General features: G+C 58.5%; 51 protein-coding genes and 1 pseudogene (1 of these 52 running past the window's edge). 36 read left to right on the forward strand and 16 right to left on the reverse strand.

Going from position 1 to position 57,671, the window contains the following annotated elements; all coding sequences use genetic code 11:
- The 4 genes from GT003_RS21705 to GT003_RS21720 all read left to right on the forward strand — a co-directional run.
- Positions 1-530: 5-oxoprolinase subunit C family protein (locus tag GT003_RS21705; protein ID WP_487247394.1), on the forward strand; the 530-nt coding region annotated here is incomplete at its 5' end.
- A gap of 86 nt (positions 531-616) precedes the next feature.
- Positions 617-1,363, forward strand: coding sequence for a LamB/YcsF family protein (locus GT003_RS21710; RefSeq protein ID WP_239565938.1), 747 nt, complete (start codon positions 617-619; stop codon positions 1,361-1,363).
- 52 nt (positions 1,364-1,415) lie between these two features.
- Complete coding sequence (locus GT003_RS21715) at positions 1,416-3,542, forward strand: putative bifunctional diguanylate cyclase/phosphodiesterase (protein ID WP_161701783.1); 2,127 nt, start codon at positions 1,416-1,418, stop codon at positions 3,540-3,542.
- Positions 3,543-3,566: 24 nt separating this feature from the next.
- On the forward strand, positions 3,567-4,085 hold the full coding sequence (locus GT003_RS21720; RefSeq protein WP_239565937.1) for a gamma-glutamylcyclotransferase family protein: 519 nt from the start codon (positions 3,567-3,569) through the stop codon (positions 4,083-4,085).
- On the opposite strand, the gene GT003_RS21725 is transcribed toward GT003_RS21720, so the two are convergent.
- From GT003_RS21725 to GT003_RS21735, 3 genes are all read right to left on the reverse strand, one after another.
- Complete coding sequence (locus GT003_RS21725; RefSeq protein WP_161701785.1) at positions 3,983-4,726, reverse strand: hypothetical protein; 744 nt, start codon at positions 4,724-4,726, stop codon at positions 3,983-3,985. The genes GT003_RS21720 and GT003_RS21725 overlap by 103 nt on opposite strands.
- 510 nt (positions 4,727-5,236) lie before the next feature.
- On the reverse strand, positions 5,237-6,274 hold the full coding sequence (locus GT003_RS21730) for a ribonucleotide-diphosphate reductase subunit beta (RefSeq protein WP_161701787.1): 1,038 nt from the start codon (positions 6,272-6,274) through the stop codon (positions 5,237-5,239).
- Between the two features lie 239 nt (positions 6,275-6,513).
- The gene (locus GT003_RS21735; RefSeq protein ID WP_161701789.1) at positions 6,514-8,739 is read right to left on the reverse strand and encodes a ribonucleoside-diphosphate reductase subunit alpha; all 2,226 of its coding nucleotides are present in this window, start codon (positions 8,737-8,739) and stop codon (positions 6,514-6,516) included.
- A 477-nt stretch (positions 8,740-9,216) separates the two neighbouring features.
- On the opposite strand from GT003_RS21735, the gene GT003_RS21740 reads away from it, so the two are divergent.
- The 7 genes from GT003_RS21740 (at position 9,217) to GT003_RS21770 (ending at position 22,165) form a co-directional block, all read left to right on the forward strand.
- Complete coding sequence (locus GT003_RS21740; protein WP_161701791.1) at positions 9,217-10,857, forward strand: copper resistance CopC/CopD family protein; 1,641 nt, start codon at positions 9,217-9,219, stop codon at positions 10,855-10,857.
- A gap of 277 nt (positions 10,858-11,134) precedes the next feature.
- A complete protein-coding gene (locus tag GT003_RS21745; protein WP_161701793.1) occupies positions 11,135-12,001 on the forward strand; it encodes a sensor histidine kinase in 867 nt (288 codons plus the stop codon).
- A 5-nt stretch (positions 12,002-12,006) separates the two neighbouring features.
- On the forward strand, positions 12,007-12,720 hold the full coding sequence (locus GT003_RS21750) for a response regulator (protein ID WP_161701795.1): 714 nt from the start codon (positions 12,007-12,009) through the stop codon (positions 12,718-12,720).
- 158 nt (positions 12,721-12,878) lie between these two features.
- The gene (locus tag GT003_RS21755; RefSeq protein ID WP_204798933.1) at positions 12,879-13,541 is read left to right on the forward strand and encodes a YcnI family copper-binding membrane protein; all 663 of its coding nucleotides are present in this window, start codon (positions 12,879-12,881) and stop codon (positions 13,539-13,541) included.
- A gap of 464 nt (positions 13,542-14,005) precedes the next feature.
- Positions 14,006-15,037 (forward strand): phenylalanine--tRNA ligase subunit alpha, encoded by a 1,032-nt coding sequence (gene pheS / locus GT003_RS21760; RefSeq protein WP_161701796.1) that lies wholly within the window; start codon positions 14,006-14,008, stop codon positions 15,035-15,037.
- A gap of 16 nt (positions 15,038-15,053) precedes the next feature.
- Entirely contained in the window at positions 15,054-17,498 is a 2,445-nt protein-coding gene (pheT, locus tag GT003_RS21765; RefSeq protein ID WP_161701798.1) for a phenylalanine--tRNA ligase subunit beta, read from the forward strand.
- A 266-nt stretch (positions 17,499-17,764) separates the two neighbouring features.
- Complete coding sequence (locus GT003_RS21770) at positions 17,765-22,165, forward strand: hypothetical protein (protein WP_161701800.1); 4,401 nt, start codon at positions 17,765-17,767, stop codon at positions 22,163-22,165.
- Positions 22,166-22,345: 180 nt separating this feature from the next.
- Here the strand turns inward: GT003_RS21770 and GT003_RS21775 are convergent, their stop codons facing one another.
- The 3 genes from GT003_RS21775 to GT003_RS21785 all read right to left on the reverse strand — a co-directional run bounded on the left by GT003_RS21775 (position 22,346) and on the right by GT003_RS21785 (position 24,261).
- Complete coding sequence (locus tag GT003_RS21775; protein ID WP_161701801.1) at positions 22,346-23,032, reverse strand: SDR family NAD(P)-dependent oxidoreductase; 687 nt, start codon at positions 23,030-23,032, stop codon at positions 22,346-22,348.
- 378 nt (positions 23,033-23,410) lie between these two features.
- Positions 23,411-23,806, reverse strand: a complete 396-nt coding sequence (locus GT003_RS21780; RefSeq protein ID WP_161701803.1) for a cupredoxin domain-containing protein — start codon at positions 23,804-23,806, stop codon at positions 23,411-23,413.
- A 92-nt stretch (positions 23,807-23,898) separates the two neighbouring features.
- Positions 23,899-24,261 (reverse strand): phage holin family protein, encoded by a 363-nt coding sequence (locus GT003_RS21785; protein ID WP_161701805.1) that lies wholly within the window; start codon positions 24,259-24,261, stop codon positions 23,899-23,901.
- Positions 24,262-24,490: 229 nt separating this feature from the next.
- On the opposite strand from GT003_RS21785, the gene GT003_RS21790 reads away from it, so the two are divergent.
- The 5 genes from GT003_RS21790 to cysK all read left to right on the forward strand — a co-directional run bounded on the left by GT003_RS21790 (position 24,491) and on the right by cysK (position 30,479).
- Positions 24,491-26,854 (forward strand): endonuclease MutS2, encoded by a 2,364-nt coding sequence (locus GT003_RS21790; RefSeq protein WP_161701807.1) that lies wholly within the window; start codon positions 24,491-24,493, stop codon positions 26,852-26,854.
- Between the two features lie 22 nt (positions 26,855-26,876).
- A complete protein-coding gene (locus GT003_RS21795; protein WP_161701809.1) occupies positions 26,877-27,296 on the forward strand; it encodes a DUF350 domain-containing protein in 420 nt (139 codons plus the stop codon).
- A 205-nt stretch (positions 27,297-27,501) separates the two neighbouring features.
- The gene (locus GT003_RS21800) at positions 27,502-28,047 is read left to right on the forward strand and encodes a hypothetical protein (protein WP_161701811.1); all 546 of its coding nucleotides are present in this window, start codon (positions 27,502-27,504) and stop codon (positions 28,045-28,047) included.
- A 156-nt stretch (positions 28,048-28,203) separates the two neighbouring features.
- Positions 28,204-29,535: an MFS transporter gene (locus tag GT003_RS21805; RefSeq protein WP_170312304.1), complete on the forward strand. Its 1,332-nt coding sequence runs from the start codon at positions 28,204-28,206 to the stop codon at positions 29,533-29,535.
- Positions 29,536-29,561: 26 nt separating this feature from the next.
- Positions 29,562-30,479: a cysteine synthase A gene (cysK, locus tag GT003_RS21810; RefSeq protein ID WP_161701813.1), complete on the forward strand. Its 918-nt coding sequence runs from the start codon at positions 29,562-29,564 to the stop codon at positions 30,477-30,479.
- 12 nt (positions 30,480-30,491) lie between these two features.
- Here cysK and GT003_RS21815 read toward each other — a convergent pair whose 3' ends face one another.
- Entirely contained in the window at positions 30,492-31,565 is a 1,074-nt protein-coding gene (locus tag GT003_RS21815; protein WP_161701815.1) for a CotH kinase family protein, read from the reverse strand.
- A gap of 95 nt (positions 31,566-31,660) precedes the next feature.
- Entirely contained in the window at positions 31,661-32,440 is a 780-nt protein-coding gene (locus tag GT003_RS21820) for a hypothetical protein (RefSeq protein ID WP_161701817.1), read from the reverse strand.
- A 305-nt stretch (positions 32,441-32,745) separates the two neighbouring features.
- Here GT003_RS21820 and GT003_RS21825 point away from each other — a divergent pair, with 305 nt between their 5' ends.
- From GT003_RS21825 to GT003_RS21880, 12 genes are all read left to right on the forward strand, one after another.
- A complete protein-coding gene (locus tag GT003_RS21825; RefSeq protein ID WP_161701819.1) occupies positions 32,746-33,561 on the forward strand; it encodes a hypothetical protein in 816 nt (271 codons plus the stop codon).
- 414 nt (positions 33,562-33,975) lie between these two features.
- The gene (locus GT003_RS21830; protein ID WP_161701821.1) at positions 33,976-34,644 is read left to right on the forward strand and encodes a DUF2642 domain-containing protein; all 669 of its coding nucleotides are present in this window, start codon (positions 33,976-33,978) and stop codon (positions 34,642-34,644) included.
- Between the two features lie 114 nt (positions 34,645-34,758).
- Positions 34,759-34,983 (forward strand): hypothetical protein, encoded by a 225-nt coding sequence (locus tag GT003_RS21835; RefSeq protein WP_161701823.1) that lies wholly within the window; start codon positions 34,759-34,761, stop codon positions 34,981-34,983.
- Between the two features lie 36 nt (positions 34,984-35,019).
- Complete coding sequence (locus GT003_RS21840; RefSeq protein WP_161701825.1) at positions 35,020-35,445, forward strand: spore coat protein; 426 nt, start codon at positions 35,020-35,022, stop codon at positions 35,443-35,445.
- A 190-nt stretch (positions 35,446-35,635) separates the two neighbouring features.
- Positions 35,636-36,127: an Lrp/AsnC family transcriptional regulator gene (locus GT003_RS21845; protein ID WP_161701827.1), complete on the forward strand. Its 492-nt coding sequence runs from the start codon at positions 35,636-35,638 to the stop codon at positions 36,125-36,127.
- 11 nt (positions 36,128-36,138) lie between these two features.
- Positions 36,139-37,353 (forward strand): aminotransferase class I/II-fold pyridoxal phosphate-dependent enzyme, encoded by a 1,215-nt coding sequence (locus GT003_RS21850; RefSeq protein WP_161701829.1) that lies wholly within the window; start codon positions 36,139-36,141, stop codon positions 37,351-37,353.
- 119 nt (positions 37,354-37,472) lie between these two features.
- Positions 37,473-37,691 carry an aspartyl-phosphate phosphatase Spo0E family protein gene (locus tag GT003_RS21855; protein WP_239565936.1) on the forward strand — a complete coding sequence of 73 codons (219 nt, stop codon included), beginning with the start codon at positions 37,473-37,475 and terminating at the stop codon, positions 37,689-37,691.
- Between the two features lie 94 nt (positions 37,692-37,785).
- A complete protein-coding gene (locus tag GT003_RS21860; protein ID WP_161701833.1) occupies positions 37,786-38,961 on the forward strand; it encodes an MFS transporter in 1,176 nt (391 codons plus the stop codon).
- Positions 38,962-39,108: 147 nt separating this feature from the next.
- Positions 39,109-39,684 (forward strand): cob(I)yrinic acid a,c-diamide adenosyltransferase, encoded by a 576-nt coding sequence (locus GT003_RS21865; RefSeq protein ID WP_161701836.1) that lies wholly within the window; start codon positions 39,109-39,111, stop codon positions 39,682-39,684.
- Between the two features lie 59 nt (positions 39,685-39,743).
- Positions 39,744-40,748 (forward strand): RluA family pseudouridine synthase, encoded by a 1,005-nt coding sequence (locus tag GT003_RS21870; protein WP_161701838.1) that lies wholly within the window; start codon positions 39,744-39,746, stop codon positions 40,746-40,748.
- A gap of 103 nt (positions 40,749-40,851) precedes the next feature.
- Positions 40,852-41,211: a Spx/MgsR family RNA polymerase-binding regulatory protein gene (locus tag GT003_RS21875; protein WP_161701840.1), complete on the forward strand. Its 360-nt coding sequence runs from the start codon at positions 40,852-40,854 to the stop codon at positions 41,209-41,211.
- 21 nt (positions 41,212-41,232) lie between these two features.
- The gene (locus tag GT003_RS21880; protein ID WP_161701842.1) at positions 41,233-42,438 is read left to right on the forward strand and encodes an aminotransferase class I/II-fold pyridoxal phosphate-dependent enzyme; all 1,206 of its coding nucleotides are present in this window, start codon (positions 41,233-41,235) and stop codon (positions 42,436-42,438) included.
- A gap of 481 nt (positions 42,439-42,919) precedes the next feature.
- On the opposite strand, the gene GT003_RS21885 is transcribed toward GT003_RS21880, so the two are convergent.
- The 3 genes from GT003_RS21885 to GT003_RS21895 all read right to left on the reverse strand — a co-directional run bounded on the left by GT003_RS21885 (position 42,920) and on the right by GT003_RS21895 (position 45,995).
- Positions 42,920-43,900 carry a Gfo/Idh/MocA family protein gene (locus tag GT003_RS21885; RefSeq protein WP_161701844.1) on the reverse strand — a complete coding sequence of 327 codons (981 nt, stop codon included), beginning with the start codon at positions 43,898-43,900 and terminating at the stop codon, positions 42,920-42,922.
- Positions 43,900-44,910 carry a Gfo/Idh/MocA family protein gene (locus GT003_RS21890; RefSeq protein WP_161701846.1) on the reverse strand — a complete coding sequence of 337 codons (1,011 nt, stop codon included), beginning with the start codon at positions 44,908-44,910 and terminating at the stop codon, positions 43,900-43,902. The genes GT003_RS21885 and GT003_RS21890 overlap by 1 nt, the downstream gene beginning before the upstream one ends.
- Before the next feature lie 119 nt (positions 44,911-45,029).
- On the reverse strand, positions 45,030-45,995 hold the full coding sequence (locus GT003_RS21895) for an aldo/keto reductase (RefSeq protein WP_161701847.1): 966 nt from the start codon (positions 45,993-45,995) through the stop codon (positions 45,030-45,032).
- Positions 45,996-46,062: 67 nt separating this feature from the next.
- Here GT003_RS21895 and GT003_RS21900 point away from each other — a divergent pair, with 67 nt between their 5' ends.
- Positions 46,063-46,227, forward strand: a complete 165-nt coding sequence (locus tag GT003_RS21900; RefSeq protein WP_161701849.1) for a hypothetical protein — start codon at positions 46,063-46,065, stop codon at positions 46,225-46,227.
- Positions 46,228-46,229: 2 nt separating this feature from the next.
- Here the strand turns inward: GT003_RS21900 and GT003_RS33205 are convergent.
- Both GT003_RS33205 and GT003_RS21905 read right to left on the reverse strand, forming a co-directional pair.
- A pseudogene (locus GT003_RS33205) lies at positions 46,230-46,465 on the reverse strand (DUF8034 domain-containing protein); the annotation flags it as partial.
- A gap of 496 nt (positions 46,466-46,961) precedes the next feature.
- Positions 46,962-47,198, reverse strand: coding sequence for a hypothetical protein (locus GT003_RS21905; protein ID WP_161701851.1), 237 nt, complete (start codon positions 47,196-47,198; stop codon positions 46,962-46,964).
- A gap of 256 nt (positions 47,199-47,454) precedes the next feature.
- Between GT003_RS21905 and GT003_RS21910 the strand changes: the two genes are divergently transcribed.
- The 3 genes from GT003_RS21910 to GT003_RS21920 all read left to right on the forward strand — a co-directional run bounded on the left by GT003_RS21910 (position 47,455) and on the right by GT003_RS21920 (position 52,538).
- Positions 47,455-48,930, forward strand: coding sequence for an alpha/beta fold hydrolase (locus GT003_RS21910; RefSeq protein WP_161701854.1), 1,476 nt, complete (start codon positions 47,455-47,457; stop codon positions 48,928-48,930).
- A gap of 92 nt (positions 48,931-49,022) precedes the next feature.
- Entirely contained in the window at positions 49,023-49,883 is an 861-nt protein-coding gene (locus GT003_RS21915) for a 5'-3' exonuclease (protein ID WP_161701856.1), read from the forward strand.
- Positions 49,884-50,066: 183 nt separating this feature from the next.
- Positions 50,067-52,538 (forward strand): glycoside hydrolase family 38 N-terminal domain-containing protein, encoded by a 2,472-nt coding sequence (locus GT003_RS21920; protein ID WP_161701858.1) that lies wholly within the window; start codon positions 50,067-50,069, stop codon positions 52,536-52,538.
- 224 nt (positions 52,539-52,762) lie between these two features.
- Here the strand turns inward: GT003_RS21920 and GT003_RS21925 are convergent, their stop codons facing one another.
- Positions 52,763-53,023 (reverse strand): hypothetical protein, encoded by a 261-nt coding sequence (locus tag GT003_RS21925; protein WP_161701860.1) that lies wholly within the window; start codon positions 53,021-53,023, stop codon positions 52,763-52,765.
- A gap of 65 nt (positions 53,024-53,088) precedes the next feature.
- Positions 53,089-53,385: a DUF3055 domain-containing protein gene (locus tag GT003_RS21930; protein ID WP_204798931.1), complete on the reverse strand. Its 297-nt coding sequence runs from the start codon at positions 53,383-53,385 to the stop codon at positions 53,089-53,091.
- A gap of 271 nt (positions 53,386-53,656) precedes the next feature.
- On the opposite strand from GT003_RS21930, the gene GT003_RS21935 reads away from it, so the two are divergent.
- Positions 53,657-54,673 (forward strand): HRDC domain-containing protein, encoded by a 1,017-nt coding sequence (locus tag GT003_RS21935; RefSeq protein ID WP_161701862.1) that lies wholly within the window; start codon positions 53,657-53,659, stop codon positions 54,671-54,673.
- 13 nt (positions 54,674-54,686) lie between these two features.
- On the opposite strand, the gene GT003_RS21940 is transcribed toward GT003_RS21935, so the two are convergent.
- Positions 54,687-55,703 (reverse strand): zinc dependent phospholipase C family protein, encoded by a 1,017-nt coding sequence (locus tag GT003_RS21940; protein ID WP_161701864.1) that lies wholly within the window; start codon positions 55,701-55,703, stop codon positions 54,687-54,689.
- 191 nt (positions 55,704-55,894) lie between these two features.
- Between GT003_RS21940 and GT003_RS21945 the strand changes: the two genes are divergently transcribed.
- The 3 genes from GT003_RS21945 to GT003_RS21955 all read left to right on the forward strand — a co-directional run.
- Positions 55,895-56,356: a chemotaxis protein CheX gene (locus GT003_RS21945; RefSeq protein ID WP_161701866.1), complete on the forward strand. Its 462-nt coding sequence runs from the start codon at positions 55,895-55,897 to the stop codon at positions 56,354-56,356.
- Between the two features lie 102 nt (positions 56,357-56,458).
- Entirely contained in the window at positions 56,459-57,238 is a 780-nt protein-coding gene (locus tag GT003_RS21950; protein ID WP_161701868.1) for an SDR family NAD(P)-dependent oxidoreductase, read from the forward strand.
- Positions 57,239-57,254: 16 nt separating this feature from the next.
- On the forward strand, positions 57,255-57,671 hold the beginning of the coding sequence (locus tag GT003_RS21955) for a DEAD/DEAH box helicase (protein ID WP_161701870.1). The gene runs 1,101 nt beyond the window's last position; only the first 417 of its 1,518 coding nucleotides appear in the window; the start codon lies at positions 57,255-57,257; its stop codon lies beyond the right edge, outside the window.

Consider the following 57,671-nt stretch of genomic DNA (forward strand, 5'->3'; position numbering starts at 1 on the left):
CGCTTGCCGCGCGCGCCGCGGCAGAGCCCGAGGGCCGCCGCCGAAGCTGGGCGGCCCCGGGCTGGTTCGCGCCGCCCTTCGCCTACGGCGGCGCGAACCAATCCGGCATCCGGCTCCGCGTGATGCCGGGCGCCTGGTACGGGCAGTTCCGCGAAGCGGCCCGTACGGCGCTGAAGCGGGAGCGCTATCGCGTGGCTCCCGCCTCCGACCGCATGGGGGTCCGCCTCTCCGGACCCCCGCTGGAACGAAGCGACAGCGCGGAACCGCTGTCGCACGGCGTCGTCGCCGGCACGATTCAGGTGCCGGCCGGCGGGACGCCGATCATCCTCGCCGCCGATTGCCAAACCACCGGCGGCTACCCCATCATTGCCCATGTCGCAACGGTCGACTTGCCGCTGCTCGCGCAGTGCAAGCCTGGCGACTGGGTCGCTTTCACGGAAATTACGCTGGCCCGGGCCCAGCAGCTGCACCTCGCCTTCGAGCGGGAGATGCGGCTGCTGGCGGCTGCTTTGGCCATCCACGCTGTCTAACCTGCTCCGAAGCGAGAAGAGAGGAGCGTCTGCAAATCGAAAGCATACATAATGACACCTTGCCGGGTCCATGCCGGCAAATCGACTTGAACTGCGATTTCGGAGAAAGCTACGGCACGTATACGTTCGGTCAAGACGAAGCGCTGCTTGCCTTCGTCACGTCCGTCAATATTGCCTGCGGCTTTCACGCCGGCGATCCGCATACGATCCGCGAAGCGGCGGAACGCGCCGTCGCGGCCGGGGCGGCGATCGGCGCGCATCCGGGCCTCCCGGACCGTCTTGGCTTTGGCCGCCGCGAGATGGCGCTCGCGCCGCAGGACGTCTACGACTATACGCTGTACCAGATCGGCGCGCTCGAAGGTTTCGTGCGCGCCGCCGGCGGCAGACTGCATCATGTCAAGCCGCACGGCGCGCTCTATCATATGGCCGGCCGTTCGCCCGAACTTGCCGATGCGTTCGTGCGGGCTGTCCGCGCATTCGACCCGGAGCTGATGCTGTACGCGCAATGGGGAAGCGCGCTGCTCGCGGAAGCGGACCGTCAGGGCCTGCGCCGCGCGGCGGAGATTTTCGCGGACCGCACGTACCGGACGGACGGCAGCTTAACGCCAAGATCGGAGCCGAACGCCGTGCACCTTCGCGCGGAAGATGCGCTTGCCCAGACGATCACGATCATTACCGAAGGCCATATCGAGATCGGCGGCGCTCGCATACCCATGCAGGGAGATACGGTATGCCTGCACGGCGACGGGCCGCACGCGGCAGCATTCGCCGCTCGCCTTCATGAAGGGCTTCTTTCAGCAAACATCGAATTACGACCGCCTCATCGTCCATAAACCGGCATAAGGCACGCACCCATCATGGACTAACTTGTTGAAGGAGGACGTTATGTCGATAAACCGGGCGGAAAAAATTACGATGGGTACCGCATTTGCCGCTATTGTTAGTTTTGTTCTCCTGCGAGTTTTCCATCGCGGACTGTATGGGTCGATCCCGGCGCAATCCTACCTGTTCCTTCATTCCGGCATGGAACTGCTAAGCTTTGCTCTCTGTTTCACGATGCTGGTACTGGGCTGCTTGTTTTACTTCCCCTCGTTCTCGAAGCATCAGCTGTACCTGGCGGCATTGTTCGGGGCGGTCGGGATCTTCGAAATGCTCCATGGGCTGACTGCTGAAGGCATGCCGTTCTATCGGATGATCGGCGGGGCGATGCCGCTGTCGCTGCTTTTTACGCTGACGGCGCAGCTGGCCGGAGCCGTCGGAGTACTCGTTATTCTGAGTCGCGGCGATGTCCCGGTGCCGGCCGGAAGACGATTGCCCGTCATCCTGATCGGAATCGGCCTTGCTAGCGCAGCAGCGGCGGTCTACTTTCAGCTGCCGCAGCATGCCGTGCCACTCTTGGATTCGGAACGAAGCGTGAAGATGCTGCGCTTCGCGGCTCAAACGGTGGTTGCTTTCGCTTATTTCGGCGCGTTGAGCATCGTGTTGTTCCGTAATCGGAACGAACGTCCGCAGGCATTGTTGACGATTATTCTATCGCTCGCTTTCTTGCTGCTATCGGCGCTCCAATTCATGCTGAGCGCCCATCCGCATGACAGCGATTTTCTAATCGGCCATGCGTATAAGCTGGCGGGCTACTTCTTCCTGATGAACGGCATGTATGCCATGGCGATCGGGGAGCCATTGCGGCAGTACGGGCACTCGGAATCCCGCATTCATTTGCTGTCCAATTACGATGAGCTGACCGGTTTATCCAATCGCCGGCTGCTGAAGGAGCAGCTGAACGAGGAGCTGAAGCAGGCACGGTCGTCCAACAGCCGCCTTGCCGTCTTCCTGCTCGATATCGACCGCTTCAAGACGATCAACGACGCGCTGGGGCATTCCTTCGGCGACCGGATCCTGCAGGCCGTCTCCGATCGGCTGCGGCTTGCGGCAAGCAAAGCGAACCGCCTCTATCGGATGGGCGGCGACGAATTCGCCCTGCTCATGCCGGACGTGGACAAGGAAGGGGAGCCGATCGAGCAGCGAGCGAAAGCGATTATGGGTCTGTTCGATGCCCCGTTCGTGCTCGATGAAGCCGAATACCATATTACGATCAGCCTCGGCATCTCGTTCTATCCTCAGGACGGGGACAGCGTCGATGTCCTGCTCAAGAACGCGGATACGGCGCTGTATTCGGCGAAGGCGCATCGCAACGAGTTCTCGAGCTACGAGCCCGAGATGAACCGCGGCGCGCAGGATCGGCTGCGTCTCGAAAGCGATCTGCGCCGCGCGATCGATGAGGAGCAGTTTGCGCTGGCCTATCAGCCGCTCGTGAACTTAAACAGCGGCAAGGTCGTCGGCGTGGAAGCGCTGGTACGCTGGCATCATCCGAAGCGGGGGTTGCTGCCGCCGGGAGAATTCATTCCGCTGACGGAAGAGAACGGACTCATCCTGCAGCTTGGCGAATGGGTGCTGGGCGCGGCCTGCAGGCAGAACAAAGCCTGGCAGGATTCGGGTCTTCCCCCGATGATGATGTCGGTCAATCTGTCGATGCGCCAGTTCAGGCAGCAGCAGCTGGCGGAACGGATCAAGGAGATTCTGGAGCAATCCGGCATGCCGCCGCAATACTTGGAGCTGGAGATTACGGAGAGCATGACGAGCGACGTAGAGTTCGCGGCAGAGACGCTGTCCAGCTTGAAGGAGCTGGGCGTTCAGATCAGCATCGACGATTTTGGGACCGGCTACAGCTCGTTGGTCTCGCTCAAGCGATTCCCGATCGACAAGCTGAAGATCGACCGGAGCTTCGTGAACGATCTGGCGCAGGGCGGCAGCGACGCGGCGATCATCCAGACCATTACGACGATGGCCAAGACGCTGAAGCTCAAGGTAACCGCCGAAGGCGTGGAGAACGACGAGCAAATTCAGCTGCTGCGCGAGCGCAACTGCGAGGAAGCGCAGGGCTACTATTATACGCGGCCGATCCCGGCGAATTTATTCGAGAATTGGTTCAGGCATCGCAGCCAGACGGCTTGAACCTTCGATAGGAGGCTGCAGCCGATGAATGAGCGGCGGTTTACGGTCTTTATTTACGGATCGCTTCTTCCGGGACAGGCGAATCATCATGTGGCGGCTCCGTTTATCCGCGATCAGGAGCCGGGCCGGATTCGCGGCCGCCTGGTCGATTGCGGTTCCTATCCCGCGCTGCTGCGCGACGAAGAGGCCGATGCGGACGGTATGGCGGTTCGCGGGTTATGGATCACGGTCGATGAACAAGGGCTCAGGCAGATGGACGAGCTGGAAGCGTTCTACGGATCGAAGAGGAGAATGATTACGAGCGCGTATGGGCTGTCGATCTGGAGTCATCGGCAAGGCAAGGTTGGGTATACGTGTGGGAGAAGCCGCGGGACTGCCCGGCCATCGAGGAGTCGTATTGGCCGGACTATGCAGCCCGCAGGGCAGAATTGCAATAAGAGCTATTTGCCTGTGAAGGCAGGGGATATGGTAATGGAGAAGGGAAATAATTCGTCACGCTCAGCGGCATCGTCGCTGAGCGTTTTTGCGTTATTCATCGTATGAATGACTCCGAATGCCAAGAGCATGAAGGCCATGGTGATAAAGACGACCCGTTTAATCAGATGTATGGTCGACGTGCCGTCATCCCGGTGAATGCGCCGGTGACGGACCGATTGCCGCCATATCAGTACGGCGGGCGACATGAGTACGAACAAGCCGATAACCAGCATTTGCTTCCGAAGCGCCATGCCAAGCGGGAAAACATTGATGGAGGCGTACAGAAGCGCTTCGATGACGAGTACCTGAATCGGTACGACAAGTCTCACTTCGGAGGCGGCACGGCGTTTCGTGCGGCTGATCGCCGCTTCCGATTCGCGGGGCCGCAGCTTGGCCAGCTGAAGCAGGCGGGGGAGCGAGAAGAAGGCGATGGCGATCGTGGGGACCACGATGAGCGTCAGGAACAGCAGCGCCGAGTCAAGGACGAACCAGCTGCGATACGAATACGTCGCAATGAGCATGGTTACTTTTCCGATGGAGATCAGCGTCATCAAACCGATCAAGGCCAGCGTCGCGAGGGATGTGCGCTGCAGCGATTCTTCCGTTTTGCGGAAAGCAAGACTGCCCGACAAGAAGCCTGCGCATAACGCGAGCAGGAGCAGCAGGACGGCTAAAGCCGCATTAATGACATAAATTTGTTGAGACATATGTGATACCCTCTTTTCCACGATCGTTCTTCATCAAGTGTACACGGATGTCCGGAAAGCGTGATAACGGCTGCAGTCTGGTTTTGCGGCTGGACTTTAGTCTTGCGCGTCAATGTTCGGCAGCGGAGTTACGGTTTCGGTCCGGTACTGCGTTCGCGATACCCGTTGTAGGCGGTGAAACGCTTCGTAACTTGGATGAATGGTGGCGGATAGCCGAGTCCCTTCGCAATCGATTACGACGCCGATTCCTTGCGCGGCGGAGGCTTGTAGCCTATCCGTGCGTCGAATCGGCTTCGGGGGAGACGGCGGCTTCTGGAAGCTTCCGTAAGCAGCAAGCATAGAATGAGATGATACGTACAAGTCTAAGCGGCTTCTTTACGTATTGTACCATGAAGGGAGCATTTCCCGAAACGTTCTAATCATGTCCAACTCGCTCGGGCCGCATTCGCGCGCAAAAAACCGCCTCCTGCCCTTGAGACGGGCCAGGAAGCGGTCGATGAAGGATCGGTTTTACAGATCGCCCCAGTTGAGGTTGGACGATTTGCTGTAGTTCGTGACCTTCTGTTCGAAGAAGTCGGTTTTCATGCCGTTCATGTTGCTGAAGCTTTCAACCCATCTCATGGGATGTTCGACGATCTCCGGATACAAGATGTCCAGGTTCAGCTTGCGCAGCCGTTCGTTGGACAAGAACTTGATGTAGTGCTCGATGATCTCGTCGGTGAGGCCTGGAATTTGGTTGTTCGTGATGTATTGTCCCCACTCGATTTCATGTTCCACCGCAGTGCGCATCATTTGACGCAGCTCTTCGATCAGAACCGGCGTGAACATGTCGGCGTTTTCCTTGCGGATCTCCCGGAAAATCCCTTGGAACAAGGCCAGGTGAGTCAGCTCGTCGCGCTGAATGTATTTGATTTCGGATACCGTTCCGAGCATCTTGCCTTGACGGCCCAGGGCATAGAAGAAGCTGAAGCCGCTGTAGAAATAGATGCCTTCCAGGATATAGTTAGCCATAATCGTCTTGATCAGGTTCTGCGAAGACGGATTGGCAATAAAATTCTCATACAGGTCGGTAATGAACCGATTGCGTTTCAGCAAATTCTTATCTTCACGCCACAAGTTATAAATCTGGTCGCGCACCTCCGGCGCGCAAACGCTGTCTAAGATGTAGGAATAGGATTGGCTGTGGACGGCTTCCTGGAATGTCTGAACGGTCAGACAGAGGTTAACTTCGGGTGCGGTAATGTACTCGTTGATATTCGGCAGATTCGCCGTTTGCAGCGAATCCAGGAAGATCAGAAAGCTGATGATTTTATCGTAGCTGTTACGCTCGGAGAGCGACAGGTTTTTGTAGTCTTTGGCATCCTGGGAGAGCGGAATTTCTTCCGGAATCCAGAAGTTGTTCATCATGTTGCGGTACATCTTCGTGGCCCAGTCGTATTTCACGTTGTTCAGCTCGATGAGGTTCGTGGTGTTGCCGCCGATCATGCGGCGCTTACCCCAGTCGCGGTCGCCGTCTTCGTTGAAAAGTTTCTTCTTCTGCAGTTCCATGAAATGGGCTGCCTCCTTCTATTCCTGCTGTTCCTCTGCTCTAATAAGTGGTTGCAGATCTTTTGTAATTGCCGAGAATTAATGAAGCCCGGAGGGCGAAACGGAGTCGGAGAAACGTAAGTGGTCGCCTTGTAACCGGATTATAACCATTTCTGAATTCACCAATTCAAAATAATCCGGTTACAACAGCGATCGGAGACCCGTTTTCGCCAGCAGGGCGAATTTTATTCTCGGATTGCTTATGAGCTGCAGCTCACGCAATCCTCGACTTCGAGGCTCTTATTGCGGCAATAGTAAACGGTTTTCAGCCCGTTTTCCCATGCGGACATATACAGATCCATGAACTCTTTCGCCGAGTAGTTCGGCGTGATGTACAGGTTGAACGATTGCGCCTGATCGATATGGCGCTGACGGCGGCCCGCGGCGCGGATGCTCCAGTGTTGATCGATCGTGTGCGCTTCCTTGTAGTACCAGAACGTTTCTTCGTTCAGGTTAGGCGCCGTTTGCGGGATGACCGCGTTCTTCTTCTCTTCCACGAAGAACTTGTTGAAGATCGGATCGATGCCTGCCGTAGAGCCGGCGATCAGCGACGTAGAAGCCGTAGGCGCGATGGCGAACATCCAAGCGTTGCGGACGCCGTGCTCGGCTACGTCTTTCTTTAGCTTCTGCCAGTGCGGGGCATCGTAACCGCGCTGCTCGAAATAAGCGCCGGTCTGCCATTCGCTGCCTTCGAATACGCGGTAAGCGCCTTTTTCCTTGGCGATTTCCATCGATGCTTTGACGGCGCAGTAGTTGATCCACTCGTACAGCTCGTCGGCGCGGTCCAGATGCTCTTCGGATTCCCAGGCGATGGCGTTCAAAGCAAGCCATTGATGGTAGCCGCTCGTGCCGAGGCCGACGGCGCGGTACTTCTTATTCGTGATTTCCGCTTGCGGAATCGGATAGTGGTTCAAGTCGATGACGTTGTCCATCATGCGCATTTGGCAGCTGACGACCTCCGCGATCTCTTCCTTGGAGCGCGTGCGTCCAAGATTGAGGGAAGAGAGATTGCAGACGACGTAGTCGCCGGATTTCACTTGCGTCGAGATAATGCCGTCCTCGTGAGTCGTCGAGATATACTCCGTCGGGCTCATGTTTTGGCAGATCTCGGTGCACAGGTTGGAGCAATATACGATACCTTTGTGCTTGTTCGGATTCGCGCGGTTAACGGTATCGCGATAGAAGATGAACGGCGTACCCGTCTCGAACGAGCTGGCCAGGATCCGTTTCATGATCTCGATGGCCGGCACTTCTTCGCGGGAGAGCTCGGGATGGTTCACGCACTCTTCGTAACGGCGTTCCCACTCTTCGCCCCATGCGTCTTCGAGGGCAAAGCCCAAGTAGCTGCGCACTTCATGCGGGTCGAACAAGTACCAGGAATCACGCTCCTGCACTTTGCGCATGAACAGATCGGGGATACAGACGCCCGGGAAGATATCATGCGCCTTCATCCGATCGTCGCCGTTGTTCGTTTTCAAGTTCAGGAAGTCGAAAATATCTTTATGCCATACGTCGAGGTAGACGGCGACGGCGCCGGAACGAACGCCAAGCTGATCGACCGCGACGGCCGTGTTGTTGTAGTTCTTGATCCAAGGTACGACACCGCCGGCAACGCCTTTAAATCCGCGAATGTTGGAGCCGCGGCTGCGCACTTTGCCGATGTAGATGCCCATGCCGCCGCCGAATTTGGATACTTGGGCGAAGCTGGAGTCGACATTGTAAATACCCCACAGATTGTCGGGAACCGTATCGATGAAGCAGCTCGACAGCTGGTGGAACGGCTTGCGCGCATTGGCGAGCGTCGGCGTGGCGACCGTCATCTGCAGGCGGCTCAGCACGTCGTAGAACTTGCGGGCCCAGCCCAGCTTGTCTTCTTCTTTCATAGCCAAATGCATCGCTACGCCCATGAACAGCTCTTGCGGCAGTTCAAGCACGTCGCCGCCGAAGCTCTTAATGAGATAACGGTCAGCCAGCGTCTTCAGGCCGATGTAGTTGAACAAGTAATCGCGTTCCGGGGCAATGTAATTGCCAAGCTCGCGGATTTCGTCGCGGGAATAGTGTTCCAATATGTAGCTGCCGTATAAGCCTTTATCGGTCAGGTACGTGATCAGAGAGTAGAAATCACCGTATCCGAAATAACCGTATTTGCGGTTGATCGCGGATTCTTTATAGAGATCGTACACGAGAAGCTTGGCCGCAACATACTGCCAATTCGGTTGTTCGATGCTGGTTTTCTCCACCGCAACCTGCGTCAGCGTACGTTGAATTTCTTTGGTCGTGATGTTGTTGCGGAAATACGGAAGCAGAGCTGTTTCCAGTTCCAGCGGATCGCAATCGCTGTAACCGTCACACGCGAAATCAATGACTTTCTTCAGCTTGGAAAAGATAAGTTCTTCTTTCTGTCCATTCCTTTTAATGATATCCACGGGCAGAGCCACTCCTTGTCGAAGGTTGTCGTCCGACAACCCGTTATACACAATATGTTGTAAGTACTACCATAAGTTACACCGATATATAGTGGCTGTCAAGGCTAACAATTCGACATCCAGGTGCTCCGAAATGGCCGTTTTCTTCATGAAAAATCAATGAAAACGTACAGCCGCGCCCTTTGCAAACGGATCGGGGGAAGCGGATCGCCCCGAATAAAAAATAAAAAAAAGTAAGTAAGCGAAAAACCATTATAGCATTTCCTGCCGCGATTGTGTCGTGACAATAACAGGGACTTTAGCCGCAATCGGGTCAAGCTCGCATTCGTTCAAACAAAAGTTGGATTTTCGGTTGGTGCTTGGCTGTTCCCTCGAGTACACTTAGGCTTAGTTAAAGGTATCGATCGCTTGGGATAGATTAAAATAGCAATAGTTGAAAGGACGTGACGACACAACATGTTGATCGGCCGCAGGTCTATGCAACGAAAACCGGCGTATTTCTTCTTACAAGCTGCGGTGCTCTGCCTATGGGCAAGCTTTCTGCTGTTCGGGGGGGCTTCGGCAGCCTTCGCGCATTCCGAGCTTGAACGCACCGCGCCGGAACCGAATACCAAATACGAGCAAAGCCCGAGGCTGGTCGAGCTGGGCTTTAATGAAGCAATCGAAGCGAAGGTCGGATCCGTCGAGGTGCTCGACGACAAATCGAGGCGGGTGACGGATGCGAAGCCGCAGACGAGCGCCGACCATAAATCGATCTCGCTGGCGCTGCCCGAGCTTGGCGAAGGCGTCTATACGGTGTCGTATGCGATCATATCGGCAGACGGCCATCCCGTCAGCGGATCGTACGTCTTCGTCGTCGGCAACCCGCCCGAAGCTGTGGATGCTTCGGCATTCGACCCGCATAAGGAGCTGGGGCACGAAGGACACGGCGCCTCTACGCAGTTGACGACCAATCAGTTCATTATCTATGCCGTGCGTTCTTTATACTATGCGGCATTGCTGTGGACGGCAGGGCTGATGCTTTGGCCGCTTCTCACGAGAGGCCGGGGCGTTATCCTGCCGGGCATTCTGAAAAAGTGGGAGCCGATCGCGCTCCGTACGCTGCTCGTCGCCGTGCTAGTTTATATTTTCGCGCACGCGCGTGAAATTCTGAAGGGCTATCCTTCTGGCGATTACGACAAGCTGTTCCTGGAAACGACGGTAGGCAAGGAATGGATCGCGCTGCTCGCGCTGTCGCTGGCCGGTTTTCTATTCGTTCGCATGCACCCGATCGCAAGGGCCATATGGGCTGCCGCGATTCTCGCCGTCGAGAGCTGGAGCGGGCATGCCGCCGTATTCTCGCCGAAGTCGGCGTCGGTCCTGTTCGATTTCGTTCATCTGGCCGCCGGCGCGGTATGGGCAGGCGGCTTGATGCTGCTGCTCGCGCTGTGGCAGAAGGATCGCAAGGAAGCAGGCCGGTTCGCCGCCTTGTTCTCGCGGGCCGCGCTGCTGTCATTAGTGCTGCTCACCTTATCTGGCGTCGGCATGACGCTGCTGTTCCTGCCGAGCCTGAAATACTTATTCTATACTTCATGGGGCACGCTGCTGTTGATCAAGACGGGCCTCGTCGTCCTGGTGCTTGGCGTAGGCGGCGCGCTTCATATGAAAATCCGGAAAGGCGGTTTGCCGGTGCCTGCGCTGCTGCGCGTGGATGCTTCGCTAATGGCGCTCATTATCGTCGTTGCTGCATTGTTCACGTATATCAGCCCTCTGCCGGCCAATAGCCCGGTGACGTATCATCAAATGGGCGACAAGCTGCACGTTTCCCTCAGGGTTACGCCGAACAAAGCGGGCATTAACGAAATCACGCTCAAAGTATGGCTGCCGGATGCAGTCGGCGCGGCTAAAGCGGTCCAGGTCCGCCTGTTCTCGCAGGACCGCAAGGAGCTCGGGCCGATCGAAGTGCCGCTCCAAACGTACGAGGATACGGAGCTCACGGACTTCGACGGCTTCGTGAAATCCGCCTACAAGGCGGAAGGTCCGTTCATTCCGTTCGCCGGCCGCTGGCAGGCGGAGATCCGAGTTAGGGATAAGGACGACAACGAGACGGTACAGAAAGTGGATTTCCGCAACTATTAGCTCAGGCTTGCAAAGCGGCTGAATGCTGCATTCCCGTCTCTCAGCACGAAGAAGCTGGCGAAAGCTGCATTCCCCGACCTCCGTCGGTGAACGCAAACCAATCGCCTTAAGCAAACCAATAAGCTCAGCGGATGCTTACGAAGCGGCTGAATGCTGCATTTCCGTCTCGCGCCGGCAACGCAAACCAATCAGCTCAGCGGATGCTTACGAAGCGGCTGAATGCTGCATTTCCGTCTCGCGCCGGCAACGCAAACCAATCAGCTCAGGAGGGCAGAGCATGACGTACAAGCGCATCAAATGGCTCATATTATGGACGCCGACCTTGACGGTCGCCCTGTGGGAATACTTGCGCCATACGCTGCTGCTGCCCTACTTGTCGATGGGACTCGGCAACGCGTTGACCCCCCTGATCGTCATTACGGTGACGGCCACGCTGCTGCTCAAGCTCTTTCGAATGTTGGAGGATACCCAGGAAACGCTGCAGCAGTCCAAGGCGGCCGAGGCGGCCTTCATGGAACGGGAGCAGCTGGCGCGGGAGCTGCACGACGGCATCTCGCAGTCGCTGTTCCTGTTGTCCGTGAAGCTGGATAAGCTGGAGCAGGCCCGGGATCCCGAGCTTGTCGCGGATACGGCGCAACAGCTGCGCAGGACGGTCAAGCATGTCTACGAGGACGTGCGCCAATCCATCGCAAGCTTGCGAAGCGAGCCGTCCAAGACCGACGTGCAGTGGATGCAGGCGGTGCGCGACATGGCTGCGGAGTTGTCGCTTGGGGGATTGCACGTCGAGCTTGACTGGCGGCTGACGGATGCCAAGCTGACGGGCAAAGAGAAGGTGGAATTGCTCGCCATCGTGCGGGAAGCGATGCTCAACGTGCAGAAGCATGCAGGGGCTTCCCGCTTGGTCGTGCGCGCCGTGACGGGAAACGACGGGGACGAGGCATCGTTTCGCTGCACGGTCCGCGACGACGGCGTCGGCGCAGAGCCGGAGCAGCTGATGGCGAAGGGCCGTTACGGCGTTCGCATGATGCAGGGCAGGGCGGACGCTATGGGCTGGCAATTTAGCGTGCGCAGCGTCGGCTCGGCAGAAGAGCGCGATGGTTCATCGGGCGGCGGCACGATCGTAGAAGTCTTGAAGGGAGGATGACGGCAATGGGCGGAATCGGGACGGTCAGAGTGCTGTTGGCGGACGATCATCCGCATGGACGGGAAGGGATGCGCGACATCCTGGGCGGCGCAGCGGAGTTCGAGATCGTGGGAGAAGCCGCGAACGGCGAGCAGGCGGTCATGTTGGCGGCCGATCTGGCCCCCGATCTGGTGCTGATGGATATCAACATGCCCGTTATGACGGGCTTGGAGGCGACCGCGCTCATTAAATCCATCGATCCGCGTATCAAAATCATCATGGTGACGGTTTCCGACGATATTACGGACCTGTTCGAATCCATCAAGCGGGGCGCCCAGGGCTATCTGCTGAAGAATCTGTCGCCTTCGTCCTGGCTGGAATATTTGCGGGCCGTGGCATTGGATGAAGCGCCGCTGTCCAAGGAGCTTGCCTTCCGCATGCTTCAGGAATTCAACGGCGGCAGCGGCGCCGGCAAGGAACTGAGTCCTGGAGGCCAAGCGGCGGCGAGGAACAAAAGCCAGGCGGGATCAGAAACGTTCCATACCGCGCTGACGCAGCGCGAACGCGAAGTGCTGGAGCAGGTCGCCTTGGGCGGCTCCAATAAGCAGATCGCCGAGAACTTCGGACTCTCCGAGCATACGGTCAAGAACCATTTGAAGAACATCTTGCAGAAGCTCCATCTCGATAACCGGGTTCAGCTGACCCGTTACGCGCTGGAGAAAGGGCTCGTGAAAGACTGAGCGGCATGCGCCTTCTCCGCCGGGACACGAATTCGTAACATTCGCATAGCTCGTTCGAGTCATGCCGTCCGGATGGGACTTAAGGTATACTCGCTCATAGATAAACGAATGAGGCGAAGCAGATGAAGATCATTTGCTTACGAGGAGGATGTAACCAGATGTTGAAACGGTTGAAGAAAATGTCCATTTTGGGAGCGGCGGTGTTGTCGCTGTTCCTGTTCGCTTCGATGGCAAGCGCGCATGTAACCGTGCAGCCGAAGCAGACGACGCAAGGCACTTACGAAGTATTCTCGGTGCGCGTGCCGAGCGAGAGCGAGAACGTGACGACGACGAGCGTGAAGGTCACCGTGCCGGACGGCGTCGCGGTCAGCCGCGTGGAACCGAAGGCAGGCTGGAAATACGAGCTGGAGTTCGCGGCCGACACGAAAGCGATCAAGTCCATCACGTGGACGGCGGAAGGCAGCGGCCTGTCGCAGACGGAATTCACGGATTTCCGTATTTCCGGCAAAGTGGCGGACGATGCGACGGAGCTGACATGGAAAGCTTACCAAACCTACAGCGACAAGTCGGTCGTAGAATGGGTCGGCGCGGACGGGTCGGATCATCCGGCATCCGTGACGACGGTAGCGGCGGGTGCGGCTGATGGCGACGGACACGGCGCGCCGGCCGCGGCTGGAGATGGCGCGGCGGCGGATTCGCACGATGCGTCAGGCGGCGACGGGAGCAGCACGAAAGAGAACGTTACTTTGGGCTTGGCGATCGCGGCAGTCGTCCTAGGCGCGCTCGCGCTTATCGCCGCGCTTGCCCGCAAGAAGCGCTAAACGTAACTCGAGGCTCAAAGGACGGCGAGGCGCAAGTTGCATCCCGCGGAGGCGCGAAGTTCGGAGAGAACGATGCATGCGGACGGCATTTGTCGAAAGACTCCGGAGCAGACTTGCGAAGAGAGCTGGAAATTTCGTATACTAGATCCATATACGCCAATGCAATGAGGAAGAAGAGTACGCAGTGCTTTCTTAACAGGGAGAAGACGCCGTCAGACTGAGAGCGTCTTTAGGAAATCAGGCTGCCGAAGTTCGCTTCCGAGCAGGCTTCTGAACGGGTGCGGCCACAGCGCTGCATGAGGTAGGGAGCACCGGTCGTCCGGCCGATATCCGGAATGATGAGGAATTGCTCGTGGGCTTCGTTCATGGCCGGGCAATTTGAATTAGGGTGGTAACACGGTTCTTTCGTCCCTTACGGGGAGAGAGGACCGTTTTTTTATTTTCGCAGAAGGGGCTGAATGGTAATGAAAGAGCGTTTGGAAGCACTGCGCGCCGAGGCGCTGCAGGAGCTGCAGGGAGTCGCCGGTCCGCAGCAGCTGAACGACCTGCGGGTCAAATATTTGGGCAAAAAAGGCGCGCTGACGGAAATTCTCCGCGGCATGGGAAGCTTGAGCGCCGAGGAGCGTCCGGTCATCGGACAGGTCGGCAACGAGGTGCGCGCCGCCATCGAAGAAGTCATCGAGACGAAACAGGCCGCGTTCCAGCAGGCCGAGACGGAGAACCGCCTCCGCGCGGAAACGATCGATGTCACGCTGCCTGGCAAGAAGCTCGCTGCCGGCGCGGTTCACCCGCTGAACAAGGTCGCGCAGGAAATCGAGGATGCGTTCATCGGCATGGGTTATTCCATCGCGGAAGGACCGGAGGTCGAGACGGACTTCTTCAACTTCGAGGCGCTGAACCTGCCGAAGAACCACCCGGCGCGCGATATGCAGGATTCCTTCTACGTAACGGACGAGATCCTCATGCGAACGCATACTTCGCCGGTACAGGTCCGGACGATGAAGGCGATGAACGGCAAGCCGGTGAAGGTCATTTGCCCGGGTAAAGTGTACCGCCGCGACGATGACGACGCGACGCATTCGTTCCAGTTCAACCAAATCGAAGGCCTCGTCATCGGACCGAACATCCGAATGAGCGACCTCAAAGGCACGCTGCTGCAGTTCGTGCAGCTGATGTACGGCAAGCAGGCGCAAATCCGTCTGCGGCCGAGCTTCTTCCCGTTCACGGAGCCGAGCGCGGAAGTGGACGTGACCTGCGTGAAATGCGGCGGCCACGGCTGCCGGATGTGCAAGCATACCGGCTGGATCGAAATCCTCGGCTGCGGCATGGTGCACCCTCGCGTGCTCGAGATGGGCGGCTACGATCCGAACGAAGTCAGCGGTTTCGCGTTCGGCATGGGCGTCGAGCGGATCGCGATCTTGAAATACGGCATTGACGACATTCGTCATTTCTATACGAACGACCTGCGCTTCCTGAGCCAGTTTGTCCGAATGTGAGAGGGAGGCATATACGATGAACGTATCTTATAAATGGTTGAGTCAATATATCGATTTGGACGGCTACACGGGCAAGCAGCTGGCCGAGCTGATGACGAGCGGCGGCATCGAGATCGACGTGGTCGAGTCCCGCAACAAAGGCGTGACCGGCGTCGTCGTCGGCCGCGTGCTGACGAAGGAAAAGCACCCCGACGCGGATAAGCTGAACGTGTGCACGGTAGACGTCGGCGGTCCGGAAGCGCTGCAGATCGTCTGCGGCGCGAAGAACGTAGACGCGGGCCAACTCGTTCCCGTTGCGACGATCGGCGCGGTGCTGCCCGGCGACTTCGCGATCAAGAAGGCGAAGCTGCGCGGCGTGGAGTCCCAAGGCATGATCTGCTCCGCGAAGGAATTGGGCTTGAACGACAAGCTGCTGCCGAAAGAACTGCAGGAAGGCATTCTCGTGCTGCCGGATAACACCGCGGTCGGCGCATCCATTCTGGATGTGCTCGGCATCGACGATGAAGTGCTGGAGCTCGATTTGACGCCGAACCGTTCGGACTGTCTCAGCATGCTGGGCGTCGCTTACGAAGTGGGCGCATTGACCGGCCGCGCGGTGAAGCTGCCTGACACGCGGATCAGCGATTCTTCGGAGCAGGCTTCCGCCCATGCGTCGGTCCGGATCGAAGCGAAGGAACAATGCGCGCACTATGCCGCGCGGTACATCAAGGGCGTTAACGTCGGCCCATCGCCGCTCTGGCTGCAGAACCGTCTCATGGCTGCGGGCATCCGTCCGATCAGCAATGTCGTGGATATCACGAACTTCGTCATGCTGGAATACGGTCAGCCGCTGCACGCGTTCGACGCCGATCGCATTCCGGAAGGCCGCATCGTCGTACGCTTGGCGAACGAGGGCGAGACGATGAGGACGCTGGACGGGCAGGAACGAAAGCTGGAGCCGCATATGCTGGTCATCACGAACGGCGAGTCGCCGCTGGCGCTTGCTGGGGTCATGGGCGGGGCAGATTCCGAAGTAACGGCTTCGACGGTGAACATTTTGCTCGAATCCGCGCGTTTCGAAGGCGGCACGGTTCGCAAGACGTCCCGTCAAGTCGGCCTGCGTTCGGAATCCAGCGTGCGCTTCGAGAAAGGCGTCGACCCTGCGAGAATCATTCCTGCGCTGGACCGCGCGGCAGCGCTGATGGCGGAGTATGCCGGCGGTCACGTGCTCGACGGCATCGTGGAAGAAATCTCGGAACCGGCCGAGCAAACGGTCGTTACGGTCTCGATCGCCAAGATTAACCGCTACCTTGGAACGGAGCTTTCGAAGCTGGAGCTGGAGACGATTTTCAGCCGCCTGCAATTCCCGTTTCAATTATCCGGCGATGGGGTATTTACCGTAAATGTGCCGACAAGACGCGGCGATATTACCCGCGACGTCGACTTGATCGAAGAAGCGGCCCGCTTGCACGGCTATGACAACATCCCGACGACGGCTATCGAAGGTGCCGCGACACCGGGCGCGTTGACCAAGCCGCAGGCGATTCGCCGCGAGCTGCGCAAGCGTCTCACGGATGCCGGGCTGCATGAAGTGATCAGCTATTCGTTCACGCATCCGGACCGCACGAAGCTGTTCCCTGCACTGAACGGCGCCGGCATACTTCCGGTTCGCCTGGCGCTTCCGATGAGCGAGGATCGCAGCGTGCTTCGCACGAGCCTGCTTCCGCAGCTCCTCGAGACGGCAGCGTACAACCGCAATCGCAAGAACGACGATGCCGCGATTTTCGAGATCGGCAGCGTCTTCCATACGGACGAAGAAACGTTGACGCGTCTCCCGCATGAGAAGCACCGCTTGGCTATACTGCTGTCCGGCAGCCGGAGCCGCGCGGAATGGAATCGCAAAGCGGAAGCGTACGATTTCTACGACCTGAAGGGAATCGTCGAAACGCTGGCCGACGTGCTCGGCGTGAACGGATCCATCGGCTATGAAGCCGCGCAGCCGGAGCATATGCATCCCGGCCGTACGGCAGCTATCGTACTGCAAAGCGAACGCGGTCCGGTAACGATCGGTTATTTGGGCCAACTGCATCCGGGCGTTCAAATCGACCACGATCTCGCCGATACGTACGTGCTCGAAGTCGAGCTGGCGCCCCTGTACGAAGCGGCCGATTCCGCGATCGTCTACAAGGCGCTGCCGCGTTACCCGGCCATGGAACGGGATATCGCCGTCGTGCTGAATCGCGGGGTGGAAGCAGGCAAGCTGATCGAGGCTGCCGCCAAGACCGCAGGCGAACTTCTGGAGTCGATTCGCATCTTCGACATCTTCACCGGCGAGAAGCTTGGCGCGGATAAGAAGAGCGTTGCGTTGTCGCTCGTATACCGGCATGCGGAGCGTACGCTGACGGACGAAGAAGTGACGGAAGTTCACGGCAAGGTCGTCGATAAATTAGAACAATCTTTTGAAGCAGAATTGCGTAAATAGGCAGGAGATGCCCTTAGCCGCATCGAATTAGTTCCTTGCGAACGAATCTCGATGCGGCTTTGTTTTATTTGGGCCAGGCTGGATTGGTTAAAGGCCGGAGCTGCCGCAATGTAAGCGTTCGCGACAACGAGTATTCGGTTCAGGTTTGCGCCAGGGAAATACGCAGCAAGAGTTAACGGAAACTGACGACAACAGAAGATCTGAACGTGATGAATGTCGAAAAGGGATTATGAAATTTTCACCCGGAACAATAGGAGGATACCCTCATGAACGCTGCCGATCGGACACGTGTGACGGTTGACATATACGGTAACCAATTCAAATTGACAGGTCATAATAACCCGGAATATATTAAGCGGATTGCCGCTTTCGTGGACGAGAATCTACATAAACTCGCCAAGGGCTATCCGCGCTTGGATCTGCCCAAGCTCGCGATGCTGGCATCGGTCCAAATGGCGGAGGACGTGTTCCGTCTTCGAGTGGAGAACGAGCATATGCTCGAGACGGAAGAGCGCCGCAAAGCCGCCGTGGCCGAAATGGAGCAGGCGAAGCTGATCCTGGATACGCTGCAGGGCGAGTTGGAGGCGGAGCGGCTCAGCGCGGAGACGGCGTTGGAAGCCGAACGCGAGCATGCCCGCGCGGAGCTGGAACGTTTGGGCGCCAGCCTGCAGGCTCGGCTGGAAGACGCGGTGCGGGAAGGCGAGGCTAAGCTTGCCGAAGCGGAAGCTGCGGCGAATGGCGAGCTGGCTCGCGTGCGCGCTGAGCTGGAGGCACAGCGCGAGCGCGACCTGGCTGCTGCGCGGGACGAGCTGGAGCTTGCGATGCTGGAGCATGAAGAAGCTCGCGAGGCTGCGCGGGCCGAGCAAGAGCGGTTGTTGGCGGAACAAGTCGCGGAGCGCGAGGCAGCGGAAGCGGCTTTCGTGCGAATGCGGGAAGAGCTGGAATGGGAACGCGAGGCGGAGCGCGAGGCCGCGCTGGAAGAGATGGAGCGTGTTGGCGCTCTGCTGCAGGGACGCATGGAGCAAGCGCTTCGAGATGCAGAAACGGCAGCGGCCGAAGAGCGCGAAGCCGCCGCGGCGGAGCTGGCGAAGGTCCGGGAAGCACTCGAGGACGAATTGCTGCGCGTGCGCGGCGAATTGACCGAAGAGCAGGAGCGGCATGCAGCCTCCGTCCGATCGTGGCAGGATGTAGTGGATCAGGCGCAGCAGGAAGCGGATTCCGCGTTGTTGGCGGCGCGCGAGGCTGCCGCGGCCGAAACCGCCCGCGTGCGCGAAGAATTGGAAGGCGAGCTAGCCCAGCTGCGAGAGTCGCTGGAGCGCGAGCTTGAACAGCAGCGCCAGGCATTGGAACAGGAGCGGGAGAACCGTCTGCTGGAGACGCTGGAAGCCGAGGAGGCGTTGGCGGCGGCAAGACAAGCTGCCGAGACGCTTGCGGCATCCGAACGCGAAGCGGCCGCGGCTGAACTGGCGCGCGAGCGCGAAGCAGGCGAGGCTATGCTGGCGCTTGCGAAGGAAGCGGCAGCGGCAGAGCTTGAACGGGAACGCGAGTCGGCATCGGGCGAGCTTGCGCACGTGCGCGAAGCGCTGGAAGCCCAGCTGGCGCAGCAGCGCCTGGAGCTGGAGCAGGAGTGGGAGCGTCAGGATTTGGCGGCGCAGGCAGCTCAGGAGGCGCTTCAGTCCGTAGAGGCGAAGGCGGCAGCCGAGCTGGAAGCGATCGCGGCGGAACGCGCGCGGGATCGCGAAGCGGCCGCGTCGGAGCTGGCCCGTGTAATGGAAGCCGCGGCGGCCGAGCAGGCGCAGCTTCGGGAATCGCTGGAGGCCGAGCTTGCGCGGCAGCGTTCGGCGCTGGAGCAGGAACGGGACAGCCGCGAGCTGTCGGAGCTGGAGACGCTGGAGGCGCATGAACAGGCGCTGCGCGAAGCGGAAGCACGCGCGGCGGCGGAGCGCCAGACGCTCGAGCAGTCGCTGCAGGCACTGCAGGCGCAGGCCGCGGCAGCGCGCGAGGCTCATGAAGCCGCGCTGCGGGATGCGGAAGCGAAGGCAGTCGATGCGCTTGCCGCGGCCGAAGCGGCGCTTGCAGGCGCGCAGGCAGCGGCCGCAGCCGAGCTGACGGCCGTGCGTGACTTGGCGGCTTCGGAGCTGGCGGGCCTGCGTGCCGAGATGGATTCGCGGCTGGCAGAGGAGCGTGAGCTGCGCGAGCTGGCCGAGCTCGAGGCGCTGGAAGCGCACGAGCAGGCGGTGCGCGAATTAGAAGCGCGGGCGGCAGCGGAACGCGAGCTGTTGGAACGCGAATTGCTGTCGGCGCAGTCGCAGGCAGCGGCAGAGCGCGAAGCGGCCGAGGCCGAGCTGGTCCGCATGCGAGAAACGTCCGAAGCGGAGCTGACGGCGGCCAAAGAAGCGGCTGCATCGCAATTCGCCCGTTTGCGCGAATCGCTGGAGTCGCAGCTGGCGGAAGAACGCGAACTGCGCGAGCTGTCGGAGCTGGAGGCGCTGGAAGCGCACGAGCTTGCCTTGCGCGAAGCGCATGAGCAAGCGATGCGGGCAGCGGAAGCGCAGACGGCAGAGCGCGAAGCGTCCGAGCAGGCGCTGCGCGAGGCGCATGAGCACGCGCTTCGTGCAGCGGAAGCGCAGGCGGCCGAGGAGCGAGAAGCGCTCGAGGAGGCGCTGCGCGAAGCGCATGAGCAGGCGATGCGGGCAGCGGAAGCCCAGGCGGCAGAGCGCGAGGCGTCCGAGCAGGCCTTGCGCGAGGCGCATGAGCAAGCACTGCGTGCAGCGGAAGCGCAGGCGGCTGAGGAGCGAGAAGCGCTCGAGCAGGCGCTGCGCGAAGCGCATGAGCAGGCGATCCGGGCACAGGAAGCGCAAGGGGCAGAGCGCGAGGCGTCCGAGCAGGCGCTGCGCGAGGCGCATGAGCAGGCGATGCGGGCAGCGGAAGCGCAGGCGGCCGAGGAGCGAGAAGCGCTCGAGCAGGCGATTCGGGGACAGGAAGCACAAGCGGCAGAGCGTGAGGCGTCCGAGCAGGCGCTGCGCGAGGCGCATGAGCAAGCGCTGCAAGCGACAGCAGCGAAGTCGGCCGAGGAGCGCGATGCTTATGAGCAGATGCTGCTTGCTTCGGCTTCGCGGGCGGCGGAAGAGCGCAGGGCGCACGAGAGAGCGCTCCGCGAAGCGGAAGCTGTCGCCGCAGAGGAACTGGAGCGCAGGAGAACGGAAGCGGCCGCGGAATTGGCCGAGCTTCGCGAAGCCATGGAGGCCCAGCTGGCGGAGCATCGCCGAGCCATGGAAGCCCAGCTTGCGCAGCAGCGCGAAGCCGCGCATGCCGAGCTGGAGCTAGAACGCGAAGCGGCTATGGTGGAGCTGATCGAGGCGCAGGACAAGTACGAGGAAGAGCTGAGGCGCGAACGTGCGCTGCAGGAAGCGACCGCGTCGACGGCCGCCGAGCAGTTGGCGGAGGCGAGGGCGGAGCTGCTGGCGCAGCTTGAGCAGGCAAGAGCGGAAGCTGAACGCTCATTGCAGGAAGCAAGCGAGCTGGCGGTACGCATGCAGAGCGAAGCCGAGCTGGCCGCGGCGGAAGCAGTCGCCGCAGAAGCCGAGCTGCGTGATCAGCTGGCTCGGCTGCGTGCGGCGCTGGCCGAGGAGCAGGAGGCTGCCGCAGCGAAGCTGGTGCAGGAACGCGAAGCTGCGCAGTCGCTGCTGGAGCAGTCGCTGCAGGCAAGCGTCGACGAAGCTGCCGAACGTGCAGCGGACTACGAGCGGCAGTTGGAAGAGGTCCATGCCGCAGCGGCAGCACGCGAGCAGTCGCTGCAAGACGAGCTTCGCAGCCTGAGCGAAGCGCTGCAACAAGAGCGGGGGCAGCTCGCGGAGCAGCTGGACGCAACCCGAACAGAGCTGGAGAGCCTGCGCAAGCAGCTGCTTGAAGCGCATGAAAACGGAGAGCTGCTTCTGACGGAAGCGGCCGAGCAAGAAACGAAGCAGCGCTTGACGATCGAAAGACTGGAGCGCGAGCTGCAGGAGCGGGAATTCGCCGCCGAACAGCTGCATCAGCACGCGGAGCAGCTGCAACGAAACGAGCAGCGCCGTGCGGAAGCATTCCAGCAGCAGGAAGAGCGGATTGCCGAGCTGAACAGTTTGCTGCAGGAAGCGCAGATCAGCGCGGAAGATGAGCTGCAGGTACGGCTGGAGTTAAGCCGCCAACGGGACAACGTGCGTCAGGAACTGGAGCTGTTGAATAATCGGAACGCCGAGCTGACGGAAAGGCTGCAGGCGGCGGAAGATCGCGCAGCCGATCTCATGCGCGAAGCGCGGCAGCAGATGGCGGAGGTGGAACGCGTCTCTGACGAAGCCGCCGCAGAGCTGGAGCGCCAGGCAAGAGAAGCGGAGGCGGAGATCGAGCTCGCAAGGCAGCAGGCGGCCGCGCATGCCGAGTCGGAAGCTGGATTACTGGAGCAGCTGCGTCTGATCGAAGACGAAGCCCGCGCGTCGAAGCAGCATTCGCAGCAAATCGACGAACGATTCTCGGAGCTGGAGTCGGCGCTGAACGAGGCCGTGCAGGACAAGCAGGAGCTTCGAACCGTTCATGAGAAACTGCAGGCCGAGCATGGCAAGCTGGTGACCGAATATCGGAAGCTGCAAACCGAGTTCAACGATTGGATCGAGCTGATCGAGAAAAGCTAGAAGCCTGCGCTGCGTTTTATCGTTTTATGATCTACCCCGAACGAACTTATAGCCTTATCGATATTCCCATGGAACGACCAGAAAGAGGACAGAGCCGGCAGCGGATTCGAAAGAATCCATGTCGGTCGCTGTCCTCTTATTTAATGAAGCTATCTTTCGGCTATGCGATAAGAGGCTGTCTTAATAAGCGGCAATCGTTCCCGTCGCACCGTGCTGCGGCAGCGTCGCCAGACGAATCAGCTCCGGCGTAACCGCATGGGGGTCTTTACCCGTGGCGTGCATTTCGGTGCGGATGGTGCCGGGATTGAAGGCGTTGACGAGGATGCCGTAAGGCTGTTCCTCATCGGCCGTCGTGCGCGTGAGCGATTCCAAGCCCGCTTTGGACGCGCTGTAGGCAGCATATCCTCCTGCGCCGTTGTTTGCGAGGCCGGAGGTGATATTGATAATCCGTCCGTAACGGGCGCGTCTCATAATAGGGAGAACGGCCTGCGTCAACAGAAAGGGGCCGGTTAAGTTCGTCGCGATTTGTCTCGACCATTCCTGGACATCCAATTCCAGTACGGTTCCGGGCTCGAAGGCGGCTGCATTGTTCACCAGAATATCGATCGTACCCAGCTCGGCGGTTATCCAGCCGATCGCATGTAGAACATCCTGTTCGGAGGAAACGTCGCCCTGCACGGCGAGAACGCGTCCTGTTCCGCCTGCTTGGCGAATGGCCGCCGCCGTCTCTTCCAGCTTGCCCGATCGGCGTCCGATCAACGCGACGCGGGCTCCTGCCTGAGCAAAGTCGAGCGCCGCCGCTCTTCCGAGCCCGGTGCCTGCTCCCGTAATGACGGCGACCCGCCCATGTAGTATGCCTGCTGCCATAATCTCCACCCTCATTCGTAAATGTTGCAGCCATCGTACCAAATAACGCCGCACCGATGGAATAGGAATGGTATCAGACTTTCTTATATGAGGGAGTCAATTACCATATATTTAAGGGTTTTACACGCAAAAATATCGCTTCATCAGCGATGCTTATACGTACAATCAGAAATCGATATAGCAGCAGAGGAATAATAAAAACCCCGAAACCCGGCAAATATATTCCGGATTTCGGGGTTTCTGACGATTGCTGCATTCCCTATCGGTTCTGCAAACCAATCGCTTTTGAACGAATGCTGCAGGTCCTCCCGGACCTGCAAACCAATCGCTTTTTGAACGAATGCTGCAGGTCCTCTCGGACCTGCAAACCAATCGTTCTTAACTAACTTCGATCTTAGCGACCATCTTCGCATGACCGCCGCCGCACGGGATATCGCAATGGAACTCGTACGTGCCCGCGTCATTGAAAGTGACCACTTTCGGTTTGCCGCTGCTGAGCTTCAGATCGTTGAAATCCGGGATTTCGACGCCATGTACGCCGTCTTCGGAAACGACGGTGATTTCCGTCGGCTCGCCTTTTTTGATTTTGTACACGGGCTGGTCGAATTCATACTTCTTCGCTTTGATCGTTACTTTGGCGGAGGCGGCCGTGCCGGTATCTTCGACGTTCGTGCCGTTGCCCGTGTTCGTATTGGAATTCGAATTTGAACCGCAAGCAGCGAGAACGAAGATGGCTGCGGCAAGCATCAAGGACATGAGCAGTAGTTTTTTCACGGTAGTCTATCCCCTTCTCTTACATGGAATGATGAAGCAATTCCATTATAACGGAACTGGGACAAAATTACTGTGACGATCTCTTGAATCCGTTACGCGCGACCTCTGTCCCGTCCGGCTTCGTACGGCGTGCTGACCGGAATGAACAAGTCGATGATGCCGATGACGAGCGCGGCCAGAATGGCTCCGAGCCACGTGACTTCAACGCCGCCGACGATAAACTGCGCCACCCAGATGACGAGCGCGCTCATCAAGAAGCCGACGATCCCCCGCCCGAACGGCGTGACTCTTTTGCCGAAAATCCCTTCGACGATCCAACCCAATGCGGCGATGACCAGCGCCAGCAAGAGCGCGCTCCAGAAGCCGCCAACGCTGAACTGCGGAACGATATAACCGACGATCATCAGCACGATCGCGGATACGATAAACCTAACGACATGACCCAAGAAATGCATATCGATTACCCTCCTTGTAGTGGTATTGCCCCTGGCCTCGGCTTGGCGCCAGCCAAGCGGCATGATACGAAAAGCAAAGACCAATGAATCGGGAAGCGCGACATTTGGCGGGACTTCCCGTGTACATGTAGTGTTGCCCTTTTCCGCGGGACCATTCATGGACGCGCGAGGTCGTAGCGTAAGAGGGGGAGATTCGGCTATAATAGGAAACGAGAGGGGTTGTGCTCGCTTGGACAGCAAAATACTACACACACTTGATTATGCCAAAATTGTATATAAATTAGGCCAGCACGCCGCGACGGCTTTGGGAAAAGCAGAGGTCGAGGCGCTGCACCCGAGCCCGGATCTGGACGACGTCAAGCATGCGCTGCAGGTGACGGAAGAAGCCTATAAGGCCGACCGTCTCAAAGGCAGCGCGCCGTTCGGCGGCGTCGTGGACATTAAGCCTTCGCTGCTGCGTTCCAAGATCGGCGGTACGCTGAACCCGGCAGAACTGCTGGAAATCGCCGAAACGGTGCGCGGCGGACGCCGCGTCAAGCGGCATGTGCTGCAGCTGCACGACGATGACGAGGTGCCAATGCTGGCCGCGATGGCGGAGCAGCTGACGGAGCATAAACCGCTCGAGGACGCGATCTTCAACTGCATCGACGATCAGGCCGAAGTGATGGACAGCGCCAGCGTCGAGCTCGCGAATATCCGCCGGGAGCTGCGCGCCGGCGAAGGGCGCGTGCGCGAGAAGCTCGAAGGCATGATCCGCTCGTCGTCCGTGCAGAAGATGCTGCAGGATGCCATCATTACCATACGGAACGACCGATACGTGATACCGGTGAAACAAGAATACCGCTCGAACTTCGGCGGGATCATTCACGATCAATCCGGCTCCGGCGCCACGCTCTTCATCGAACCGGAAGCGATCGTCGTCATGAACAACAAGCTCCGGGAATTGCGTTTGGCCGAAGAACGCGAAATCGAGAAAATCCTGCAAAAGCTGACGGCGCTGACGGCAGACTATGCCGACGATCTCATCATCGATCTGGATCTGCTGGGCAAGCTGGATTTCGCCTTCGCGAAAGCGCGGCTGGCGCATGTCATGGGCGCTTCGCAGCCTCGCATGAACGACAGGGGCTATTTGAAGCTGCGCAAGGGCCGCCATCCGCTCATCGCGCGCGAACAGGTCGTGCCGATCGACGTGGAGCTCGGAAACAATTACACGGCGATTATCGTGACGGGGCCGAATACCGGCGGTAAGACGGTATCGCTCAAAACGATCGGACTGCTCAGCCTCATGGCCATGTCCGGCCTGTTCGTGCCTGCCGAGGAAGGCAGCCAGCTGTGCGTCTTCGATGCGTTGTACGCCGATATCGGAGACGAACAGAGCATCGAGCAGAACTTGAGTACGTTCTCGAGTCATCTGACGAACATTATCCGCATTCTAAATACAATGACGCCGAAAAGCCTTGTACTGCTCGATGAGCTCGGTGCCGGTACGGACCCGGCCGAAGGCTCGGCGCTGGCGATCGCCATTCTCGAGCATATGCACAAGCTCGGCTGCCGCATTGTCGCGACGACGCATTACAGCGAGCTGAAGGCCTATGCCTATAATCGCAAGGGCGTTATCAACGCGAGCATGGAGTTCGATGTCGCCACGCTGAGCCCGACGTACCGCCTCCTGATCGGCGTGCCGGGACGAAGCAACGCATTCGCGATCGCGGAGCGCCTCGGCCTGCAGCGCAGCATCATCGATCACGCGCGAGGCGAAGTGAGCGAAGAGGACATTCGCGTCGAGACGATGATCGCGTCGCTCGAAGAAAACCGAATCGGCGCCGAGACCGAGCGCCAAACGGCGGAAGCGCTTCGCAAGCAGCTCGAAGAGCAGCGCGCCCGCCACGAAGCGGAGCTGCAGCGGTTCGAAGAGCAGCGCGAGAAGCTGCTTGCCAAAGCGCAGGACGAAGCCCGCGAGGTCATGCTTCGCGCGAAACGCGAAGCGGAAGAGATCATTGCCGATCTGCGTAAGCTCGCGCAGGAAGAAGGCGCAGCGGTCAAGGATCATAAGCTGACGGAAGCCCGCCGCAAACTGGACGAGGCAACGCCGGAAGCCCGCAAGGCGGAGAAGAGCAAAGCGAAGGCGAATAAGCCGCAGCAGATCGAGAACGGCGACGAAGTCATGGTATACAGCCTCGGCCAACGAGGCCATGTCGTGGAGCTGAGCGGCAGCGAAGCGCTCGTCCAGCTGGGCATTCTGAAGATGAAGGTCGCGATAAGCGATCTCGAGCTCGTGAAGCGCGCCGAGACGGCGAAGACGCAGCAGCCGAAGATCGCCGCCAGCTTGAAGCGGACGCGCGACGAGAACGCGCGCTCGGAGCTTGATCTGCGCGGTTCGAATCTGGAAGAGGCAATATTGGAAGTGGACCGCTTTCTCGACGAGTCCTTCTTGGCCGGTTTCGGCCAGGTTTTCATCATCCATGGCCATGGTACCGGCGTGCTTCGCAGCGGGATCAGCGATTTCCTGCGCAGGCACAAGCATGTCAAGGGCTACCGTCTGGGCAGGTACGGAGAAGGCGGAGCCGGCGTTACCGTAGCGGAATTGAAGTAAGGTAAAGGAGATGGGCGCTTAGATGGATCAGGAAGTCGACCAAATGCTCAGCAATTCCTTTGCGGCCTCGCTTGCCTACGTTTCGATAGCGGTTTTGGCGCTGCTCGTCTTCTTATATATCTTCGAGCTCGTCACGCGCTACAAATGCTGGCAGGAAATCAAGAAAGGCAATATGGCCGTCGCGATGGCGACCGGGGGTAAAATTTTCGGGATCTGCAATCTGTTCCGATTCTCCATCGATGCGAACGAGACCGTCTATCAGAGCCTCGTTTGGGCTATGTACGGGTATGCGCTTTTGCTTGCTGCTTACTTCTTGTTTGAGTTTCTGACGCCGGTTTTTCGAATCGACGACGAGATTCAGAAGGACAATCGGGCGGTCGGCTTTATCGCCATGATTATTTCCATCTCATTGTCTTACGTCATTGGCGCTACGGTCGCATAAGCAAGGTTTGAATAGTTTGGGGGATGGATGCACGGATGAAATATCTATGGGGCACGCTGTTCGCGCTGGCTGCGCTGTTCGTGGTTTTCGGTGTCTTCTATTTATTACGATAAGCGATTTCTATAAAATGCCGCGAGCATGTTGATTGGAGCAACGATCGGATCAAACCTCAATCAACATGCTTCGGAACGAGGAGCGACGTTACATGAACGAACAACATCAACATGAACAACAGGACGGGCCGGTGATATGTCCTTGGTGCCAGAGCGAAATCGTCTGGGACGAAGAAATCGGACCGGAGCGCGAATGCCCGCATTGCGAGAACGAGCTGTCAGGATACCGTACGCTGCAATTCGATATGGACGGCAGCGAAGAGGATGAGCCGGAAGAGGATGAAGCAGCGACGGATGCTTGGGAGGCGGACGGCTCGCCGGATTTGACCGACTTCGTGGAATACGGAAGCGAGCGGCTGGCGATGACCGGCGCGGTGGAGCGTCTGCTGGAGGATCAGCTGGAGGCGCCGGAATGCCCGTCCTGCCGCGAACTGATGCTCGAAGCCGGCACGCATGTCGTCAAGGGCGATCAGTTCCAGCCGAGAATTCCGGCGGCGCTCGGATTGCCAATCCTGGAGAAGCCCTTCTCCCTGGTCCTCTACGTGTGCCCGTCATGCTTCCATACCGAGAACCGATTGTCGGTTAAGGACCAGGAGCATCTTGTTTCGAGGCTGGCTTTGGCAGGGGACGAGCTATAAGGTCGCGGAAACGAGTCAATAAAACATCATCGTGCAGTGCATATCGAAGAAATTGGCAAGTTCATACAAATCTTGAATTCCGGCATGCCCGCTTCTCCAAGAGGGTACCTTACGCCTATTAGCTGCATGTAATGCGGCAGGCTGGAGGGATGCTGCTTGGAACAGGGAAAACATGCCGTGCAATCGCGCTGGCACGCGGGCAAAGCCCGGGGGAACATGCGAACCGTATCGGGCGAGGGCAGCGGGAAACGGGATTTCACGACCCGCACCTTGGACGGACAAGCCGTACTGCTGTTGGCCGTACAGGCGCTGCTGGGGACGGCCAACGCATTATCCGGTACGTTCTTGCCGATCTATCTATGGAAGTCCAGCCAGTCCTTCGCCGTGATCGGCTGGTTTAATTTGACGCAATTCCTCGTGAGCGGACTTACGTTCTGGCTTGCGGGGAAATGGGTCAAGGAGCACAACAAAATGAACAGTCTCCGGCTCGGCGTCGCGCTGTCCGGTTTGTTTTATTTTGTCGTCCTGCTGCTGGGCAAGTCGGCGGTCACGTACGTTGTTCCGCTCGGCACGATGATCGGCATCGGGAACGGCCTCTTCTGGCTCGCGTTCAACGTCGTCTACTTCGAGGTCACGGAGCCGGGCAATCGCGACCGCTTCAACGGCTGGGCCGGATTGCTCGGCTCGGGGGCCGGCATCGTGGCGCCGTGGATATCCGGCTGGCTCATCACGGTGAGCACGGGCGAGCGAGGCTATCATATTATTTTCACGGTCTCGTCCGTCATCTTCGCGGTTGCCGTCGTGCTCAGCTTCTGGCTGAAGAAACGAAAGGCTTCCGGCACTTATGAGTGGCTTCACGGCTATCGGCAGCTCCGCCAGAAGGGCAATCCGTGGCGTTACGCCGTTGCCGCGATCATCTGCCAGGGCGTACGCGAAGGCGTATACATGTTCTTCATCGGCTTGCTCGTGTTCCTAGCGACGAAGAACGAGGGAAAGCTCGGCAACTTCTCGCTTGTGACGTCGCTTGTGGCACTGGTCAGCTTCTGGCTGGTCGGACGGCTGCTGAAGCCGGAACGAAGACGCGCCGCAATGCTGATTGGCGCAATCGCGGTGACCGCGGTCATCGCGCCGCTCTTCTGGCCGCTGTCTTACCGGACGCTCCTGTTGTTCGGCATCGGCACGGCGCTGTTCATGCCGCTGTATATTTTACCGATGACGTCGACGGTATTCGACCTGATCGGCAGCACGGAAGACAGCGCGAAGAAGCGCGAGGAATTCGTCGTTCTGCGCGAAGCCGGGCTTACAGCCGGCCGAATCGTCGGCGTTGCGGCGTATTTGCTCGTGCTGCCCTATATGGAGCAATCGACTTACGTCGTGCCCGGGCTTATGCTGGCCGTCGGCGCGTTTCCGATTCTGGGCTGGTGGCTGATGCGCGGCTTGGTAGGCCGGGCGGCGCGGGGACGACAAGAAACAGAAACCTCTTCATGAGGAAGGGATATAGAGGAGGAGAAACAATGCCGCGCATTGTGAATAACGTGACCGAATTAATCGGAGAGACGCCTGTCGTCGCGCTCCGCCGCATGCAGGAGCAGGGCTCCGCCGAGGTACTCGTGAAGCTCGAGCGCTTCAATCCGAGCGGAAGCGTCAAGGACCGGGCGGCTTCCGCGCTCATCGCGGCCGGCGAGGCGAAGGGAATACTGACGCCCGGCGCGACGATTATCGAGCCGACGAGCGGGAATACCGGTATCGGCCTGGCCATGAATGCCGCTGCCAAAGGCTATAAACTGATTCTCGTCATGCCCGACAATATGACGAAAGAACGTATCGGCCTGCTCAAGGCTTACGGCGCGGAGGTCGTGCTGACTCCGGCGGCCGAACGGATGCCCGGGGCCATCAAGCGAGCGTTCGAGCTGCAAGGGGAGCGTCCCGGGAGCTATATTCCGAATCAGTTCGAGAACGAAGCGAACCCGGACATCCATCGCGTGACGACGGCCAAGGAAATCCTGCGCCAAACGGACGGCAGGCTGGACGTCTTCGTCGCTTCGGCGGGTACAGGCGGCACGATCACTGGAACGGGCGAGGCGCTTAAAGCCGCGCTCCCCGGACTGTATGTCGCGGTCGTCGAGCCTCTCGGTTCCCCTGTTCTGTCCGGGGGAAAGCCGGGACCGCATAAGCTCGTCGGCACGAGTCCGGGGTTTATCCCGGCGATCTTGAATACGTCGGTCTATGACGAAATCGTTCAAGTAGCGGATGACGCGGCCGTGGATACGATGCGCCGGCTCGCCCGCGAGGAAGGACTGCTGCTCGGTCCTTCTTCCGGCGCCTCGGTATGGGCTGCAATGGAGCAAGCCCGCCGGATCGGGAAGGGCGGGCGCGTGCTGTGCATCGCCCCTGACAGCGGCGAGCGATATTTAAGTATGGGGTTGTTTTAGCGGCGGCTGCGATTAATCCTTCCAAACCTCCAATTCTTCTTCTACGATGGCCCTGCGCTCTTCGATGTAGCTCCGGAACAATTCCGGCTCTTCCTCGAAGGAGCGGAAGGGCCATTTTCGCGTGAAATCGTCCCGGATGGCAGGGGTGATCTCCTCGTACATGCTTTGAATGACCGGTTCGATGGTGCCGATCGTGAATTTGCCGTCGAGCAGCTTTGCCAGAATTTTACGATACGCCTGCCTGCAGGATTTATAGGATAACACCTTGCGGGTGAGCGCGTTATAGCCTCTCACGTCTACCAAATCGCTGCCGCACAGCCGTCCATAGCAGTTGCGTCCCCATGTCCCCTCGTAATCCCACGGAATAATCCGATATTTCCCCGTGGTCGTATGCTCGTAGAGCGCATAGTTCTGATCGAAGCCGTCATAGTTCCCGGTAAGCACGGCACCGGCCAGCCATTTCAGATAAACGCTGACATCGAGTCGCTTGGCCATATAAGTGCGCAGTGTCCGCCTCGGCAGCCGATTGATGCTGCTTACGAAGCGCACGAGCCGTTTCTCCGTATTCACGTTCCCCTTCATCACGCGGTAGCCTTCCATGAGCGACTCTTTCCGCGCTTCCGTATCGGGATCGATCAAGCTGAAATTCGCCTTGTCGTTAACCGCATAGATCAGCGCCTTGGAACCGATGCTTCGCCTGCGGAAGAAGGCCGTATCCACCGATTCGATTTCCAAATAAACCCCGTGCGGGTAGCCGTTCCACTCCAGCCACATATGCTTCGTTCGCGGCGCGGGAACACCCATCATATTGAAGAAACGGAAGGAAAGCGCATTGCGGATCATCGACGGGTCGTCGAATTCCGCATTCCAATGAAGGATACCGTTATCCCCGAAATGGATTTCGTAGGATTTCTTCGGATACGTCCGCGTGTGGCCTCCGCGAATCCTCAGCTTCGCATCCATCGTCTTGCCGTCCATCTCCAGCTTCACGGGGGCGAATTCATTGCTCCAGACATCGGCCAGTAGGCGCTGCAGATCGGCCTCGTCGATCGTTATCTTGCGAGTAGCCAGCCCTTCCCCGGACATTAGACCATCTCCTTAGGCAAAAGATAAAGCCCATCGCATCGATAGGCTTCAGCTTATTTACACTATGCGGGCGATCGTCTATTGGTCACTGCCGCTTATTTGCCGCCCCAGCCGCTGTTGTGGCTGCTGTTGCTGCGAGCGCCGCGGGAACCTTGCGTACCGCGGGAGCCTTGCGTGCCGCGGGAGCCTTGCGTGCCGCGGGAACCCTGCGTGCCGCGGGAACCTTGCGTGCCGCGGGAACCTTGCGAGCCTTGAGTACCTTGAATACCTTGCGAGCCTTGAGTACCTTGAGTACCTTGCATGCCTTGCGAGCCGTGCACGCCGCGAGAACCGCAGGAGCCTTGCGTACCTTTTGTGCCTTGCGAGCCTTGAGTACCGCGGGAACCTTGCGTATGCTCGCCGGGAGCTCCTTGCGTGCCTTTGGTACCATGCGAGCCATGGGAACCGCGGGAGCCGCGGGAACCTTGTGTACCTTTCGTACGGTCGCCGCAGGAACCTTGGGTGCCTTTGGTGCCATGCGAGCCATGGGAACCGAGGGGACCTTTCGTGCGGTCGCCGCAGGAACCTTGCGTGCCTTTGGAGCCATGCGAGCCATGGGAACCGAGGGGACCTTTCGTGCGGTCGCCGCAGGAACCTTGCGTGCCTTTGGTGCCATGCGAACCATGGGAACCGCGGGAGCCCTGGGAGCCTTGCGTACCTTGCGTGCGGTCGCCGCAGGAACCTTTCGTACCATGCGAGCCATGGGAACCGCGGGAGCCTTGCGTGCCTTTGGTGCCCTGCGAACCATGGGAACCGCGGGAGCCGTGCGTGCCTTTCGTACGGTCGCCGCAGGAACTTTTATGTCCGCCGAGGTTTTTCTTTTGATTGTTTGCCATTCTTCTCTTTCAACTCCTTTTGATAGATTCTATACAAGCTATGTCGCGAATCTATCAATCGCACCGGGTCATTGACTCATCTTATTAGAAATAGATATCAATCTAGTACCCTATGGATACAGGATACATATAAATACATTATAAATTGTCTCCCATGATAGATTTCACCGGGGCAAGCAATGGAGGGATGAATGCCGAAGAGAGTAGGATGAACCGTTATTTTGGCAGCAGGTATCGGATCGTGTTTGCACCCTTTGGTCTTTCATGGGGCAGGTTAGAATCTATTATTACGGAGGGATTTTGGTATGAATTATTGCTGGGGAAACATGGGCAACATGGGCAACATGGGAAACATGGGTAACGATGCAATCAGCTACAAACCGTACGGCGCGCTTGCCGGCCAAGGCAATCACAACGGCCATAAAAGCTGCAAAAGCCGCAAAAGCGGCGGTACCGGCGGCGAACGTTTCTTGAACGCGCAGGTCGGCATGAACGTTAAAGTGAACCGCGGCGGTCCGGAATCGCTCGAGGGCAAGCTTCTCGGCGTCCAACCCGGCTATCTCGTGCTCAAATCGGCTAACGGACTCGTGTATGTGAATACCAGCCATGTGAAGAGCGTTACGGATCTTCCCGGCGGAACTGGCGGATCCCACGGTTCGAAAGGCGGATCGCGCCAATATATCATGGCAGGAAGCTTCGACGGCGTCCTTCGCCAGCTGACTCGCAGATTCGTGCAAATCAACTGGGGCGGACCCGAAAAGCTCGAAGGCTTCATCGGGCACGTCGGCAACGAATCGCTGCTGCTCGTCGTAGGTCAGGAACTGGTGCAAATCCCGCTTTATCACATCAAAACGGTTAAAACCGCCGGCATGTATGCAAGCGGCGGCAGCAAAGGCAACCAAGGCAATCAAGGCAACCAAGGCAACAGCGGCAACAAGTCGTCTTCCAACAACAAATCGTCCTCCGGCCAAAAATCGTCCTCCGGCCATAAATCATCCTCCGGCAACCAATCGTCCTCCCGCGGCAACCGCAGTTCCAACCGGAACAACCGAACAAGCGGCAAAAAAAGCGGCAGAACCGCCAGCACGCGTACCGGCTCCATGCGCGATAAAAAAGGCTGATTAACGAAAGCTTCCGTAGCTGCCGGCGGCACCCATCTCCAGTTTCAGCGGCCCGGTCCGGTTCCCCAAGGACCCGGTCTTCGGCGCCGCTGAATGGAATGCCGTCGGCACTGCGGCCTTCGTTGTTCGCATGATTCCCGATTATGGCCGCATACGCTTCTCGTGCTGGAGATATGGCGGCGAAGACTTCCTGGCCGATCCTTTTCGTCTCGCGTTCGGTATCCATGCGATTGTGGACGCCTTCGGCGGGCTGCTGACGATCATGTCAACCCCTCATGAACAACAAACATGAAGTCGTTACCGGGATGTTGCCGCTGACCATTCATCAATCTCCTTCCCAAGCCGTGCAGCCGGCCAGTCTGTTCAGTCTCGGATGCAAGGACGCATCTGACAGGATGAAAGGAGGTCGATTTCATGAAATATCGTCACCCTTTATTAGACCGCTTCATCGAACTAGATATTTCCGGCAAGACGATCACGATCCAAGGCAAGCTCATCGATATGGGCCAAGACATACTCGTTGTTCATAACGGTACACAATTCCTTTATATTCCGCTCATTCACGTGCAGCAGCTGCGTTTGGCCAAAACCTTGGATGCGCAGGCAATCACGGTGCCCGAACTGCCCTTCGAACCGCAAAACGATCCGATTTCCTACCGCAAAGTGCTGATGAACGCCAAGGGCATGTTCTCTGAGATTTACATTACCGGCAACCAATCGATTCACGGCTATCTAACGAGCGTCATGAACGATTTCTTCGTCTTCTATTCTCCCGTGTACCATTCGGTGATCATATCTCTTCAGCATCTGAAGTTTCTGATTCCGTATAATCCGAACGTAACGCCGTACACGCTGACACCCGAGCAGTTTCCGCTTAAGCCGTCTCCCATAACGCTGGCTCGCACCTTGGATCAGCAGCTCCGCAAGTTGATCGGCGAGTTCGTGATATTGGATCTAGGCGAAAATCCGAACAAAATCGGCGTGCTCAAAAGCATCGACCAAAACATCATCGAGCTGTCGACCGCGGGAGGCAACTCCGTCTATCTGCACTTCGACCATGTCAAGACGGTCCATCTTCCGTAATCATCGCCGCCCGGTCCGGTTCTTCCCTTCGGGGAAGAAGCGTTACATATTCAGCCCTATCTTGGACATACTAGGCAAGGATTATAATCCATGGAAACAGGAGGGATTACCTTGATGCAAGCATTGACAGCCAAGGAGCTGGAATATTTAGTGGATTCTCTGTCGAACGAGGATCTGCTGATCAAGCAAAACGCCGTGATGGCGGCTTCGGCCAGTAATCCGGCAATCAAGCAATTAGGCGCGAACATGATCCAAACCCATCTGCAGCATACGCAAATGCTGCTGCAATCCATCGGGCAGCATCAACAGTTTGCCCCGACTCAGCCGCAATCGCACTAGCCCGGCCATTTTAATCGATAGGGAGGTTCAGACGATATGTACCAACAACAAGGACATGCCAAGCCGATGTTATCCGACGAGGATTTGGCTTATACGGTATTGGCGGATCTGAAGCGCGTCGCAAGCGAATACACCACGGCGGTAACGGAATCCAGCTGCCAGCAGGTACGCCAGCTGTTCACGAATTTGCTCAACAGCACGCTTCAGCTGCAGGGCCAGCTATACAAGGCGATGGAGCAGAACAACATGTACAGCGCGGCTTCGCCGGCGCTTCGCCAGGAGATCCAGAAGCAGCTTCAGTCGAACCAGCAAACCGAGCAAAAGACCGAGCAGTTTTTGCAGCAGTTCGGCTTCGGCCAGCCGGCGTTCAGAAGCCCGCAGTATCAATACCAGCAGCAGCCGATGCAGTATCAGCAGAACGGTCAGCAGCAAATGCAAGGCGGCAGCCAGACGTTTATGTAATCGGCAGTCAAGAAACGGCTGCCGAATTTCGGCGCGCGCCGTTCAAGACCCTTCGGGGTCTTTTTGTTTTTGGGCCCGAAAAGCCAGAAGACGCGCCGGATGAGGGCGAGCCGGGGCGCTTTTCTTCTTTGCAGGAAGCTTGGATTCGTTGTAAGATAAGGTTTATAGCTAAGATCAGGAGGGTTTGACGATGGATGGACGGAAAATGCAAATACTCGAACTGCTGAAGGAAGATGCAAGGCGCTCGGCAGACTTGATCGCGACGATGATCGACGCGCCCGCGGACGAGGTCAAGCAGGCGATTGCGGAGATGGAGCAGGATCATATCATCGTCAAATACGCGACCGTTGTCAATTGGAGCAAGGTTGAAGATGAGAAGGTTACCGCGTTGATCGAAGTTCAAATTACGCCGGAACGCGGCCGCGGCTTCGAGGGCATCGCGGAACGGATCTACTTATACCCGGAAGTGAAATCGGTCTACTTAATGTCGGGCGCGTACGATCTGCTCGTCGAGGTGCAGGGCAAGACGCTGAAGGACGTGGCGTCCTTCGTATCCAACAAGCTCTCGCCGATCGATGCCGTGCTGTCTACCAAAACCTTCTTTATTCTGAAAAAATACAAGCAAGACGGCATTATATTCGAAGAGCATGAGGATGACCACCGTCTTCTTGTCTCGCCGTAAGAGGTGTCCTTATGATAATCGATGAGAAACAACAGAGCATCCCGGCCAAGCGCGAATCCATGGCGGACTATTTGTCGCCGCAGGTGAGAGCCATCAAGCCGTCCGGCATCCGGCGGTTTTTCGATTTGGCGGCGGGCCGCAAAGATATTATTACGCTCGGCGTCGGCGAGCCCGATTTCATCACGCCATGGCATGTGCGCGAAGCCTGCGTGTACGCGCTGGAGATGGGCAAGACGCAGTATACGTCGAACGCGGGTACGCCGGAGCTGCGCGAGGAGATCGCGCACTACTTGAACCATGAATTCCAAGTCGCCTACGATCCCGGCAAAGAAGTGCTCGTCACGGTCGGCGGCAGCGAAGCGATCGATCTCGCGCTGCGGGCGCTGATCGCGCCGGGCGACGAAATTCTCGTGCCGGAGCCGTGCTACATCTCGTATTCGCCGATTACGTCGCTTACGGGCGGCGTGCCGGTCGGCGTGGAGACGTTCGCGAAGGACCAGTTCAAGCTGACCGCGGAGTCGCTGCGCGCGGCGATCACGCCGAAGTCCAAGGTGCTCATTCTCTGCTATCCGAGCAACCCGACCGGCGGAATCATGACGCGCGAGGATTGGCTGCCGATCGCCAAAGTCGTCGAAGAGCACGATCTTATCGTTATCTCCGACGAGATCTACGCCGAGCTTACTTACGGCACGAAGCATGTCAGCTTTGCGGCCATGCCGGGCATGAAGGATCGCACGATATTGGTCAGCGGCTTCTCCAAGTCGTTTGCGATGACGGGCTGGAGGATCGGTTATGCATGCGGTCATCCGGAGCTCATCGCCGCCATGCTCAAGATCCATCAATATACGGTCATGTGCGCCTCCAACATGGCACAGGTGGCAGCGCTGGAAGCGCTCCGCAACGGCATGGAAGAGAAGGACCGGATGGTGGAGTCGTATAACCAGCGGCGCAGGTTGGTCGTGAAGGGTTTCCGGGACATCGGACTGGACTGCCACGAACCGCAAGGCGCGTTTTATGCGTTCCCATCCATCGCGGGACTGGGGTTGACGTCGGAGGAATTCGCGACGGGACTGCTTAACGAACAGAAGGTCGCGGCCGTGCCAGGGGACGTGTTCGGACTTGGCGGGGAAGGCCATCTTCGCTGCTCCTACGCGACGTCGGTCAGTCAGCTGACGGAAGCGATCGATCGAATGGGACAGTTCGTCAGGAAAATTAAAGGAGAATGAAAAAGAGATATTCTTTTTTGACATTCTTTGTTATAATTCATACTAACTTTATAAATTCTTTAACCTCGTCGTGCACAAGCGTCGTTAGGTAGCGTTGATTGAAGACTGGAGGGATGGCAATGACTTGTGCAAGAACGGGTCTTAAGCTTGTATCCTCGTCGTCCGTACGTCGATTAGAAGACGAAATCTATGCGCTGCGCATGAAAATGGAGCAATCCTACGTGGAAGAAGAGACGTTCAGCTCGGAGAAAGTCATTGGCCTGAGCCGGCTGCTCGATACGAAGATTAATGAATACATGCGGTTTACGAACCATAGAGGCAAGGCACAGCTGAGCTGACCATAGGCGCACAGCAGGAGAGAAGAGGTCCTTTACGGGACTTCTTTTCTTTTGTTTTGGCTTGCGCGCCGCTAGAGAAGGGAATCGAACATCCATGAATGCCGTTGTTGGCTTACGTATGTACAATGTGTTATTTTTTGCTTTGCTTGCCATTTTTATCTCGTTTCTTCCCGTCTATTTGGATGCCCAGGGTTTATCCGCCGTGCGGATCGGCATTATCGTCGGATCGGGGGGCTTCGTCTCGATCTTCTCCTCGCCGCTCTGGGGCATGGTCAGCGACCGGTTCCGGACGATCCGGGGCATCCTGCTCACGCTGATCGTCTGCTCCACTGTCGTCGGCTACTTCTTATATACGTCGAACAGCTTCGCGATGCTCGTCATCTTCACGATGCTGCTTTACTTCTTCCTGCTGCCGATGGACCCGCTCACGGAAAGCTTGAACTTCCAAACGTCGCAGGCTGCCGGCGTCAGCTACGGTTCGATCCGGATGTTCGGCGCGCTTGGTTATGCGGTCATGTCGCTCACGGTCGGCTATGTCATGCTGTATTTCGGCAAAGGCAGCCTCGGACTTCTGTTTGCCGCATTCGGCGCGGTCAGCTTCGTCGTCTGCCTGACGCTGCGCGATGCGCCGACCTCGGGCAAGCCCGTGTCCCTGCGAAGCTTGGGACGATTTCTGAGCCATCGCGAGACCTTGATGTTTCTGGTGCTGATCTTCGTCGCGGCCGTTCCGTCCCGGATGAACGATACGTATCTCGGGGTCCATATGCGCGCCTTGGGAGGAAGCTCCGAGCTCGTGGGACAAGCGTGGTTCCTAGCCGCCGGCAGCGAGATTCTCGTCTTTGCCCTCAGCTTCTGGTGGATGCGCAGCGGCCGGGAAATGGCGCTAATCGCTTTCGCGAGCTTCTTTTATTTCCTGCGGTTTTTCCTGTCGGCATGGATCACGGACCCGCATGCCATGACGTATTTGCAGCTGCTGCAGGTGTTCACGTTCCCGATATTGTATTCCGCCGCCATTCAATATTTGTACCGGATCGTGCCGGACGAGTGGAAAGCAACGGGGCAAACCGTGCTTGCGCTGCTGTTCTTCGGCATCTCGGGCATCGTGGCCTCCTATGCCGGCGGCTGGTTGTACGAGCGTCTGGAGGGGCACGGCTTCTATCTCTTGTTGTCGGGTATGTCCTTCGCGGCATTCCTGTTCAGTCTGGTGCTGCTGGCCGTTTATCGAAGCGGGCGGACGAGCGGAGCGGCGGAGGACCGGCAGACGGCTTGATGGTCGACTAGAGGCGGAGGAAGTTGCAAGGGCGGGCTCGATGCGGCAGTCGCGCGCTGCCTTCCGCAAGCCGCGGCAAGGGGATTTATGCTATATTTAAAAGCAGCGCATTTTGGATGGTAAGAACCAAGGGAGGGATCGTTGACGATGAAACTTTATACGCGAACGGGAGACGGCGGAGAAACCTCGGTGAAGGGAGGCCGCGTCCGCAAGGACGACATCCGGGTTGAAGCTTACGGCACCATCGACGAGCTGAACAGCTTCGTCGGTCAAGCGGCTGCTCTGGCGGCAGCGGCAGGGCAGCTCGACGGGCTGGCCGCGGAGCTGCTGGAAATTCAACAGGAGCTGTTCGACTGCGGGTCGGATCTCGCTTTCCGCGATCCAGCAGGACGCGACCTGAAGCTGACGCCGGAAGCGGCGGAACGGCTGGAGGGATGGATCGACGCGCATACGGACGCCGCGCCCGAGATTACGCGCTTTATCCTGCCGGGGGGAAGCGAAGTATCCGCGGTGCTGCATGTATGCCGGACCGTGTGCCGGCGCGCGGAGCGCCGAGCCGTAACGCTGAGCGCGGAGGTCGAGGTGCCCGCGCCGGTCATGACGTATCTCAACAGGCTATCGGATTATTTCTTCGCGGCGGCACGCGCGGCTAACGCTAGATTAGGCGTGGAGGACACGGCCTATATCAGAAGCGCGGACGTCTTCCGCAAACGCGATTCGTGAGCGAGACGGCCTATTACCCTCCGTTGACGGTGCGCGCGTCCGCAGAGGATGACGGCAAGATGGTACGGACCGTGCTGGAGCGGCGTCTCGGCGTTTCCCGCAAGCTATTGTCCCGCCTCAAGCTGACGGATCTCGGCATCACGGTCAACGGCGAGCGGGTCTATACCAACGACCGCGTAGCCGCGGGAGATCTCCTGGAGCTGCGGATGGAGCAGGAGGAGTCGGACGATATTTTGCCGGAGCAGATGGAGCTGGATATCGTGTACGAGGATGCCGATCTGCTCGTCGTGAACAAGCCGCCGGGGATCATCGTTCATCCGACGCACGGGCACTATACGGGAACGCTGGCGAACGGGGTGGTCCACTACTGGAAGCTTCGCGGGGAACGGGTGCGTTTCAGGCCGATCCACCGTCTGGACGAGGAGACGTCGGGGCTTGTAGCCATCGCAAAGACAGCCTATATCCATCAGCAGCTGTCCGAGCAGCTGCAGCGGGGCGAGGTGGATAAACGCTATCGGGCGTACGTGTACGGGTCGCCGCCGGAACTGTCGGCGACCGTCGACGAGCCGATCGATCGCGACAAGGCTAATCCGCATCTGCGCGTGGTCGCGCCGGACGGTTACCCGTCCGTGACGCATTACGAAGTGGAAGCGGTGTACGGAGACGGCGTCGCCGCCAAGGTGAATTTGAAGCTGGAGACGGGGCGAACGCATCAGATCCGGGTTCACATGAAGCATGTCGGCTGCCCTTTGATCGGAGACAAGCTTTATGGTTATGCGGAACGAGCGGCAGCTAGCGGCAGCTTCAATGACGGCAGTAGAGCGGGAGAAGATTCCATGCTTGCCGGCGAGACAAGCCAAGGTCAGGGAGATCCGTCTCCTGCCGGGAACGGCGCGCCCGAGGAAGCGCCGCTGCTGGAGAAGGCCGTCGATCGGCAGGCGCTGCATGCCGCGATCCTGTCGTTCACGCATCCGATTACGCGCGCGCGGATGACCTTCGAAGCGTCGCTGCCGGATGATTTGAGACGACTGGAGGCCGAGCTTGCGAAGCTGCAGCCGCGATGACGGGGACCGCGGCCGACGCCGCAGACCGCTAGGACAAGCAGCCTCGCAGACGGATCATCCGGAACCCTGACGGAGAACATGAACGGATGGAGATAGAGCAACGATGAAGAAGCTGACGATCTATGAATATCCCAAATGCGGTACCTGCCGCAGCGCGATCAAGAATCTGAAGAGCAAGGATTATGAGCTGGAGCACCATAACGTGTTCGAGACGGCGCCGTCTGCCCAGGTGCTGGCGGACCTCGTGAAGAGAAGCGGGCTGGACGTGAAGAAGTTTTTCAACACTTCAGGCGAGGCGTATAAGGAAATGGGCCTGAAGGACAAGCTGCCCGGCATGTCGGACGGCGAGAAAATCGCCCTGCTGGCTTCCAATGGCAGATTGATTAAGCGGCCTGTCGTGTCGGACGGCACTACGGTGACGGTCGGTTTCAAGGAAGAAGATTTCAATCGTATTTGGAGCTAAGGCAGCGAGGGGGATAAGCGAGTGTCTACGAAATTATGGCGCGCGCAGCGGCTGTCGCGCCTTGGCTCCTCGATCTTCGCGGAGGTCGCGGAGTGGAAGCGGAACGCGGTTCTGCGCGGGCTGGATGTGATCGATCTCAGCATCGGCAGTCCCGACCTACCGCCATCCGAACCGATCAGGGAGGCGCTGAGCCAAGCCGCGCTGCGGGGCGATGCGTACGGTTATCCGGGGTCCCGAGGCACGGCGGCTTTTCTCGCGAAGGCGTCCGAGTGGCTGGCTTTCCGCTTCGGCATCGCGATCGATCCCGCGGAGGAGCTCGTCTCGCTGATGGGTTCGCAGGACGGCCTCGGCCATCTGGCACTCGCGCTGTGCGACCCCGGCGATATCGTGCTGCTGCCGGATCCGGGGTATCCGGTCTATGCGGCTGCATTGGCCTTGGCAGGAGTCGTGCCTTATCTCATGCCGCTGCGGGCCGAGAACGATTACTTGCCCGACTTCGCAAGCGTACCGAACGACGTTTGGCAGCGCGCGAAGTTCATGCTGCTCAATTATCCGGGCAATCCTGTATCCGCCGTGGCGGACCTTGCCTTCTTCGAGCTTGCGGTCGAGACTGCCAAGCGGCACGGCGTTCTCATTGTGCATGATTTGGCTTATTCGGAAATGGCGTTCGACGGCTGCCGCCCGCCAAGCATACTTCAGGTCGACGGCGCGATCGACACGGCGGTCGAATTTCATTCCTTGTCGAAAAGCTTCAATATGGCAGGCTGCCGGATCGGCTTTCTTGCGGGCAACCGCGAAGCCGTCGCGGCAATGCGCGAACTGAAGGCGAACATCGATTACGGCGTTTTCCTCCCCGTACAAGAGGCGGGAATCGTCGCGCTTGACATGGATATAGCGGGAACCGGGCCGAAGGTCGGGCCCGTCTATGAGCGCCGCCGAGACGTGCTGACGGAAGCGCTGCGAGAGCAGGGCTGGGAAGTCGAACGTCCCAAAGCGACGATGTTCCTGTGGGCGAAGCTGCCTCGGATGCAGTGGCAGCTGACCGAGCCATGGGACTCGCGTCGAATTTCCCGGGAAATGCTCGAAAGAGCGGGAGTCGCGGTCATTCCCGGCGATGCTTTCGGCGCGGAAGGCGAGGGCTTCGTACGTATCGCGCTGGTCGAGGACGAAGCTCGCCTGAGAGAGGCCGCGACGCGCATCGGCGCATTTATTCGCGGCGAATACTAGGCTGTTGGCCTCTTTCCGATTGGGAGCCTCACCTAACATGACTTAACGGACATAACGAGAACGTGCGAAAGTTATCGAGAAAGCCGGCAGGCTGCATCAGACGAAGCTGATGCAGCCTGCCGGCTTTTTGGTTTTCAAACTTCTTACAAACTTCATGCTAACGGGAGGAGGAAAGCTCGCGTGCCCAGCCCTCGATGCAAAAATCGATCCGGCGGCGGCCTTCGGTCTCCGATGCTTCGTGCGTATCGCGCAGCCATTCCGGAAGCGGGCCTTGATGCAGGCCCAAGTGCTCCATGCGCACCGTTTCGGGCTACGCGGCCGAATATATTCGGCTCCGGCGCCCATTCTCCGTAAATGTCGACGATGCCGGCAGCCTCGAAGCCGGGCTTGCCCGGCCAATGCTCCAAGCCTTCCGTGCCAACCGGCAGAAGCCGCGGTTTACGCGGCTTCCCTGCAACGAAAGGTAAGGCCTCCGTCTGTTTCATCGTATGATTTTCACCGGTTGTCCGGATGCGGCCGACTCGTAGGCGGCCAGCGCGACGCGCACCGCCTCCAGCCCGTCCTCGCCCGTGACGGCGACGGGCTTGTCGTTGCGAATGCTGTCGACGAAGGAGGCCACCAGGCCCGCATCCATATCGGAACCCCAGTTGACCCAGGATGTTTTCATCGTTGCGTCTTTATGGACCACGATATTTTGCTTGAACAGATCGACTTTGCTGACGCCGGCGCTGCCGACGATTTCGAGCGTCACGTCGCCCCAGGTCGGGAAGGATTTGGTTCGCGACCAGGAAGGGTCGAGCGAAGCGATAACGCCGTTGTCGAATGCAAACACGAGCGTTCCGCAATCATCCGCTTCGATCTTGTGGAAGCGCGTGCCGATCTCCGCGTACACTTCGGTGATCTCCGCGCCCGGCATGATCCAACGCATCAAGTCGACGACATGGACCGTGTGGTCGATGACGGCTCCGCCGCCGGACTTGGCCTTCTCGATAAACCACCCGCCAGGCATGGAGCCGCGATTGGTGCCCTGTAAGGCGCGAATGCGGCCCAGCGAGCCGTTGTCGACGTCGCGCTTCATCGCCGCGGCTGCGGGGTGAAAACGGCAGGGGAATGCGGTCATCAGCTTGACGCCGTGGCGGTGCGCCGCTTGGACGATCTCCTCGGCGCTTTCCAAGGAGTCGGCAAGGGGCTTTTCGCACAAAATGTGTTTGCCGGCATGCGCCGCGGCAACGGCCAGCTCGCGATGGAGGGCATTCTCGGAGCAAACGACGACCGCCTCGATATCCGATGCCAGCAGCTTCTCGTAGTCTTGTTCCCAATGGGTGCCGAAGTCGTGCGCAGCCTGGCGGCCGCGATTCTCTTCGGCTTCGGCGACGCCGGCGATTTCAACGCCAAGCTGGCGCAGGCCGTGCACATAAGCGTAGACATGCATGTGGGCAACGCCCAGTAGGCCGATCTTCATCAGGCATTCCCCTTTCCGAAGCTTTCCATTTCGACAGCCGTACCGGTTATGGCCGAATGCATGCAGGCGAGACTGATGCGCAGCGCTTCGAACGCATCCTCGGCAGTCAGGACGGGCTCGATGCCATCGGCGATGCAGCGCAGAAAATGATCGAGCTCCACGTCGTACGGGCTATGGGTTAGGGCGCTGTGCGGCACTTGCACGGCCGCCTGGTTGACTTCCTTCGCAGCCAGTTGGACGCGGTTCGTGACGGCATCCTCCGAGTTGACCGACAGAATGCCGCCATTCCCGGCAACCTCGAGACGCGTGGCGAACCCTTCGGGATAAGCCCACGACCCATTGGCATAGCCGATCGCTCCGCTGCCGAAGCGCAGCGTAACGAAGGCATGATCCGGTTCCTCGGTGTCGCCGGAAGCGAGCAGGCTGCGCGCGTAGACGCGGTCTACTTCGCCGAACGTCCAGCGCAGCCAGTCGAAGTCATGCAGCATCAGATCGAGCAGCACGCCGCCGGATTTGGAAAAATCCAGATACCAGCCGTCATAGCCGCGCGGACAGGCACTGACGCGCTCCGTGCGGATCGTGCCGACTTCTCCGATCTCGCCGCTTCGGATCAGGTCCCGAACTTGCGCGTATTCCGGGAAGAAGCGCAGCACATGGCCGACGTACAGCTGAACGCCGGCCGCCTTGCAGGCCTCGATCATCTCCCGCGCGTCCGCGAGGCTGCCGGCGATCGGCTTCTCGCAGATGACGTGCTTGCCGCAGGATGCGGCGCGCAGAACGTATTCTTTGTGCATGAACGTAGGAAGACAGATATCGAGGACATCGGGAGTTTCGGCAGCCATGAGCTCGTCGAGCGTGGCATAGGCGCGCGTCCCAAGCCGCTCCGCTAGAGCGGCGGCCGTCTCCAGCCGGGAATCGACGATGCCGGCGAGCTCGGCGCGCGGATTGCGCGCATGTGCCTCGGCATGGACGGTGCCCATGGCCCCGGAGCCGATAAGTGCGATTCGCATGTGTTCCCCTCCTAAACATAAACTTAGTTTTGCGGGCGAAGTCTCGCAGCCGTCAATAAAACAAGAAAGCAAACCTACATCGGAAGCAAAAACTAAGTTTTGCGATGGCAAAGCCTCTCTTAAACTTTCGCAATCCGCCTGCGGTTCCAAGCATCGAGAGACTGCCAGAACGATTCCGGGACGGGATAGCGCAGCGCCTCGAGCGTGGAGAGCAGCTCGCCCTCGTCCTTCGGACCGGTCAGATTCATGACGATATCCGTGCAGCGCAGCGGATACTGCAGGGCAGCGGCTAATAAAGGAATGCCGAAGGCGGCGCACAGATCATAGACTTCCCCGGCGAGCTTGCGCCGTTTGACCGACTCCTCGTGCCTTTCCGACACCAGCAGCGTCCGAGGATCCGCGCCGGACAGGATGCCGGCGGACAGCGGGCTGCCGTTCACGATGCCGGCATTCCGTTCGGCGCCGAGCCGGATCAGCGTATCTGCGCTTTGATCGATCGGCGTATAATCCGAATACGTGAGCACGGAATCCACGTGACCGTTCGCAATGACTTCCTCGAGCAGATCCAGCGGGCGGGTGCCCAGACCGACGTAGCGGATTTTGCCGGCGCTTCTCGCTTCCCTCAGCGCTTCCAGCGCACCGCCGGGGACGGTGACTTGGCTGAGCGTATAGACGTCGTGGATTTGCAGCAGGTCGATATAATCCGTTTGCAAACGCCGCAGGCTTTCGTCGATGCCGCGCGTTACATGCGCTTTCGCTTCTCCCGGCGTCAGCTCCTTGGGGATCGGCGCCTTCGTCGCCGCGAAGACCGAGGAGCGAAGTCCGCCGAGCCCCTTGATGAACGAGCCGACGACGAACTCGCTGTCTCCATAGGCCGCGGACGTATCGTAATAGCGGATGCCGAGCTCGTAGGCATGTTCCAATACTGCCGTATCCCGCTTGAGACGGGCGGCATCCAGGCCGTCTCGTCCGAGCCAGGCGGCCCCGACGCCATATGCCCAATCGTCTCCGCCGTTACGCAGCCGGAACCGGCGGACTTCTTCGTTAAACGGCGGCATGGTTTCGTTAAGCAGGTGCGTTGACAAGTCGTTCCACCTCCATTTCAAGACGCAATTGGGTCGCTGGCTGCAGGAGTACCAGAAACTCCCGGTCATGAATGTCGTGATGCGCAGTCACCGTTCCGGCTTCCATGCAAGAAGAAGCGCGAACGGAGCGATGCTCGCCGAAGGCGCCCGCCAGCAGACGAAGCTCCCTGACTTCGCCGTCCTAGGCACGTCGCCGACCGACAGCCAGCCATGCGGCCATGTCCAGCCGTAGTAACCAGCATACCATTTGCCCCCAGTGTCTCCCCGATTTCGCCGGACAAACCGACGTTGTCGGGGACGAGACCGCCGTTCCGCTCGGCACGCGCAATCCAGGCATCCACGTATTCTTTCACCCTCGTACCGTACTTTTCCTCCCCGGTATGCAGGAAGGCGTTCGCAACCATCGTCGTGGCTGCCAAATTCGCGATCACGTCGCCGCGCGACACCCGCTCGCGTATGACGGCCCCCATCGCCGCGTGCTCGGGACGGCGGATATCTTCAAACTCACATGCGCTGCGCGAAACAACGGAAGTCCTCCCTCCACATTCCCCAAGGTACTCGTTTTATGGGAAAGTTAGTCGTGTCGGTTTTGAAGATCAGCGTCTAATTCGAATTTCATTGAGGACGGGGACGAACGACAGGCGACAGCAAAATTTGAGGCTGCGAAGCAAATGTATCGACTCTGCGGAGGTACTGGCTTGCCCTTGCCGAGCATGCGTCAGAGCCCCATCAAACCTGGGTAGGCGATTAGGGTTAGATACGTTCCCATGAGGCACGATTACGGACCAATACGAGGATCAGCGGCAACTATCGCATGTTTTGGGGGTCCCGATTAATAGGAGGAGGTTATTCGTCTTATTCGGGAGAATGCAGCGAGCACGGCAAGACTGGGGGAAGACTGGGGGAGTGATAGAATTAGAAAGGCCCGGCCATGCAGTCATGGCCGGACCCGGACGAACGTACGGTTTAAGACTGCGAATCGCAGCGGTAAACCTTGCACTTTTCCTGCTCCATAAGCGCGTGCACTTCTTCGATTTTCTTGGCGATGGCGAGAAGCAGCCGGTTGAATTCCTCGTCCGTCAGCGCGGAGGGAGGGGGTTCTATGTACGCGTCGTTTTGTTTGAACTTATCCATGATGTTCTCCTGCCATGTGAAGTCTCCGATTGCTGCCGCATAGTCGTAAAGATCCAGGTCGTCGCTCAAACCACTGAATGCTCCTTTGCCGTCCTGCATCAATCATTGTCATTGTCTCCTCCAAAATGAAACAATAGATACTCTTCGAACGTATAACGATGCAAGAAAGAAAATAAATCCAAATAGTGGATAACGCAACGATTTTGCTCACCACTATGCTAAAATTATAGTAAACTTTACGTTACATATCCGTTACATGTTTCGTTCCGCAGGCGAGCATTTATCATAATCGACCGGGGCAGAGGTCTTGCGTGGAGGCATTGAAATGTCAGACTTGAACGATCAGAATTCGATCATGACCTACCGTTACCGGCAATCAAGCCGAGCGGCGGCGGAAACGCTTCTGCTCCTTCATGGAAACGGCTTCAACAGCTCGTTTTGGGGCGAAATGGCCGAGCGTTTGAATGAGCGTTACCATCTGCTTTTCATCGATTTGCAGGGAGGCTTTGAAGGCGAGATTACCTGGGATATCCTGTCCAATGCGCTGTTCGGCGTGTTGGATGCGCTTGCGGTTCGAGAGGTTCATATCGCAGGGCACAGCTTCGGCGGCTCGCTGGCGGTCGCGTTCGCGGAACGGAATCCCAGCAGGGTCAAATCGCTCGTCCTGTTATCGATCGCCATGTTCTATCCCGCCGTCGAAGGGGAGCATATCGTTCATTCCTACCTGAAGCTCATAGAGAAGGAGGGGCTTCGGGCCGTCGCCCGGCGCGAGTTCATTCCGTTCCTCACGCTGCTCCCGGATGGACATGAGACGATTCAGCGGATTTACGACGCTTACGATCGGATGGACGGACGGCTGTACGTCCAATTGTTTCGACTGCAAATGCTGGAACGGCCCATTCATGAGCGGCGCAAAATCAACTGCAAGACGCTGCTGCTTGCCGGTGAGCGGGACAAGCTGTATCTTCCGCAGCTGCAATCGATTACGGCAGGCTACTTCGAGCAAGGATCGTTCCTGGTCGTGCCGCATGCGGCGAATGCGGTGTTCATCGACCAGCCGCTGTTGACGGCCCAGTGGATCGACGAGTTCATAACCAGAGCTTCGGATCGCGAGCTGCCGCAGGTGGAGAAGGAAACCATGGCCAGCCGAATCCCGTCCGTTCTTCATTCCGTCATGCAAACGGTCGCTCAGGCTTCGAGCTCTACCGCGGGCAGGCAGTTCGAGCCCACGCTCAGCGTCGCGTTGTTTCATCCGTTTCAAGTGCAACTGAACGGCGTTCCGATTGCGGATGGCTGGGATAAACGTTATGCGCGCAATATATTGGCCTATGTCGCGATACATCCCGCATGCACGCGGGAAGAGCTGTGCGATGCCTTGTTTCCGGACGTGCACCGGTCGGCTGCGCTTAATAATCTGCGGGTCTACTTAGGGCACTTAAAGAAGCTGCTCGAGCTGCCGGGCGGAGATTCCCTTCTTGACGCGGGCCGCAGGCATATCCGATTGAAGGCCGTCGTCGAATGCGATCTCCAAACCTATGCGGCCGCCATGAAGCGAATCCTGCTCATCGCGGATGAAGAGGCCAAATACGCGGCGGCCAAACAATTCCTGCCGCTGCTCGGCGAGGCGCCGTTCATGACGGGCATCTATGATCAGTGGTTCATCGATTTTCGCTCCGATTTCGAAGAGTTGATCGCCGAGCTATCCAAATGGACGGCATTGCGGGAAAAGCAGCTGAATCGGCCGGATTCGGCGCTGTACTTCGAGAAATTCGCCGGCAGCATTCTGGACGACTCTATGTAAATGCATCCATTCGGGCAATATCGTTGCGGTCATGGGCGGTCCTATTCTATGATAGACGTACATAAACCGATAGAAATGGATGGAAGCGACTTATGAACGAAAACAAGATATTGATCGTCGACGGAATGGCGCTGCTCTTCCGCGCGTATTTTGCGCAGTCGTACGATGCGCGCAGGACGGCGGACGGCACGCCGACGAATGCCGTATACGGCTTTCTGCAATATTTATTCGATGCGGTCAAGCAATTCTCGCCGACGCATGTATTGTGCTGCTGGGACATGGGGAGCAAGACGTTCCGCACGGAGATGTACGCGAACTATAAGGCGAACCGGCCGGAAGCGCCGGAAGACCTCATCCCGCAATTCTCGCTCGTGAAGGACATCGTCGCCGCGCTCGACATTCCGAACGTCGGGCTGGAGGGCTACGAGGCCGACGATTGCATCGGCACGTTGTCTCAGAAGCTCAGCGCGCTCGGCCATGTGTACGTGCTGACGGGCGACCAAGATATGCTGCAGCTGGTGTCGGACCGCATCCATGTCGTCATCATGAAGAAGGGACGCGGCAACTATGCGGTGTACGATCTGGATTTCCTGCGGACGGACAAAGGCGTGCACCCGTTCCAAATCATCGAGATGAAAGGGTTGACGGGCGACACGAGCGACAATTATCCCGGCGTCAAAGGAATCGGCGAGAAGACCGCGCTGAAGCTGCTGCAGGAATACGAATCGATCGACGGGATCTTGGCCAATCTGGATTCCTTGTCCAAGAGCGTCAAGACGAAGATCGAATCCGATCTCGACATGCTGCACTTATCCCGCACGCTCGCGCGCATCAATATCGAAGTGCCGATCCATTGCGAGCTGGATGCTTGCCTGTGGGCGGTGCCGCTGGAAACCGCGCAGCCGGTGTTCGAGCAGTATCGATTGACGTCGCTGCTGAAGCTGATTGGTTAACGGGACTCATGAATGTCATTATTTGTTGCTTGGAGAAACGGGATGGCGCGGCTGAGACTGCGCTGTCCCGTTTTTTCGTTCATCCGTTTGTTATCGACAGAATCTATCAAATGCGGTATTGTATGTTTAAAAGGAACATTATTATGTTCCTAACAAACACATCTCGCTCGGGAGGCTGTTCCGATGGCAAAGCTTCATCTGCTCAGTAACGCGCATTTGGATCCGGTTTGGCAGTGGGAATGGGAAGAAGGAGCGGCAGCGGCGGTATCGACGTTTCGCGCGGCGGCCGAGTTTTGCAGGGAGTACGACGGCTATATTTTCAATCATAACGAGGTTATTCTGTACCGGTGGATCGAGGAGTACGAACCGGAGCTGTTCAAGGAAATCCAAGAGCTGGTCGCGCTTGGCAGATGGAACATCATGGGCGGCTGGTACCTGCAGCCCGATTGCAATATGCCGTCCGGCGAGTCCATTGTCAGGCAGATGCTGCATGGGCGCGCCTATTTCCTGGACAAATTCGGGGCTAGACCGACGACGGCGATCAACTTCGATTCGTTCGGCCATTCCCGCGGTTTGGTGCAGCTGATGGCGAAGGCCGGCTTCGATTCGTATCTGTTCATGCGTCCGGACGACCGGACGATCGGGCCGGACAGGGACTTCCGCTGGGTTGGCCTCGACGGCTCCGAAGTGCTGGCGCATCAGACGTATTTCTACAATACGCAGATGGGCAAGGCGCGCCAATCGATTCAGCACTGGCTGGATCAGAACGCGGGCAAAGAGCTGGGCATCTTCTTGTGGGGCGTCGGCAATCACGGCGGCGGTCCGTCGCGGCAGGATTTGGACGATATCGGCGAGCTGATGCGGTCGAATGGCGAGGTCGACATCGTGCATTCCACGCCGGAGGCTTATTTTGCCGACTTGGCGCAAGGGCCGGAGCTGAAGCGTCACGAGAACGATTTGAATCCGCGGTTTATCGGCTGCTATACGTCGATGATCCGGATCAAGCAGAAGCATCGTTTGTTGGAGAATGAGTTGTACCTGACGGAGAAAATGCTGTCCGCCGCGGCGGTTGCGGGCAAAATTGCCTATCCGAAGGCGGAATTGCGCGAGGCAGCATACGATCTGATGACGGCGCAGTTCCACGACATCCTGCCAGGCTCTTCGGTCCAGCCTGCCGAAGATGCATCGCTTCGCCTGCTCGGGCATGGTTTGGAGATCGTTTCCCGTTTGAAGGCGCGCGCCTTCTTTGCGCTGGCCGCCGGAGAACGCAAGGCCGGCGAAGGGGAATATCCGATTCTCGTCTACAATCCGCATCCGTTCCCGGTCAAAGGCATATTCGCCTGCGAATTCATGCTTGCCGATCAGAACTGGAAACCGGAATTCTCGAACCCGATCGTGTACCGGGACGGCGTGCGCATTCCATCCCAATCGGAGAAAGAACAGAGCAACATCAACCTCGACTGGCGCAAACGCGTCGTGTTCGAAGCGGAGCTCGCTCCTTCCTCCATGAATCGGTTCGACTGCCGCATCGAGATGCTCCCGGCGCGTCCGGAGCCGTCGGCCATCGCGGAGAACGGCCGTATCGTCTTCAATAACGGCACTTTGGAAGTCATCGTTAACACGAACACCGGCCTGCTCGATGACTATAAGGTAAACGGCGTGTCGTACTTGAAGCCGGGCGCGTTCCTGCCGGTCGTCGTCGCGGACAATGAAGATCCGTGGCGAATGGACACGAATCGCTTCGAACCGGATATCGGCTCGTTTCAGCTGATGGACCGCGGAGCGGGCTCGGACTTCTCGGGCCTGCGCCACGCGCTGCTGCCTTCGGTGCGCATCGTCGAGGACGGCGAGGTTCGGACGGTCGTCGAGGCCATGCTCGCGTACAACCAGTCGAAGCTTGTGCTGACCTACAAGCTTCCGAAGCGGGGAAGCCGGCTCGAGGTGCATGCGCGCGTCTATTGGAACGAAAAAGACAAGCTGCTGAAGCTGTCCATACCGACTGCGATCGCAGATCCGGCCTATTGCGGGCAAACGATATACGGCGTGCAGGAACTGGATACGGGAGGGCAGGAAGCCGTCGCCCAGAAATGGACGGCGTCGTATTCCCGCGCCGCGGATACGGCGGTCACGCTGATCAACAACGGCACGTACGGCTCGGATTTCAAGGATGGAGCCATCCGTCCGACGCTGCTCCGCAGCCCGGGTTACACGACGCATCCGATCATGGACCGGCCGTTGATCGTGCAGGACCGCTTCTCGCCTCGGATCGACCAAGGCGAGCGGGAATTCACGTTCTGGCTGAACGTGGGAACGGCTGCGGAACGGCTGGCGCATGTCGACCGCGAAGCTGCGCAGCTCGGCGAAGCGCCGTATGCCTTGTCCTTCTTCCCGACGGGCCGGGGCGAGAAGCCGCTGCCGCTCGTCGAACTGAAGGACGATGTGGTTCAACTCGGCGCCTTCAAGGCGATGGAGCGGGAGAATGACTATATTCTCCGGCTGCATGAGCCGACGGGCAGCTCGCGCGAAACGGAGGTTTCGCTGCCGGCGCTCGGCATCTCGAACCGCGTTCGGCTGAGTCCGTTCGAGGTCAAGACGTACCGCGTATCGGCGGTCAATCGCACGATGGAAGAAATTTCGTTGATGGAAGGCATGTAACCCCCGCCGGGCCAGCCCAAGGTCATCGTACGATGACGTTCGGGCTGGCCTTTTTTGCCGTTCCGCGCGGACAGTCCGATTTCTGGACGAAGGCACGTACGAAGACTCGCGTGCGCAGGCCGGGAAAGGACGGGAATGAAAAAAACCGAACGGATGCGGGACCGATCCTTCGATCGGCGTTCGCTTCCATTCGGTTATCGGCGCTTGCCGGGGGTGCGTCATGGTCAAGGCTCGTCTATGGCATCCGGATAACTGTCTTCACCGGGGTAATCGCGGTCAATCCCCTGGTGCAGATCGCGGTTCTCGTAATCGAATCTGTTCGGCGAGCGCATGTCGACCCGCCAGGGCGAGCTTTTCCCAAGCGACGCTTTCACGATATCGGAGCCGTAAGGGCCTTCCGGGAACTCTTCCGCTACGAGGTCGTTGCGCTGGGATTCCACCGATTTAAAATCCGTATACGTTTGACGATCTTCTTCTATGAACAAGTCGGCACCTCCTGAAACGGTTAGTTGAGTTGGCGTGGCTTAATTACCGTTTCAGTGTGCCCCGATCAGTCGGTAAAATTCACCGATCCGACCACCAATTCGAGAAATTGGCGCAAATCGGCGGCTTCCTCTTCCGTAATCTTGTACGTGTATTCCAGATAGCCCTCCTCGTCCAAATCGTCCTGTCCCACGATCGCGGTGCGTCCGCTTTGCAGGTCGGTAATCAGCTTCTTGCCGTAGAAGCGGTTCGTCGTCATGATGGCCAGGTCGAACCGCTTCAAGTTCGGCGTGATGAACGTCACGAAGCGGGTCGTCGTTTGCTCGGTCGTATCCGACATAAAATCATAATCAGGCAGCAGCATCGGTCGTTCCTCCTTTAGCTGCGTCTATCATAGCATCCCCGTCGCAAACCCGGCAACAACACCCGAAGGAAGGAAGGAACAGGAAGTCTTTCTATTGCCATCCATATCGGGGCTGTGCTATGATAGCAGCAATCGAATCGCTGCACGTGAGGAAGCACCTCTTATCGCCATTATATGGCGGCAAGAGGTGCTTTTTTTGCGTGTCTAGGGCCGGCTGCGGGATCGCCCGGAGGGGCTGGGTTTGATCAATACGAATGACGGAGGTATCTGCATGCAGGTCGTATTTTTGAACACGTTTGAGAAGCAGGGCGGAGAGGACGGGGCAGCCGGCGAAGCGCAGCTGTCGATGTGCGAGCAGAACGGCGTATGGTCGGTCATCTGGACCGATTCTACGATCGGGCAGGCAGACGGGCAGCAAATTTGGTATGAGGGCGGGTCTTGGGAAGAGATGATGACCGCGTTCCGGCACGGGGTTGCCGTGCAGATGGGGAACGGCTTCTCGCCGCTGATCGACGGCATGCTCGAGGAACGCAGGAGCCTGGAGGGGACCGGCACGCTGTATTCGTTGATTCAATGCTACGGCGAGTTGAACGGCGATTCGGAATTGTATAACGCCCTGCGCGATTGGCGGCGCGCCAAGGCGGTCGCGATCAAGAAGTCGGCGTATTTGGTCGCGACGAACCGCATGCTGTGGATGATCAGCGCCTTCGTGCCGCATCAACCGGAGGAGCTGCTGCAAATCCCGGGCTGGGGCGAATCGAAGCAGGCCGCATACTGCGAGGAAGTGCTGGCGATTACGGGGGCTAGCCCGCGGGAGACGCAGTTCCCGCTCGACTGGGTAGCAGGCGCGCTGGATCCGAAGGCGTATACGAAATGGGTATTCAAGCAGAAAGAGAATAAGTTCAAGGCGCAGTTGGATCGTCAGATCGAGAAGCGGGAGCTGCTCCGGGCGATCGCCGAAGGCAAGACGATCGACGAGCTGCAGGCGCAGACCGAGCTTCCGCGCCGGGATTTGTTGGAAAGAATCGAGAAGCTGGACACGGAGGGCTACGATTTGGAGCCGCTTATCGAGCGGGAGCTGGCGCAGATGCCGGAATTCGAACAGCAGCTCGTCTGGGAAGCGATGCAAGCGATCGGCGACAGGTATCTGAAGCCTGTCCTGCATCAAGTATACGGAGAGCAAGCGGATCAAGGGAAAGGCAAATCGCTTGACGTTATCTACGACCGGCTGAGACTGATTCGGCTCCGGTACCGCAGGGCAAACGGCGGGCAGGACCGGGTCTCGTAGAAGCCGAGGTTCGCTACTGGCTGGAGCGCGGGCTTGCGGATTGCGGCCAGATGGGATCCTCGAACCGAATCGACAAGCCGCTGTCGCAGCCATAGCCGGTCTCGTAGGAACGGTTACCGATCGATTCCGTCGCGGATTCGCGAAGCTGCCGCTTGGACGGGACCGTCGTCTCCTGCATATCCTCGCGTTCCGGTCCATGGGCGCCTAGCCACAGCAGAACAGTCTTCACGACGGTTACGCTTTCTTCCATCGCTTTATCCCACAATGTCCACACATCGTCGCCGTGCATGGTAAGCCCGTCTGTCGGGTCCAGCCATGGACGGCGCGCTTCGTTCAGAATATCCAGCATCGGCAGCCGGCTTTCGTACACGAACGGATCGATCCGCTTGAACGTCAGCATCCGCTTTAATCCGCTTGGATCATGAAACAGCCGCTGCGCGCGAATCATGTCGCGCATGGCGATCCGCCAGTCTTCCCGCCGGATGCGCGCGGCAAGGTCGGGATAATGAACGGCAGCGATGCCCTCGAAGGCGTCGACGATCGGCTCCGGAAGCTCGCCTCCGATATCGATTTCGCGCCAGACGGCAGTCTTCCAGGTTTCCGTGCCAAGCAGCTTCCGCGCGATCAGCGTATCCATCATGACTTCGAAGCGCTGATGGTCCCACTTGCGAGAGCCCGAACGGCTGAAGACATAGGGATGCATGACACGGTCCAGGAGATGATGCAGCAGGAACCCAATGGCATATACAGTCGCCGCAGCTTTGGATGGATCGGCGGCGGGGATGCGGTCTACCGCGTCCAGCAGGTCCATGAGAACAGGGCCGCAGCTCCGCTGGTGCATGGCGCTCCCGAGCTTGTTCATCGCCTTGTTTGTCTGCCAGGGCAGGAACTGATGATAGAACAAGAAGTCGGGCCCCTGGCAGCCCATATTAAACATGCGTTTGCGTTCCGTGAGCGCGACCAGTGACTCTACTCCTAGTGCTTCCAGGCATCGCTGTCCGAAAATCATGTGGGTCCAGACGTTTGGCACGAATAACCTCCTAATAAATGGTATAAAACGGGCATAATACGGTGTATAGGCAAAAAGTTTAGCAGATCTTTAGGACGATGGTTCGACATATTTCCGCAAAAGACGATAAGGCATGGTATACTTGGCCTAAGTAATCTTGTATAATTGGAAATAGTTTCAACGACAACGTCGAAAAGGGGCGCTACCTCAAGATGAAGGCTGAGTATATTAATCCCTTCCTGGAGTCCGCTAAAATCGTGATCGAGCAAGTGATTCAAATCAGACCTTCTACTGGGCAGCTCGGCATTAAAGACATAAAGTTCGTGGAAAATTACATATGGATTCAGATCGGTCTGAAAGGTCAAATGAACGGGGATATCGTATTCGGCTTAAGCGAGCAGGTAGCGCTCAAGATGGTTTCTGCCATGATGGGGGGCTATGCCATCGCCGAAATGGACGAGATGGGCAAGAGCGCGATCTCGGAGCTCGGCAATATGATAAGCGGCAACGCCAGCACGATGCTGTTCAATCAAGGCGTCAGAGTGGATATCACGCCGCCGAAAGTGATTCATTCCGCGCAGGCCGCGGGCTTCTCGGCAACGAAGGCATTGACGATACCGTTGATCATGGACGGTATTGGCGAATTGGATATCCAAGTGCTAATTGCATCGTAGCATGATTCAAGCTCCCGCGGGAGCTTTTTTTGATGCTCCGGTTTCCAGGGCACGGTTCGTTTTGCCTATTCGTACAGGTTGCGATAAACTGGGAGACAGGTGATGCAGGTGTTGCAAGGGAAAATCATAGTCATAACCGGCGCGGCGAGCGGCATCGGCGCCGAGACGGCCAGGCAGTTGGCGGCGCAGGGCGCCGTTCCGATCCTGACCGGACGAAGCAAAGTCAAGCTGCAGCAGGTCTCCGATACGATTGGCGGCAAGCACGGCGTATACGAAATGGACGTGACCGACGACGCGGCCGTTCAGTCCGTCATTCGTACGATCGCGGGCGATTACGGGCGGATCGACGTCCTGCTCAACAATGCCGGTTTCGGAGTGTTCGAGCTGCTCGAAGATACGCCGCTGGAACGGTTCGAGGCCATGATGGATACCAATTATATGGGGATCGTCCGCTGCACTAAGGCGGTGCTTCCGGTCATGAAGGCGCAGGGCGAAGGACATATCGTGAACGTCGCGTCCATGGCGGGCAAGCTAAGCACGGCTAAGGCTTCCGGTTATGCCGCGACGAAGCATGCGGTGCTCGGTTTCACGAATGCGATCCGTCCCGAGCTTGCCGGGATGCGCATAGCGGTGACGGCCATCAATCCGGGGCCGATCGATACGCCGTTTCTGAAGTCGGCGGATCCGTCCGGGGATTATTTCAACCGTTTGAAAGGCTTCATGCTGCAGCCGGAGCAAGTCTCGGCAGCGATCGTGAAGGCGATTCGCAAGCGGACGCCGGAAGTGGATCTGCCGTGGACGGCATCCGTCGGCATTCGAATATACGGGCTGTTTCCGCGCATGGCCGACAGGCTGGCCGGAAGATGGCTCAACCGTAAGTAAGCATAAGAGGAGTTTGATGCATGTGTCTTGGGAAAACTTGCAGCTGCAGCCGCAGCTGATAGAAGCATTACGAAAACATACGATCGAGGCGCCGACGCCCGTGCAGACGGAGACGATTCCGCTGCTCCTGGCAGGTCATGATATCACGGCAAAATCGCAGACCGGCTCCGGCAAGACGCTGGCTTATATGCTGCCGGCCCTGCAGCGCGTCGATACGTCGAGCAGCGCCGTGCAGGTGATGGTTCTCGCGCCTACGCAGGAGCTCGCGATGCAAATATTCCGCGTGGCGGAGACCTACGGCGAAGTAATCGGCGTTCGTACGCAGCAGCTGATCGGCGGGGCATCGATGCAGCGCCAGGTGGAGAAGCTCCGCGAGCATCCGCATGTCGTGGTGGGCACGCCGGGAAGGATTCACGAGCTGGTGAAGTCCCGC

The organism is Paenibacillus sacheonensis, assembly GCF_009909195.1.
Classification (GTDB): Bacteria; Bacillota; Bacilli; order Paenibacillales; family Paenibacillaceae; genus Paenibacillus_Z; species Paenibacillus_Z sacheonensis.

Excerpts from the sequence above, each read along its gene's own strand:
- GT003_RS21715 (WP_161701783.1), top strand. The coding sequence starts at position 1,416 with ATGTCGATAAACCGGGCGGAAAAAATTACGATGGGTACCGCATTTGCC.
- GT003_RS21720 (WP_239565937.1), top strand. The coding sequence starts at position 3,567 with ATGAATGAGCGGCGGTTTACGGTCTTTATTTACGGATCGCTTCTTCCG.
- GT003_RS21725 (WP_161701785.1), bottom strand. The coding sequence starts at position 4,726 with ATGTCTCAACAAATTTATGTCATTAATGCGGCTTTAGCCGTCCTGCTG.
- GT003_RS21730 (WP_161701787.1), bottom strand. The coding sequence starts at position 6,274 with ATGGAACTGCAGAAGAAGAAACTTTTCAACGAAGACGGCGACCGCGAC.
- GT003_RS21740 (WP_161701791.1), top strand. The coding sequence starts at position 9,217 with ATGCAACGAAAACCGGCGTATTTCTTCTTACAAGCTGCGGTGCTCTGC.
- GT003_RS21745 (WP_161701793.1), top strand. The coding sequence starts at position 11,135 with ATGACGTACAAGCGCATCAAATGGCTCATATTATGGACGCCGACCTTG.
- GT003_RS21750 (WP_161701795.1), top strand. The coding sequence starts at position 12,007 with ATGGGCGGAATCGGGACGGTCAGAGTGCTGTTGGCGGACGATCATCCG.
- GT003_RS21755 (WP_204798933.1), top strand. The coding sequence starts at position 12,879 with ATGTTGAAACGGTTGAAGAAAATGTCCATTTTGGGAGCGGCGGTGTTG.
- pheS (WP_161701796.1), top strand. The coding sequence starts at position 14,006 with ATGAAAGAGCGTTTGGAAGCACTGCGCGCCGAGGCGCTGCAGGAGCTG.
- pheT (WP_161701798.1), top strand. The coding sequence starts at position 15,054 with ATGAACGTATCTTATAAATGGTTGAGTCAATATATCGATTTGGACGGC.
- GT003_RS21770 (WP_161701800.1), top strand. The coding sequence starts at position 17,765 with ATGAACGCTGCCGATCGGACACGTGTGACGGTTGACATATACGGTAAC.
- GT003_RS21775 (WP_161701801.1), bottom strand. The coding sequence starts at position 23,032 with ATGGCAGCAGGCATACTACATGGGCGGGTCGCCGTCATTACGGGAGCA.
- GT003_RS21785 (WP_161701805.1), bottom strand. The coding sequence starts at position 24,261 with ATGCATTTCTTGGGTCATGTCGTTAGGTTTATCGTATCCGCGATCGTG.
- GT003_RS21795 (WP_161701809.1), top strand. The coding sequence starts at position 26,877 with ATGGATCAGGAAGTCGACCAAATGCTCAGCAATTCCTTTGCGGCCTCG.
- GT003_RS21800 (WP_161701811.1), top strand. The coding sequence starts at position 27,502 with ATGAACGAACAACATCAACATGAACAACAGGACGGGCCGGTGATATGT.
- cysK (WP_161701813.1), top strand. The coding sequence starts at position 29,562 with ATGCCGCGCATTGTGAATAACGTGACCGAATTAATCGGAGAGACGCCT.
- GT003_RS21815 (WP_161701815.1), bottom strand. The coding sequence starts at position 31,565 with ATGTCCGGGGAAGGGCTGGCTACTCGCAAGATAACGATCGACGAGGCC.
- GT003_RS21820 (WP_161701817.1), bottom strand. The coding sequence starts at position 32,440 with ATGGCAAACAATCAAAAGAAAAACCTCGGCGGACATAAAAGTTCCTGC.
- GT003_RS21825 (WP_161701819.1), top strand. The coding sequence starts at position 32,746 with ATGAATTATTGCTGGGGAAACATGGGCAACATGGGCAACATGGGAAAC.
- GT003_RS21830 (WP_161701821.1), top strand. The coding sequence starts at position 33,976 with ATGAAATATCGTCACCCTTTATTAGACCGCTTCATCGAACTAGATATT.
- GT003_RS21835 (WP_161701823.1), top strand. The coding sequence starts at position 34,759 with ATGCAAGCATTGACAGCCAAGGAGCTGGAATATTTAGTGGATTCTCTG.
- GT003_RS21840 (WP_161701825.1), top strand. The coding sequence starts at position 35,020 with ATGTACCAACAACAAGGACATGCCAAGCCGATGTTATCCGACGAGGAT.
- GT003_RS21845 (WP_161701827.1), top strand. The coding sequence starts at position 35,636 with ATGGATGGACGGAAAATGCAAATACTCGAACTGCTGAAGGAAGATGCA.
- GT003_RS21850 (WP_161701829.1), top strand. The coding sequence starts at position 36,139 with ATGATAATCGATGAGAAACAACAGAGCATCCCGGCCAAGCGCGAATCC.
- GT003_RS21855 (WP_239565936.1), top strand. The coding sequence starts at position 37,473 with ATGACTTGTGCAAGAACGGGTCTTAAGCTTGTATCCTCGTCGTCCGTA.
- GT003_RS21860 (WP_161701833.1), top strand. The coding sequence starts at position 37,786 with ATGAATGCCGTTGTTGGCTTACGTATGTACAATGTGTTATTTTTTGCT.
- GT003_RS21865 (WP_161701836.1), top strand. The coding sequence starts at position 39,109 with ATGAAACTTTATACGCGAACGGGAGACGGCGGAGAAACCTCGGTGAAG.
- GT003_RS21870 (WP_161701838.1), top strand. The coding sequence starts at position 39,744 with ATGGTACGGACCGTGCTGGAGCGGCGTCTCGGCGTTTCCCGCAAGCTA.
- GT003_RS21875 (WP_161701840.1), top strand. The coding sequence starts at position 40,852 with ATGAAGAAGCTGACGATCTATGAATATCCCAAATGCGGTACCTGCCGC.
- GT003_RS21885 (WP_161701844.1), bottom strand. The coding sequence starts at position 43,900 with ATGAAGATCGGCCTACTGGGCGTTGCCCACATGCATGTCTACGCTTAT.
- GT003_RS21890 (WP_161701846.1), bottom strand. The coding sequence starts at position 44,910 with ATGCGAATCGCACTTATCGGCTCCGGGGCCATGGGCACCGTCCATGCC.
- GT003_RS21900 (WP_161701849.1), top strand. The coding sequence starts at position 46,063 with ATGAATGTCGTGATGCGCAGTCACCGTTCCGGCTTCCATGCAAGAAGA.
- GT003_RS21910 (WP_161701854.1), top strand. The coding sequence starts at position 47,455 with ATGTCAGACTTGAACGATCAGAATTCGATCATGACCTACCGTTACCGG.
- GT003_RS21915 (WP_161701856.1), top strand. The coding sequence starts at position 49,023 with ATGAACGAAAACAAGATATTGATCGTCGACGGAATGGCGCTGCTCTTC.
- GT003_RS21920 (WP_161701858.1), top strand. The coding sequence starts at position 50,067 with ATGGCAAAGCTTCATCTGCTCAGTAACGCGCATTTGGATCCGGTTTGG.
- GT003_RS21930 (WP_204798931.1), bottom strand. The coding sequence starts at position 53,385 with ATGCTGCTGCCTGATTATGATTTTATGTCGGATACGACCGAGCAAACG.
- GT003_RS21935 (WP_161701862.1), top strand. The coding sequence starts at position 53,657 with ATGCAGGTCGTATTTTTGAACACGTTTGAGAAGCAGGGCGGAGAGGAC.
- GT003_RS21945 (WP_161701866.1), top strand. The coding sequence starts at position 55,895 with ATGAAGGCTGAGTATATTAATCCCTTCCTGGAGTCCGCTAAAATCGTG.
- GT003_RS21950 (WP_161701868.1), top strand. The coding sequence starts at position 56,459 with ATGCAGGTGTTGCAAGGGAAAATCATAGTCATAACCGGCGCGGCGAGC.